Source organism: Nocardia sp. Marseille-Q1738, assembly GCF_965283145.1.
This window is the reverse complement of record NZ_CBDIMS010000007.1, coordinates 288358-343014: the sequence shown is the minus strand read 5'-3', so window position 1 is coordinate 343014 and position 54657 is coordinate 288358. Positions and strand designations below refer to the sequence as shown.

The 54657-nt window shown below is 67.8% G+C and carries 61 protein-coding genes, 4 tRNA genes and 1 pseudogene (1 of these 66 only partly in view); 44 read left to right on the top strand and 22 right to left on the bottom strand.

Annotated features, from left to right (window positions below; all coding sequences use genetic code 11):
* Positions 1–61: 61 nt before the first annotated feature.
* From ACWPXK_RS24885 to ACWPXK_RS24855, 7 genes are all read left to right on the top strand, one after another.
* Positions 62–712, top strand: a complete 651-nt coding sequence (locus ACWPXK_RS24885; protein ID WP_454198595.1) for a histidine phosphatase family protein — start codon at positions 62–64, stop codon at positions 710–712.
* The gene (locus ACWPXK_RS24880) at positions 709–1350 is read left to right on the top strand and encodes a TlpA disulfide reductase family protein (protein WP_454198567.1); all 642 of its coding nucleotides are present in this window, start codon (positions 709–711) and stop codon (positions 1348–1350) included. Before ACWPXK_RS24885 ends, ACWPXK_RS24880 begins: the two co-directional genes overlap by 4 nt.
* The gene (locus tag ACWPXK_RS24875; RefSeq protein ID WP_454198566.1) at positions 1347–1601 is read left to right on the top strand and encodes a hypothetical protein; all 255 of its coding nucleotides are present in this window, start codon (positions 1347–1349) and stop codon (positions 1599–1601) included. Before ACWPXK_RS24880 ends, ACWPXK_RS24875 begins: the two co-directional genes overlap by 4 nt.
* A gap of 40 nt (positions 1602–1641) precedes the next feature.
* Entirely contained in the window at positions 1642–2484 is an 843-nt protein-coding gene (locus tag ACWPXK_RS24870) for a cytochrome c biogenesis CcdA family protein (protein ID WP_454198565.1), read from the top strand.
* Positions 2481–4157 carry a cytochrome c biogenesis protein ResB gene (resB, locus tag ACWPXK_RS24865; protein WP_454198564.1) on the top strand — a complete coding sequence of 559 codons (1677 nt, stop codon included), beginning with the start codon at positions 2481–2483 and terminating at the stop codon, positions 4155–4157. The genes ACWPXK_RS24870 and resB overlap by 4 nt, the downstream gene beginning before the upstream one ends.
* 2 nt (positions 4158–4159) lie before the next feature.
* Positions 4160–5125, top strand: coding sequence for a c-type cytochrome biogenesis protein CcsB (gene ccsB, locus ACWPXK_RS24860; protein WP_454198563.1), 966 nt, complete (start codon positions 4160–4162; stop codon positions 5123–5125).
* 99 nt (positions 5126–5224) lie between these two features.
* Positions 5225–5878, top strand: coding sequence for a Uma2 family endonuclease (locus ACWPXK_RS24855; protein WP_454198562.1), 654 nt, complete (start codon positions 5225–5227; stop codon positions 5876–5878).
* A gap of 177 nt (positions 5879–6055) precedes the next feature.
* Here the strand turns inward: ACWPXK_RS24855 and lppU are convergent, their stop codons facing one another.
* Complete coding sequence (gene lppU / locus ACWPXK_RS24850; protein ID WP_454198561.1) at positions 6056–6655, bottom strand: LppU family putative lipoprotein; 600 nt, start codon at positions 6653–6655, stop codon at positions 6056–6058.
* A gap of 355 nt (positions 6656–7010) precedes the next feature.
* On the opposite strand from lppU, the gene ACWPXK_RS24845 reads away from it, so the two are divergent.
* The gene (locus ACWPXK_RS24845) at positions 7011–7619 is read left to right on the top strand and encodes a hypothetical protein (RefSeq protein ID WP_454198560.1); all 609 of its coding nucleotides are present in this window, start codon (positions 7011–7013) and stop codon (positions 7617–7619) included.
* Positions 7620–7824: 205 nt separating this feature from the next.
* Here ACWPXK_RS24845 and ACWPXK_RS24840 read toward each other — a convergent pair whose 3' ends face one another.
* Together ACWPXK_RS24840 and ACWPXK_RS24835 are read right to left on the bottom strand one after the other, a co-directional pair.
* Positions 7825–8031: a hypothetical protein gene (locus ACWPXK_RS24840; RefSeq protein ID WP_364330278.1), complete on the bottom strand. Its 207-nt coding sequence runs from the start codon at positions 8029–8031 to the stop codon at positions 7825–7827.
* A 117-nt stretch (positions 8032–8148) separates the two neighbouring features.
* A complete protein-coding gene (locus ACWPXK_RS24835) occupies positions 8149–8358 on the bottom strand; it encodes a BldC family transcriptional regulator (protein ID WP_040783886.1) in 210 nt (69 codons plus the stop codon).
* Positions 8359–8542: 184 nt separating this feature from the next.
* Here ACWPXK_RS24835 and ACWPXK_RS24830 point away from each other — a divergent pair, with 184 nt between their 5' ends.
* From ACWPXK_RS24830 to ACWPXK_RS24810, 5 genes are all read left to right on the top strand, one after another.
* Positions 8543–8905 carry a DUF4229 domain-containing protein gene (locus ACWPXK_RS24830; protein WP_454198559.1) on the top strand — a complete coding sequence of 121 codons (363 nt, stop codon included), beginning with the start codon at positions 8543–8545 and terminating at the stop codon, positions 8903–8905.
* A complete protein-coding gene (locus tag ACWPXK_RS24825; protein ID WP_454198558.1) occupies positions 8902–9987 on the top strand; it encodes a PLP-dependent cysteine synthase family protein in 1086 nt (361 codons plus the stop codon). The genes ACWPXK_RS24830 and ACWPXK_RS24825 overlap by 4 nt, the downstream gene beginning before the upstream one ends.
* 184 nt (positions 9988–10171) lie before the next feature.
* Complete coding sequence (locus ACWPXK_RS24820) at positions 10172–10393, top strand: helix-turn-helix domain-containing protein (protein WP_063051622.1); 222 nt, start codon at positions 10172–10174, stop codon at positions 10391–10393.
* On the top strand, positions 10393–10974 hold the full coding sequence (locus ACWPXK_RS24815) for a Clp protease N-terminal domain-containing protein (protein WP_454198557.1): 582 nt from the start codon (positions 10393–10395) through the stop codon (positions 10972–10974). Before ACWPXK_RS24820 ends, ACWPXK_RS24815 begins: the two co-directional genes overlap by 1 nt.
* A 74-nt stretch (positions 10975–11048) precedes the next feature.
* Entirely contained in the window at positions 11049–11432 is a 384-nt protein-coding gene (locus ACWPXK_RS24810; protein WP_454198556.1) for a phage holin family protein, read from the top strand.
* 202 nt (positions 11433–11634) lie between these two features.
* Here the strand turns inward: ACWPXK_RS24810 and ACWPXK_RS24805 are convergent, their stop codons facing one another.
* The 4 genes and pseudogenes from ACWPXK_RS24805 to ACWPXK_RS24790 all read right to left on the bottom strand — a co-directional run bounded on the left by ACWPXK_RS24805 (position 11635) and on the right by ACWPXK_RS24790 (position 14428).
* Positions 11635–12504 (bottom strand): 1,4-dihydroxy-2-naphthoate polyprenyltransferase, encoded by an 870-nt coding sequence (locus tag ACWPXK_RS24805; RefSeq protein ID WP_454198555.1) that lies wholly within the window; start codon positions 12502–12504, stop codon positions 11635–11637.
* Between the two features lie 95 nt (positions 12505–12599).
* The gene (locus ACWPXK_RS24800) at positions 12600–13064 is read right to left on the bottom strand and encodes an SRPBCC family protein (protein WP_454198554.1); all 465 of its coding nucleotides are present in this window, start codon (positions 13062–13064) and stop codon (positions 12600–12602) included.
* A 57-nt stretch (positions 13065–13121) separates the two neighbouring features.
* Positions 13122–13232 (bottom strand): annotated as a pseudogene (locus ACWPXK_RS24795) (daunorubicin/doxorubicin resistance ABC transporter ATP-binding protein DrrA); the annotation flags it as partial.
* A gap of 161 nt (positions 13233–13393) precedes the next feature.
* Positions 13394–14428, bottom strand: a complete 1035-nt coding sequence (locus ACWPXK_RS24790; protein WP_454198594.1) for an aldo/keto reductase — start codon at positions 14426–14428, stop codon at positions 13394–13396.
* A 171-nt stretch (positions 14429–14599) separates the two neighbouring features.
* Here ACWPXK_RS24790 and ACWPXK_RS24785 point away from each other — a divergent pair, with 171 nt between their 5' ends.
* A complete protein-coding gene (locus ACWPXK_RS24785) occupies positions 14600–15259 on the top strand; it encodes a TetR/AcrR family transcriptional regulator (RefSeq protein ID WP_454198553.1) in 660 nt (219 codons plus the stop codon).
* Here ACWPXK_RS24785 and ACWPXK_RS24780 read toward each other — a convergent pair.
* Positions 15204–15806 (bottom strand): TIGR03086 family metal-binding protein, encoded by a 603-nt coding sequence (locus tag ACWPXK_RS24780; protein ID WP_454198552.1) that lies wholly within the window; start codon positions 15804–15806, stop codon positions 15204–15206. The genes ACWPXK_RS24785 and ACWPXK_RS24780 overlap by 56 nt on opposite strands.
* A 113-nt stretch (positions 15807–15919) precedes the next feature.
* Positions 15920–16378, bottom strand: coding sequence for a MarR family transcriptional regulator (locus ACWPXK_RS24775; RefSeq protein WP_454198551.1), 459 nt, complete (start codon positions 16376–16378; stop codon positions 15920–15922).
* A 64-nt stretch (positions 16379–16442) separates the two neighbouring features.
* On the opposite strand from ACWPXK_RS24775, the gene ACWPXK_RS24770 reads away from it, so the two are divergent.
* From ACWPXK_RS24770 to ACWPXK_RS24760, 3 genes are all read left to right on the top strand, one after another.
* Positions 16443–16955: an SgcJ/EcaC family oxidoreductase gene (locus tag ACWPXK_RS24770; RefSeq protein ID WP_454198550.1), complete on the top strand. Its 513-nt coding sequence runs from the start codon at positions 16443–16445 to the stop codon at positions 16953–16955.
* A 110-nt stretch (positions 16956–17065) separates the two neighbouring features.
* Positions 17066–17308 (top strand): hypothetical protein, encoded by a 243-nt coding sequence (locus ACWPXK_RS24765; protein ID WP_454198549.1) that lies wholly within the window; start codon positions 17066–17068, stop codon positions 17306–17308.
* Positions 17309–17441: 133 nt separating this feature from the next.
* Positions 17442–17669: a hypothetical protein gene (locus ACWPXK_RS24760; protein ID WP_454198548.1), complete on the top strand. Its 228-nt coding sequence runs from the start codon at positions 17442–17444 to the stop codon at positions 17667–17669.
* Between the two features lie 15 nt (positions 17670–17684).
* Here the strand turns inward: ACWPXK_RS24760 and menD are convergent, their stop codons facing one another.
* The 3 genes from menD to ACWPXK_RS24745 all read right to left on the bottom strand — a co-directional run bounded on the left by menD (position 17685) and on the right by ACWPXK_RS24745 (position 21204).
* On the bottom strand, positions 17685–19328 hold the full coding sequence (gene menD / locus ACWPXK_RS24755; protein ID WP_454198547.1) for a 2-succinyl-5-enolpyruvyl-6-hydroxy-3-cyclohexene-1-carboxylic-acid synthase: 1644 nt from the start codon (positions 19326–19328) through the stop codon (positions 17685–17687).
* Between the two features lie 698 nt (positions 19329–20026).
* Positions 20027–20473: a DUF6918 family protein gene (locus ACWPXK_RS24750; protein ID WP_454198546.1), complete on the bottom strand. Its 447-nt coding sequence runs from the start codon at positions 20471–20473 to the stop codon at positions 20027–20029.
* 74 nt (positions 20474–20547) lie between these two features.
* On the bottom strand, positions 20548–21204 hold the full coding sequence (locus ACWPXK_RS24745; RefSeq protein WP_454198545.1) for a PaaI family thioesterase: 657 nt from the start codon (positions 21202–21204) through the stop codon (positions 20548–20550).
* A 188-nt stretch (positions 21205–21392) separates the two neighbouring features.
* Here ACWPXK_RS24745 and ACWPXK_RS24740 point away from each other — a divergent pair, with 188 nt between their 5' ends.
* The 3 genes from ACWPXK_RS24740 (at position 21393) to menE (ending at position 24168) form a co-directional block, all read left to right on the top strand.
* Positions 21393–22286: a 1,4-dihydroxy-2-naphthoyl-CoA synthase gene (locus ACWPXK_RS24740; RefSeq protein ID WP_454198544.1), complete on the top strand. Its 894-nt coding sequence runs from the start codon at positions 21393–21395 to the stop codon at positions 22284–22286.
* A gap of 1 nt (position 22287) precedes the next feature.
* The gene (locus ACWPXK_RS24735; RefSeq protein WP_454198543.1) at positions 22288–22680 is read left to right on the top strand and encodes a VOC family protein; all 393 of its coding nucleotides are present in this window, start codon (positions 22288–22290) and stop codon (positions 22678–22680) included.
* A gap of 336 nt (positions 22681–23016) precedes the next feature.
* Complete coding sequence (gene menE, locus ACWPXK_RS24730; protein WP_454198542.1) at positions 23017–24168, top strand: o-succinylbenzoate--CoA ligase; 1152 nt, start codon at positions 23017–23019, stop codon at positions 24166–24168.
* Positions 24169–24214: 46 nt separating this feature from the next.
* Here menE and ACWPXK_RS24725 read toward each other — a convergent pair whose 3' ends face one another.
* From ACWPXK_RS24725 to ACWPXK_RS24710, 4 genes are all read right to left on the bottom strand, one after another.
* Positions 24215–28417, bottom strand: coding sequence for a molybdopterin-dependent oxidoreductase (locus ACWPXK_RS24725; RefSeq protein WP_454198541.1), 4203 nt, complete (start codon positions 28415–28417; stop codon positions 24215–24217).
* Between the two features lie 114 nt (positions 28418–28531).
* Positions 28532–29236: a demethylmenaquinone methyltransferase gene (locus tag ACWPXK_RS24720; RefSeq protein ID WP_454198540.1), complete on the bottom strand. Its 705-nt coding sequence runs from the start codon at positions 29234–29236 to the stop codon at positions 28532–28534.
* 72 nt (positions 29237–29308) lie between these two features.
* Entirely contained in the window at positions 29309–30451 is a 1143-nt protein-coding gene (locus ACWPXK_RS24715) for a glycosyltransferase family 4 protein (protein ID WP_454198539.1), read from the bottom strand.
* 99 nt (positions 30452–30550) lie between these two features.
* Positions 30551–31006, bottom strand: coding sequence for a DUF3592 domain-containing protein (locus ACWPXK_RS24710; RefSeq protein ID WP_454198538.1), 456 nt, complete (start codon positions 31004–31006; stop codon positions 30551–30553).
* A gap of 39 nt (positions 31007–31045) precedes the next feature.
* Here ACWPXK_RS24710 and ACWPXK_RS24705 point away from each other — a divergent pair, with 39 nt between their 5' ends.
* Positions 31046–31552 (top strand): DUF2505 domain-containing protein, encoded by a 507-nt coding sequence (locus ACWPXK_RS24705; protein WP_454198537.1) that lies wholly within the window; start codon positions 31046–31048, stop codon positions 31550–31552.
* A gap of 58 nt (positions 31553–31610) precedes the next feature.
* On the opposite strand, the gene ACWPXK_RS24700 is transcribed toward ACWPXK_RS24705, so the two are convergent.
* Genes ACWPXK_RS24700 through ACWPXK_RS24690 form a run of 3 tightly spaced genes read right to left on the bottom strand, consistent with a single transcriptional unit; the run spans position 31611 to position 33822 of the window.
* Complete coding sequence (locus ACWPXK_RS24700; protein WP_454198536.1) at positions 31611–32048, bottom strand: VOC family protein; 438 nt, start codon at positions 32046–32048, stop codon at positions 31611–31613.
* A 57-nt stretch (positions 32049–32105) separates the two neighbouring features.
* On the bottom strand, positions 32106–32534 hold the full coding sequence (locus ACWPXK_RS24695) for a helix-turn-helix transcriptional regulator (RefSeq protein ID WP_454198535.1): 429 nt from the start codon (positions 32532–32534) through the stop codon (positions 32106–32108).
* 16 nt (positions 32535–32550) lie between these two features.
* Positions 32551–33822, bottom strand: a complete 1272-nt coding sequence (locus ACWPXK_RS24690; RefSeq protein ID WP_454198534.1) for a geranylgeranyl reductase family protein — start codon at positions 33820–33822, stop codon at positions 32551–32553.
* A 197-nt stretch (positions 33823–34019) separates the two neighbouring features.
* Between ACWPXK_RS24690 and ACWPXK_RS24685 the strand changes: the two genes are divergently transcribed.
* Both ACWPXK_RS24685 and htpX read left to right on the top strand, forming a co-directional pair.
* The gene (locus tag ACWPXK_RS24685; RefSeq protein ID WP_454198533.1) at positions 34020–35072 is read left to right on the top strand and encodes a polyprenyl synthetase family protein; all 1053 of its coding nucleotides are present in this window, start codon (positions 34020–34022) and stop codon (positions 35070–35072) included.
* 435 nt (positions 35073–35507) lie between these two features.
* Positions 35508–36383: a zinc metalloprotease HtpX gene (htpX, locus tag ACWPXK_RS24680; protein ID WP_454198532.1), complete on the top strand. Its 876-nt coding sequence runs from the start codon at positions 35508–35510 to the stop codon at positions 36381–36383.
* 16 nt (positions 36384–36399) lie between these two features.
* On the opposite strand, the gene ACWPXK_RS24675 is transcribed toward htpX, so the two are convergent.
* Complete coding sequence (locus ACWPXK_RS24675) at positions 36400–36864, bottom strand: MarR family winged helix-turn-helix transcriptional regulator (RefSeq protein WP_454198531.1); 465 nt, start codon at positions 36862–36864, stop codon at positions 36400–36402.
* A gap of 125 nt (positions 36865–36989) precedes the next feature.
* Here ACWPXK_RS24675 and ACWPXK_RS24670 point away from each other — a divergent pair, with 125 nt between their 5' ends.
* On the top strand, positions 36990–38018 hold the full coding sequence (locus tag ACWPXK_RS24670; RefSeq protein WP_454198530.1) for a nitroreductase/quinone reductase family protein: 1029 nt from the start codon (positions 36990–36992) through the stop codon (positions 38016–38018).
* On the opposite strand, the gene ACWPXK_RS24665 is transcribed toward ACWPXK_RS24670, so the two are convergent.
* Positions 38005–38496, bottom strand: a complete 492-nt coding sequence (locus ACWPXK_RS24665) for a YajQ family cyclic di-GMP-binding protein (RefSeq protein ID WP_195129371.1) — start codon at positions 38494–38496, stop codon at positions 38005–38007. The two genes, ACWPXK_RS24670 and ACWPXK_RS24665, sit on opposite strands and share 14 nt — an antisense overlap.
* A 175-nt stretch (positions 38497–38671) precedes the next feature.
* On the opposite strand from ACWPXK_RS24665, the gene ACWPXK_RS24660 reads away from it, so the two are divergent.
* From ACWPXK_RS24660 to ACWPXK_RS24610, 11 genes are all read left to right on the top strand, one after another.
* Positions 38672–38754 (top strand) — tRNA-Tyr (locus tag ACWPXK_RS24660).
* A 529-nt stretch (positions 38755–39283) separates the two neighbouring features.
* Positions 39284–39356, top strand: a tRNA-Thr gene (locus tag ACWPXK_RS24655).
* 82 nt (positions 39357–39438) lie between these two features.
* Positions 39439–39514, top strand: a tRNA-Met gene (locus tag ACWPXK_RS24650).
* Between the two features lie 42 nt (positions 39515–39556).
* The gene (rpmG, locus tag ACWPXK_RS24645) at positions 39557–39727 is read left to right on the top strand and encodes a 50S ribosomal protein L33 (protein ID WP_011211653.1); all 171 of its coding nucleotides are present in this window, start codon (positions 39557–39559) and stop codon (positions 39725–39727) included.
* A gap of 182 nt (positions 39728–39909) precedes the next feature.
* On the top strand, positions 39910–40977 hold the full coding sequence (locus ACWPXK_RS24640; RefSeq protein WP_454198593.1) for a fused (3R)-hydroxyacyl-ACP dehydratase subunits HadA/HadB: 1068 nt from the start codon (positions 39910–39912) through the stop codon (positions 40975–40977).
* A gap of 221 nt (positions 40978–41198) precedes the next feature.
* A tRNA-Trp gene (locus ACWPXK_RS24635) sits at positions 41199–41271 on the top strand.
* A gap of 31 nt (positions 41272–41302) precedes the next feature.
* A complete protein-coding gene (gene secE, locus ACWPXK_RS24630) occupies positions 41303–41689 on the top strand; it encodes a preprotein translocase subunit SecE (protein WP_454198529.1) in 387 nt (128 codons plus the stop codon).
* A gap of 117 nt (positions 41690–41806) precedes the next feature.
* Entirely contained in the window at positions 41807–42595 is a 789-nt protein-coding gene (gene nusG, locus ACWPXK_RS24625; protein ID WP_454198592.1) for a transcription termination/antitermination protein NusG, read from the top strand.
* 96 nt (positions 42596–42691) lie between these two features.
* A complete protein-coding gene (gene rplK, locus ACWPXK_RS24620) occupies positions 42692–43126 on the top strand; it encodes a 50S ribosomal protein L11 (RefSeq protein ID WP_039802009.1) in 435 nt (144 codons plus the stop codon).
* Positions 43127–43201: 75 nt separating this feature from the next.
* A complete protein-coding gene (gene rplA / locus ACWPXK_RS24615) occupies positions 43202–43915 on the top strand; it encodes a 50S ribosomal protein L1 (protein WP_454198528.1) in 714 nt (237 codons plus the stop codon).
* A 98-nt stretch (positions 43916–44013) separates the two neighbouring features.
* Complete coding sequence (locus tag ACWPXK_RS24610) at positions 44014–44553, top strand: NADPH-dependent FMN reductase (protein WP_454198527.1); 540 nt, start codon at positions 44014–44016, stop codon at positions 44551–44553.
* Between the two features lie 107 nt (positions 44554–44660).
* On the opposite strand, the gene ACWPXK_RS24605 is transcribed toward ACWPXK_RS24610, so the two are convergent.
* Entirely contained in the window at positions 44661–46283 is a 1623-nt protein-coding gene (locus ACWPXK_RS24605) for an MFS transporter (RefSeq protein ID WP_454198526.1), read from the bottom strand.
* Between the two features lie 441 nt (positions 46284–46724).
* Between ACWPXK_RS24605 and rplJ the strand changes: the two genes are divergently transcribed.
* From rplJ to ACWPXK_RS24560, 9 genes are all read left to right on the top strand, one after another.
* Positions 46725–47264: a 50S ribosomal protein L10 gene (rplJ, locus tag ACWPXK_RS24600; protein WP_454198525.1), complete on the top strand. Its 540-nt coding sequence runs from the start codon at positions 46725–46727 to the stop codon at positions 47262–47264.
* Positions 47265–47331: 67 nt separating this feature from the next.
* The gene (rplL, locus tag ACWPXK_RS24595; protein WP_040783817.1) at positions 47332–47712 is read left to right on the top strand and encodes a 50S ribosomal protein L7/L12; all 381 of its coding nucleotides are present in this window, start codon (positions 47332–47334) and stop codon (positions 47710–47712) included.
* A gap of 207 nt (positions 47713–47919) precedes the next feature.
* Entirely contained in the window at positions 47920–49053 is a 1134-nt protein-coding gene (locus tag ACWPXK_RS24590) for an ABC transporter ATP-binding protein (protein ID WP_454198524.1), read from the top strand.
* Positions 49054–49064: 11 nt separating this feature from the next.
* Entirely contained in the window at positions 49065–49859 is a 795-nt protein-coding gene (locus tag ACWPXK_RS24585; RefSeq protein WP_454198523.1) for an MlaE family ABC transporter permease, read from the top strand.
* A 39-nt stretch (positions 49860–49898) separates the two neighbouring features.
* Positions 49899–50726 (top strand): MlaE family ABC transporter permease, encoded by an 828-nt coding sequence (locus ACWPXK_RS24580; protein WP_454198591.1) that lies wholly within the window; start codon positions 49899–49901, stop codon positions 50724–50726.
* The gene (locus ACWPXK_RS24575) at positions 50723–52075 is read left to right on the top strand and encodes an MCE family protein (protein WP_454198522.1); all 1353 of its coding nucleotides are present in this window, start codon (positions 50723–50725) and stop codon (positions 52073–52075) included. Before ACWPXK_RS24580 ends, ACWPXK_RS24575 begins: the two co-directional genes overlap by 4 nt.
* A complete protein-coding gene (locus ACWPXK_RS24570; protein WP_454198521.1) occupies positions 52072–53148 on the top strand; it encodes an MCE family protein in 1077 nt (358 codons plus the stop codon). The genes ACWPXK_RS24575 and ACWPXK_RS24570 overlap by 4 nt, the downstream gene beginning before the upstream one ends.
* 14 nt (positions 53149–53162) lie before the next feature.
* Positions 53163–54158 carry an MCE family protein gene (locus tag ACWPXK_RS24565; protein WP_454198590.1) on the top strand — a complete coding sequence of 332 codons (996 nt, stop codon included), beginning with the start codon at positions 53163–53165 and terminating at the stop codon, positions 54156–54158.
* Positions 54159–54195: 37 nt separating this feature from the next.
* Positions 54196–54657, top strand: partial view of an MCE family protein gene (locus ACWPXK_RS24560; RefSeq protein WP_454198589.1) — the 5' end (the start) only. It continues 771 nt past the right edge of the window; the window shows 462 of its 1233 coding nt (coding positions 1–462); its start codon is at positions 54196–54198; its stop codon lies beyond the right edge, outside the window.

The following is a 54657-nucleotide window of genomic DNA, read 5'->3' as shown; positions in this document are numbered from 1 at the left end:
GAACGAGGTCTCGGCTGAGTCGGGCGAGCCCGCCGAAGGCTCGGCTCCGGCCGCCGAGCGCGTGCACGACGGTGGCACCGCGCCGATCGAGACGATCGTGCACGTGCTGCGGCACGGTGAGGTGCACAATCCGAACGGCATCCTCTACGGGCGCCTGCCCGGATTCAGTCTCTCGGTGGCGGGCCGCGCGCAGGCCGGCGCGGTCGCTCGGACGCTGGCCGATCACGACATCGCGCTGGTGATCGCCTCGCCGCTGCAGCGCGCACAGGAGACCGCCGAGGCGATCGCCGCGCAGCACGACCTGATCGTGCGGACGGACGAGAACCTCATCGAGGCGGGCAACACCTTCGAGGGTCTGCGCGTCTCGGTAGGCGACGGCGCGCTGCGCAAACCGCGGCACTGGTGGAAGCTGCGCGATCCGTTCACCCCGTCCTGGGGCGAGCCCTACTTGCAGATCGCGCACCGCATGCTGGCCGCGGTGAACAAGGCGCGGGTGGAAGCGGCCGGACGCGAGGCGGTGCTGGTCTCCCACCAGCTGCCCGTGTGGACGCTGCGCCGGTTCCTGCAGGGACAGCGGCTCTGGCACGACCCGCGGCACCGGCAGTGCTCGCTCGCGTCGCTGACCTCGCTGGTCTATCACGGCGACACCCTCGTCGACATCGTCTACTCCGAGCCGGCGGGCGGCTCGGACCCCTCGGTACACGGCGCATGACTCGCTGCACCGCGTCCGTTACCCCGCCCACCACGCGCACCGGGCGGGTGCTGCCGGTTCTGCTCGCGGCCGTGGCGCTGGTCGCCGCCCTCGCGGGGTGTTCGACCGGTTCGGACGCGGTGGCCTCGGGGGGCACCTTCGAATTCGTCTCGCCCGGCGGCAAGACCGATATCCTCTACGACCCGCCCGCCGACCGCGGCACCATCGGCAAGCTGGCCGGTCCGGACCTGATGACGGCGGGCAAGACCATGTCGGTCGAGGACTACCCGGGCAAGGTCGTGGTGCTCAACCTGTGGGGCCAGTGGTGCGGTCCGTGCCGTGCCGAGGCGCCCGCCCTGGAGAAGGTCTACGAGGCGACCAAGGACAAGGGCGTCGCGTTCCTCGGCATCAACGTCCGCGATCCACAGCAGGACAAGGCCCAAGATTTCGTGGTCGACAACAAGGTCGGCTATCCGTCCATCTACGACCCGTCGATGCGCACTCTGCTGGCGCTCGGCGGGAATTTCCCTACCAGTGTCATCCCCACCACCCTCGTCCTCGACCGGCAACACCGGGTCGCCGCGGTTTTCCTGCGGTCCCTGCTCGCCGAGGATCTGCAGCCGGTGGTCGAACGTCTCGCCGCGGAGGAATCACAGTGAATCGCGACCGTCGTACCCGTCACCTGCGTGCCTGCCGGCCACGACAGGGCGCCCGACGCATCGGCGGCGGATGGGCCGTCGACGACCGGTGGGCGGGTATCGCCACCGTGCCGCGCAGCGTCGCCGCCGACTCGCTGCTGGACTTCGCCGTGTTCGAGGTAGCCGAAGAGCCCGCCGCCACCGAGCGGAAGGTGTCGTTGCGCCGCGGCGCGGGACGAGCGCCAGAAGACACGCGGGAGGAATCGGTGTGAGACCTGAGCGCCTCGCGCCGCGAACCGGGGAGGCCATCTGATGGTGCTCGCCGGAGTCGGTGAATCGTTCCAGCAGACGGCGGCCTCCGGTCCGCTGCTGCTGGCGCTCGGCGCGTGCCTGCTCGCGGGTCTGGTGTCGTTCGCCTCGCCCTGCGTGGTGCCGCTGGTCCCCGGGTACCTGTCGTATCTGGCCGGACTGGTCGGGGCGGAGGCGCCGCCCGCCACCGTCACGGAGGCCACCGGGTCCCGCGCGGCGCGGTCCGGGTCGACCGTCGTCGCGCAACCGCTTCGCTCGGAGCGGATGCGGGTCGCCGGTGCGGCCGGGCTGTTCGTCGCCGGGTTCACCGTGGTCTTCGTGCTCGCCACCGCCACGGTGTTCGGGGTCATTCAGACGCTCAACGTGAACCGGGAACTGCTGCAACGAATCGGTGGCGTGGTGACGATCCTGATGGGCCTGGTGTTCATCGGCTTGGTGCCCGCGTTGCAGCGCGACACCAGGATGGAGCCGCGCAGGCTCACCAGCATCATGGGCGCGCCGCTGCTCGGCGGAGTGTTCGCGCTCGGGTGGACGCCGTGTCTCGGCCCGACGCTGTCCGGCGTCATGGCGGTGGCCGCGGGCACCGACGGGACCACGGCCGTGCGCGGCGTCGCGCTGATCGTCGCCTATTGCCTCGGCCTGGGCCTGCCGTTCGTCGTGCTCGCTTTCGGATCGGCGAGCGCACTGCGCGGGGTCGGCTGGCTGCGCCGCAACTCCCGCACCATCCAGATCATCGGGGGGATGCTGCTCGTCGCGGTCGGCGCCGCGCTGGTCACCGGAGCGTGGGACCAGTTCGTCGCCTGGGTGCGCGACGCGTTCGTCTCCGAGGTGACTTTGCCGATATGACCGTGACCCACCCGCCGAACACCGAGAACTCGGCGCGGCCGCCGCGGCAATCCCTGGCCGGACGAGCCTGGGCTGTCGTCCGCAATACCTGGCGTGGACTCACCAGCATGCGCACCGCACTGGTGCTGCTGTTCCTGCTCGCGCTGGCGGCGATTCCCGGCGCACTGCTGCCGCAGCGCAACCTCAACGAGCAGAAGGTCGCCCAGTACATCGCCGACCGGCCCACGCTCGGCCCGTGGATGGACCGCTTCGAGCTGTTCGACGTGTTCTCCAGCTTCTGGTTCACCGCCATCTACGTACTGCTGTTCATCTCGCTGGTCGGTTGCATCCTGCCGCGCACGCTCGATCACTACCGCGCCTTGCGCACGCCGCCGGTGCGGGCGCCACGCAACCTGACCAGGCTGCCGCACCACTACTCGGGCCGCGTCGCGCAGTCGCCCAGTGCGGTGATCGACCACGCGCGATCTCAGCTGCGCGGCTGGCGCACCGAGGTCCGGCCCGGCAACCGTGACGGCGAACTGGCGCTCTCGGCGGAGAAGGGCTACACCCGCGAGCTCGGCAACCTGGTGTTCCATCTCGCGCTGGTCGGGCTGTTGGTCGCCATCGCGGTGGGCAAGCTGTTCGGCTACGAGGGCAGCGTCATCGTCCTGGCGAACAATGGGCCCGGCTTCTGCACCACCTCGCCGGCGGTGTTCGACTCGTTCAAGGCGGGCAACGTCAACGACGGCACCGGCATGACCCCGATCTGCGTGCGGGTCGAGAACTTCCGGGCCGACTACCTGACCAACGGGCAGGCCGAGATGTTCACCGCCGATCTGGCCTACCAGGCGGGCGGGGACCTTCGGACGGACACCTGGCGGGACACCCAGGTGCGGGTGAACCACCCGCTGCGCGTCGCCGGTGACCGGCTCTACCTGCAGGGCCACGGCTACGCGCCGACCTTCACGGTCACTTTCCCCAATGGGCAGACGCGCACCGAGTCCATCCAATGGCGCCCGGACGACGCGTCGACGTTCCTGTCCAGCGGAGTGCTGCGGATCGATCCGCCCGGCGGCATGTACGCCACCGATGAGGAACGCCGCAAGAACCAGATCGCGATCGAGGGCCTGTTCGCGCCCACCGCCATGTTCCACGGATCGCTGTTGACCTCGGCGTTTCCCGCGATGAACGATCCGGCCGTCGCGGTCGACATCTATCGCGGCGACACCGGGCTGGACACCGGCAAGCCGCAATCGCTGTTCGCGCTGGACCCCGAGCAGGTCAAGCAGGGCAGGTTGACCAAGGAGGCCAGGGTCAATCTGCGCCCCGGCGAGTCGACCACGCTGCCGAACGGCACCAAGGTCGCCTTCGACGGCGCGCAGGAGTTCGTGAATTTGCAGGTCTCGCACGATCCCGCCCAGCAGTGGGTGCTGGTGAGCGCGCTGCTGATGATGGCGGGCCTGCTGGTCTCGCTGCTGGTCAAGCGCAGGCGGATCTGGGTGCGGGTGTACCCGGCCGACGACGGAGCCGGTACCGTTGACAAACGACGCACTGTAGTAGAGATGGGTGGGCTCGCCAGGACCGATCAGGCAGGCTGGGGCGACGAGTTCGACCGGCTGCGCGAGCGCCTGCTCGACGAGCAGCCGGACGCCGAGACCACCGCGGCGCGGGGCGCCGAGACCACGGGAGAGTGACCATGCCGATCGACGAGACCATCGCCAGGTACAGCGATTTCGCGTTCAAAACGGCGATCGTGGTGTATGCGCTGGTGCTGGTGCTGCTGATCTGGCAGTACGCGACGGCGCGCAGCCGCAGGGTCGCCGAACGCGAATTGGTGACGGTGGGCGGCGGATCGACGCCGCAGGGGCCGGGCCGAGTCGTCGAGCCCGCACGTACACCGCTGTCGGAGCGGCTCGGCAACATGGCGTTCTCGGTGCTGATGGTCGCGATCGCGTTGCATGTGGCCTCGATCGTGTTGCGCGGCTTCTCGACTCATCGCTTCCCGCTGGGCAACATGTACGAGTTCGTCAGCATGGCGACGGCCGCTGCCGTGCTGGTGGGGCTGCTGTTCCTGCGCGAGCAGCGCTACCGCGCGATGTGGGCGTTCCTCTTGGTGCCGGTGCTGATTCTGCTGTTCCTCGCGGGCACCGTGCTGTATGCCGACGCCGCGCCCGTGGTGCCCGCGTTGAAGTCGTTCTGGCTGCCCGTGCACGTCACCATCGTCAGTGTCGGTAGCGGCGTCTTCCTGTTCGCGGGCGTGGCCAGCATGCTGTTCCTGTACCGCCTGCGCCAGCCCGACGGCCAGGAGTCGAACAACGTCCTCGGCGCCATCGCCCGCCGCCTGCCCGACGCCCGCACCCTGGACCGGCTCGCCTACAAGACCACCATCATCGGCTTCCCGCTGTTCGGCGCGGGTGTCATCCTGGGCGCCATCTGGGCCGAAGCCGCCTGGGGCCGCTTCTGGGGCTGGGACCCCAAGGAAACCTGCTCCTTCATCGCCTGGGTGCTCTACGCCGCCTACCTGCACGCCCGCGCCACCTCCGGCTGGCGCGACACCAAGGCCGCCTGGATCAACATCGCCGCCTTCGTCGCCATGCTGTTCAACTTGTTCATCATCAACATGGTGATCAGCGGGCTTCACTCTTACGCCGGGCTGAACTAGTACCTTTGACCGACACCGGATCGTCCCTGCTCCACCTCCCTAGCACTGGCACAGAAAAATCAAGCATCCGCCGGGCGGTGTCGCCATTACCATTGCGGCATGTCCCTTCCGCACATCGAACGGCCGGACCTCCCTGCGTACATGACCTGGGAGGAACTGGAGCGACTGCCCGAGGAGATCGCGGGGCAGATCGAGTTATGGGATGGTCGCGTGGTCTGGGTACGTCGCGGGCCCGCCGAGCATCAGACTTTCTCCAACCGACTCTGGGCCACGCTCGAACGCTGTGCACGAAAGGTCATGTCGGAGGATCCTGAACAGTGCTGGCGTGTCACCACCGAGACGAACGTATTCCTGGGCCGCACCGGCAAGTCCAACTTCCTGACACCCGACTTCCTCGTCCACCGCTGCCTGGGATCGCCTTATCAGGACGTACGGAGCAGTGACGTCCTCTTGGTCGGCGAGGTCCTGTCCCCGTCCAACACGCAGACCGACATCGAAGCCAAGAAGGGGCGTTACGCCAGCGCTGGTATCCCGTGGTACTGGGAGGTGACGCTGGCCCGCGAGGTCAGCGCGATTGCCACGGTGCGTGCTTATGGCCTCGACATCGGCCACGTTCAGCTCCCGGACGGAGTTCACCCACTCCGTGCCGCCAACTACATCGTCGTCGCCGAGTGGACCCATCAGAACCCGGAAGGAATCGAGATCGACTTCCCGTTCCCGATCAGCATCCCCTGGACCGAACTCGAATACTGACGGAGAGTTCGGCCGCCAGCGGTCTCGTTCAGCGGAACATCTGACCAGGACGTCTGGGTCGTCTCGCCTTCCGATCCGCTCGGGCGGGTAGGCAGACACCTCATCGGTCTGTTCCACGCGTCTCAGGCCGGATGGCCTCGCCGTTTCTGTCGTCGGGTGTGCTGCCGCTGGCAGCGGTCAAAGGCGGTTGACGCACACGACGTAATGACGCTGCCGGTAGACGATTCCGCTGTCGGTCGAGCCGCAGGCGTTGACGTCGACGGTGTTCTGTTTGATGTCCATCACCCGCACGCCGGTTGGCGTGGGGGCCGCGCAGTCCAGGCGCTTCGGGTTACCGGGGACCACGTCCATACAGCCGCCGACGACCCAGTCGATATCCAGGCACAGCGCGGCTTGCGCTGCGCCCTGCAGGGTTTCGTTGTAGGTGTGGTCGGCGTCGGTGGGACACTGGCTGTTTGCCGGGGCCTTCTCGAAGACCTTGTAGGTCGAGTTCGGGGTGCCGCAGGCGGCCTTGTCGATGCCGGAGCCGCCGAGGTGCACACAGTCGCCGATGTTCACCTGCAAACTCGTGGCGCCCTTGTTCGACGCGCCGCGCATCGCCGAGGTGGTGGGCAGTTCCTCGGTGGTGGTGGGCAGCTCCTCGGTGGTGGTCGGTGGCGGCGCCGAGGTGGTTGTCGCGTTGCCGGTCTGGGCGGCGTTGGCCGGCTCCTCCGCGGGATCCGACATCGACACCGCCGCGGCGACCACGATGCCCGCAGCCAGCGCGGTTCCAGCCATGAAGGCAGTCAAGGTAAGAGCGGCACGGATACGTTGGCGCGACACGTCACGTCCTCCACAGCTGTAACCTTCGAACCCACGCCTGAGCCGACCCGAAGTTATGAATTAAGCGGATTGAAGACCACGCCATGCATACACTACGCGGCGCGCCCGCGTCGAGTTTTCGTCCCCAGGGGCAGTGATTCGCCCCCGGAGTTAACCTGTGCGTCGTCTTCGTCAGCCGAACTGATCACAATCACATAACGAACCTTCGCGAGACGTATGCCGATCGCCAAGTCTGGCAACAAGCTACGGGCGCTGTACAGTCACACGCCATCCGGCCTCGGGAGCCGGAGGTCTCGAGAAGGAATCCAGAATGAAGTTCGGCACTATTGCCGCCATCACGCTCACCGCGGTTGCCGCCGTGGGCATCACGGCGGGGGCCGCGAACGCGCAACCCGTGGAAGCGGATAAGGAGACAGCGACAGTCGGCGTAGAGCAGGGCGTCGACTATCGCACCACGGTCTCCCGCGAAACCGGCACTATCACTACCGCTGTCGAGCATGGCACCTTCGCGGTGGTCGACGACGGTACCAAGATCAAACTGACCTCGGACACCGGCGCCGTGGTCGCCGAGGTGCCGCTGACCTTCCAGGTTTCCGGAAGCAAGCTGGCGGTCGCGCACGAGATCAGTGACAACGGAAGGCGCCTCGCGCTCACGCCGGTGGCGGACGCGAAGGAGATCGGTGAGATGCAGCCGATCAGCTCGATGAATCGCCTCATCGCCGAACTGAACAAGAACGTCGCAGGCGTGGTCGCGGGCGCGCTGCTCGGCGGTCTGCTCGGAGCCCTGATCGGCCTGGGCTTCTTCAGCATCATCACCGGCCCGATCGGCCTGGTCGTCGGCGCGATCGCGGGCGGAGCCATCCAGGGTGGACAGCCCTTCACGGACGCCTTGCTGGCGGTCGTCAACGGCGAACCCTGATCGACGCTCGGATCGGGCGAGGCAGGCGCACCGCAGCGCGCCTGCCTCACCCCGACCGAGTGGTCGATGGCCGTGCTGCCTGGCGGGACGAGGGAGTTATCCCGCCGGGACGACGGCACAGCGGAATGCTCGGCGCAAGGCGCGGAGCAACGGGGGCACACACGCCGGATATCGCTGGGCGCGTGTGAACGCGGATCGAGCCGCGTCAGCGCTCGGCAGAACCGGACTCGCCGTCGCGGTGCTGGCGGGAGAGCCGCCAGAGGAACTCCGGGTCGTCGTCGGGTCCGATGATGCGCTTGCGCTGTGGTGAACGCGTTTGCGGGATAGTGGGTCCGATCCGCTCGGGGCCGAACGCCTTCCAGCACAACACCGCGATTGCCACCACTGCGATGAGTGCCAACAGGTACGTCACGTCGCTCACCTCCTGATTACGAGGGTAGTCGCGGACGTGACTTCAGCACACCGCAGACGCGAAATCCGCCTGCGGGCGAGCGCGGGCCCGGCGACGACGGGCCCGCGCGCCCTGCGATCAGCGTGCGGTCGCCTCGGTGGTCAGCGACTTGAGCAGCTGGAGTACTTCCGATTCGCGGAACCGGCGATGTCCGCCCGGTGTGCGCAGCGACCCGAGGCGCCCGGCGTGAGCCCAGCGCGTCACGGTCTTGGGGTCGACGTGGAACAGGGCAGCAACCTGGCCCGGAGTCAGCAGGGTGTCCTGGCCGCCGACGGTGATCGCAGTCATAGCAAACCTCTCCGTTCTCGACAGTTCCCTCATCAGATGGCGCCATCGTCGCACTGAAACCCCTAGGTACTCGAACCACCTACAGTTGGTAAAGGGGAGGTAATAGACAAAACGGATGTGCGCCTCACCTCCGGCATTGGGCGTGCACCGGGGGCGGGCAACAGCTTCGCATAGGCTGGCGGATGTGCGTGACGCAACTCCACCAGAAAAGGCTTCCGGACAGCAAACCGCTGGCGTTGGTCGTCGGCTGGCCCGGAATCTGGCGCTTTATACCGTCGCGAGGTTGGGTCTCGTGGTAGTGCTCACCGCGGTGATCGTGCTGGCCGCCCAGCTGGTGTCGGTGGACATCCCGCTGGTGGTCGCCGCGCTGTTCGCCCTGATCATCGCGATGCCGCTGTCGCTGACCCTGTTCAAGCGGCTGCGCGTCAAGGTCAACGAGGACATCGCCCTGGTCGACGAGCGCAGGCGCCGGGACAAAGCCCAGCTGCGGGCGCGGCTACGCGGCGAGGAGCCGCCGAGCCCTCCGGACGCGGGAACGTCTTCGTGAGGTCCTGCGACCACGCCGTTCCGCGCGATTGGGTCGACAACGCGGTGCGGCTGATCGACGCCGACGCCCAGCGCAGCGCGGACACCCACCTGCTGCGCTACCCGCTGCCCGCGGAATGGGACGTGCAGCTGTATCTCAAGGACGAGTCGACCCACATCACCGGCAGTCTGAAACACCGTCTGGCTCGCTCGCTGTTCCTGTACGCGATCTGCAACGGCTGGATCACCGAGGGCACCACGGTGGTGGAGGCGTCTTCCGGTTCGACCGCGATCAGCGAGGCCTACTTCGCGAAACTGCTCGGCCTCGACTTCGTCGCGGTGATGCCGGCGAGCACCTCACCGCAGAAGGTCGCGCTGATCGAAGCGCAAGGTGGCCGCTGTCATTTCGTGCAGCGCCCGCCGGACATGTACACCGAGGCGGCGCGGTTGGCCGCCGAATGCGGCGGTCACTACATGGACCAGTTCACCCACGCCGAGCGCGCCACCGACTGGCGCGGCAACAACAACATCGCCGAATCGATCTTCGACCAGATGGCGTTGGAGACCCATCCGGTGCCGGAGTGGATCGTGGTCGGCGCGGGCACCGGCGGCACCAGCGCCACGATCGGCCGCTACATCCGTTATCGCAGGCACGCAACGAAATTGGCCGTGGTCGATCCGGAGAACTCCGCGTTCTTCGGCGGCTACGAGACCGGTGATTCCGGCTACCAGACCGGAATGCCCTCGCGCATCGAGGGTATCGGCCGTCCCAGGGTGGAGCCGTCGTTCGTCGGGCAGGTCGTGGACCGGATGCTCGAGGTGCCCGACGCGGCGTCCATCGCCGCCGCGCGCTATGCGAGCGCTCGGCTGGGCCGCCGCGTCGGCGGATCGACCGGGACCAATCTGTGGGGCGTGTTCGCTCTCATCGGCGAGATGATCGCCGAGGGATGCAGCGGCAGCGTGGTCACGCTGCTCTGCGACGGTGGCGATCGTTACGCGGGAACGTATTTCGACGACGACTGGGTCGCGTCCCAAGGGTTGAGCCTCGCCGAGCCGACCGCGGTCTTGGACAAGTTCCTGGCGACCGGGATCTGGGACGCCTGAGCGGTTCGGCCGTTACCCGGTGCCGGTGCTCTGACGCCGTGCGGCCGCCGACTGCGACCGCGTGCTTGTCGAAGGCCGCTCGTGGTCGTAGCGGCTGTTCGCCTATGGCGGAATCGGGCTCCGCCATGCCTTCGGTTGTCAATTTTTGTTGACACCACTCGCCGGTGTCAATCAAAATTGACGCATGACGGAAGCAACCACACTGGCGGCCGCCGCGGGCAGCCCCGATCCCAAGGTCGGGCTGCGCGCGGTGCTCGCACTGCGCAGGCTGCTCGAACGTCTCGAGGCAATCCAGGTGGCCAATGCCCGTGCCCAGGGCTGGTCGTGGCAGGCGATCGCCGAAGCGCTCGAGGTCAGCAAGCAGGCGGTCCACCAGAAGTACAACCGGAAAGGCAGGAACCGCTGATGTTCGAACGGTTCAGCAGGTCGGCGAAAACGGCGATCATCATCGCCCAAGAAGACGCGCGTGCGCTGCGTGCGTCGAATATCGAGGTGGAGCACGTGCTGCTCGGTCTGCTTTCGCAGGGCGAACCCGAGCTGACCGCGCTGCTCGCGGAGGCCGGACTCACCCACGAGGGTGTGCGCCGCGCGCTGTCGGAGAAGGGCAAGGGCGAACCGCTCGGCGCGGAGGACGCCGCGGCGCTGCGCTCCATCGGCATCGATCTCGAGGCCGTGCGCGAGTCGCTGGAGGCCCATTTCGGCGAGGACGCGCTCGACCGCGCCGAGCCGGAACCGCGGCGCGGACCGTTCGGCTGGGGCCGCGGCGGGAACTACGGGCACATCCCGTTCACCAGGGACGCGAAGAAGGTGCTCGAGCTCGCGCTGCGCGAGGCGCTCGGCCGCAAGGACAAATCCATCGAATCCGGGCACGTGCTGCTCGGAATCCTGCGGGCGCCCAACCAGACCACCGTGCGTCTGTTCGGTGGCGACGACGCGATCCACGACTTGCGCCCCAAGGTGCACGCCCTGCTCGACCGTGCGGCGTGAGCCAGCGGACCTGCGCCGCCGTGGATCCCGTTGTAAGTCGGCGCATGTCCGCCCATCCCGCCTAGCATTGGCCCATGCAGCTTGTGCTTCGGTTGGTCATCAACGCGGTCGCCATCTGGCTGGCCGCCTTCTGGGTCGACAAGATCGACATCCTCGCCCCGGAAGGGGGCACCGCCGCGAAGGTCGGCGTCGTGCTCGCCGTCGCCGCGGTGTTCACCGTGGTGAACGCGCTGGTCAAGCCGATCGTCAAGCTGCTGTCGCTGCCGCTGGTGATCGTGACGCTCGGATTGTTCCTGCTCCTGATCAACGCGCTCATGCTGTGGCTGACCGCCGAGATCACCGACGCGTTCACCGACTACGGCCTGCGCGTGGAAGGTTTCTGGGCGGCGGTGTTCGGCGGCATCATCGTCTCGGTCGTGAACTGGGTGCTCGGCATCCTGGTCCCGGACGAGGACTGATTGTTTCGGCAGCGCCTGCGGCGCTGCGTGTTCGCGGCCCCCTTGTGGCTCGCGTCCGAGCGACCGCCGCTTGCGACTTCGTCTCTTGCGCGGCGGCCACTCGGACACGAGCCGGGCCGCGAACGGGCAATGCTCGATCTCGCTGCGCTCGAAACCGGGAGTGGGGCCACTGTGGTTGCTGTGGGTCGCAACCCAGATTCTGCTAACCGAGCCCGATTGCGAGTGCGGTTACCGCCGACCAGACGAGCAGGGCGAGGCCGGAATCGCGCAGCGCTGGAATCAGTTCCAGGCCGCCCTTGCCGCCGCGCACCGGCGCGTTGGCGCGTACGGCCAGCGGAATGGCGACCAGCCCGGCCAGCGCCCACGGCGTGCGGGCGAGCAGGATCAGCGTCGCGACGAACGGCACCGTGAGCAGCGCGAGATGCAGGGTGCGGGTGCGGGGGTCGCCGAGTTTCACCGCGAGCGTGACCTTTCCGGACTCGGTGTCGGTCGGGATATCGCGCAGGTTGTTCGCGACGAGCACGGCGCTGGAGAACGCGCCCACCGAGATCGCGAGCAGCGCGCCCACCCAGTCGATTCGGTTCGCCTGCACGAATTGGGTGCCGAGCACGCCGATCAGGCCGAAGAACACGAACACCGCCAGCTCGCCGAATCCGCTGTACCCGTAGGGCTTGCTGCCCCCGGTGTAGTACCAGGCTCCCGCCAGGCAGGCGGCGCCGATCAACAGCAGCCACCACGCGCTGGTGGCGACGAGCACCAGACCGAAGACCGCGCCGATGGCGAGGCTGGCGATCGCGGCGTACTTCACCGCGGCGGGGGAGGCCAGTTTCTGCCCGACCAGGCGCACCGGCCCGACCCGGACGTCGTCGGTGCCGCGAATGCCGTCGGAGTAGTCATTGGCGTAGTTGACGCCGACGATCAGCGCCAGCGAAACCAGCAGCGCGAGAATCGCTTTCCACCACACCGCCCCGTCGATGGACGCGGCGGCGCCGGTCCCGGCGAGCACGGGGGCGATCGCGTTCGGCAGGGTACGCGGTCGCGCGCCCTCGATCCATTGCGCTGCAGTAGCCATGCCCGCAGCATAATGGGCGCAGTCGGACGTAGTCCGTCTTCAGCCCGCGCCGGCCGGAGCGAAGGCGAACGTACCGCCTGATGCGCGCGCAGCGATCAGGCCGTTGCGGCCGTCGCTGCCTGCTGCAACCCGGCGAGTCCCTTCTCGAAGTCACGGCCGACGAATTTGTCCATCGGGATGAGTTTGCCGATGAAGCCCATCAGGCCGGTCTGCTGGCCGGTCATCCGCCAGGTCACCTCGGTGCCGGTCTCCACCGGATCCAGAATGAAGGTCACCTGGTTGGTGGCCTTCATCGGCTTCAGGAATTCCAGGCGCAACCCGATCTGGCGCTCGGTGCTGCTGATGATCTCCATGCTGCCCGCCCCCGCCTTGCGGTTGCCGCTCCAGGCGTAGCGTGCGCCGACACCGGAGTCCGCGCCGGAATAACTGCGCTGCAACTGCGGGTCGAGGTCCTCCCAGGGCGACCACTTGACCCATTCGTGAAAATCGTTGATCAGCGCGTGCACTCGCGCGGGTTCGGCCGTGATCACGGCCGACCGGACCACCTCGAACTCAGCCATGAGGTCAGCCTATGCGACCGACCACTCGGAATCGCGGCAAAAGAATCGTGTCGGCTCGCTCGGCCGCGCTCGCCTCAGCAGCGGCGGCGTCGCGATCAGGCTGGCGGCCAGATCGAGCCTGCGCCGGATGCCGCCGGACAAGTTCCGCAACGGCTTGTTCGCCGCCTCCACGGCGAGCGCTGAATATGGTGCGAAAGAAGTCATGCCGACGACTGTGCCGGTCCCTGCTTGCACGGCCCTTGCACGGTTCTGTCGTGCACTCTTGCGTTATCGGGAGCAGCGGGACCCGTTGCGCGGCCGCGCCGATCGGAGGTCGACAGCGCGTTCGCTCACACCGCGGGCGGGTTCAGGCGGGTGAAGTCCGGCAGGCGGTAGTACGGGTAGTAGGGGTAGGGCGGGGTGGTGGCGCTGGCTTTGTCGAGACGCGCGATCTGGTCGGCGTCGAGTTCCCAGCCGATCGCGCCGAGGTTCTGGCGCAGTTGCTCCTCGTTGCGGGCGCCGACGATGACGGTGGCGACGGTGGGGCGGCGCAGCAGCCAGTTCAGGGCGATCTGCGGGACCGTCTTGCCGGTTTCGGCGGCCAGCTCGTCGAGGACGTCGACCACGTCGTAGAGCTTCTCGTCGTCGACCGGCGGACCGGCCTCGGCGGTCCGATGCAGTCGGCTGCCCTCCGGAAGCGGTCGGCCACGACGGATCTTGCCGGTCAGCCTGCCCCAGCCGAGCGGGCTCCAGACGACCGCGCCGACACCCTGGTCGCGCCCGAGTGGCATGAGCTCCCATTCGTAGTCGCGCCCGACCAGCGAGTAATAGACCTGGTGCGCGACGTACCTGGTCATGCCGTTGCGATCGGCCGCGGCTAGGGATTTCATCAGCTGCCAGCCCGCGAAGTTCGAGGCGCCGACGTAGCGGATCTTGCCCGCGCGCACCAGGTCGTCCAATGCGGCGACGACTTCCTCCACCGGGGTGCCCGCGTCGAAGGCGTGCAGCTGGAACAGATCGATGTAGTCGGTGCCCAGCCTGCGTAGCGACGCTTCGACCGCACCGATCAACCTGGCCCGTCCGGAACCGGCGTCCAGCGGGCCGGGGCCGGTCGGCAGCGTCGCCTTGGTGGACAGCAGCACCTGATCACGCCTGCCCTTGACCGCCGCGCCAAGTACCTCTTCGGAGGCGCCGTCGGAGTAGACGTCGGCGGTGTCGAACATCGTGACCCCGGCGTCCAGGCTGATGTCGACCAGCCGTCGGGCCTGCTCGGCGTCGGTGTCGCCCCACGCGCTGAACAACTCGCCCCGTCCGCCGAAGGTGCCCGCGCCGAAGCTCAGGGCCGGGACGAGCAGACCTGATGCGCCCAGCCGCCGGTACTCCATCTGCGCGGCTACCGTCTGAATGTTCACAGGACTCTCCTGATGCGTGTCTACCGTCCGGAGGTGCGCAGGTGCGCGTGCATGACCCAAGGACGGCCCCCAAAGGGGTCTATAGTTCCATTAACAACTTGGACGCTACACCCGTTGAGCGATAAATGAAACTGGAGTCCCGTTATGGAGCAGGAAGAGGCCGCGCCCGGATCGGTTCGCCCTGGTGGACGGACCGCGCGGGTCCGCGAGGCGGTGCTGCGCGTCGCGGGTGACCTGCTCGCCGAACGTGGCTTCGCCCACCTGGATCTCGCCGAGGTCGCGGCGCGCGCCGAGGTCGGCAAGACCACCGTCTACCGCCGCTGGCGAACCCCCGCCGGGCTGGTCACCGATCTGCTGGCCGACATGGCCGAACAGTCGCTGCCGCACGCCGACACCGGTTCACTGCTCGGCGATCTCGCCGCCAACGCCCATCTGGTCGCCTCGACGTTGACCGACCCTCGTCAAGGACGGCTGTTCCAAGCCGTCATCGCCGCCGCTACCTGTGACGAGACCGCCGCCACCGCGCTGCGTCGCTTCTACGACATCCGGCTCACCGAATGGGCACCCTGTGTCGTGGCCGCGATCGAGCGCGGTGAGGCGCCACCTGGTACCGACCCCCGTGCCGTCCTGTCCGCGGTATCCGGTCCGCTCTACTACAGACTGCTCGCCAGCGGCGATCCCATCGACGACAACACAATCCGTACGAGCGCGGCGGCCGCCGCCAGCGCGGCGCGAGCTGGAATGTTCGTCACGCCGGCCGGGCGCGACGCGGGCCAGGGGTCCAAGCCGGGTCGCGCCCGGTGAGGCCCAGAAGCCGGTGTAAGACAGGTGCTTCGGCCGGGATCGGCACTACCGGGCCGAAGAGTCCCGGTGTGCCTTCGGGCGGCGTATCCGCCAGAAATTCGACGAGCACCACGAGGTCGGCAGGGTCGTAGCGCGGTTCCTGGCCGGTCGCCTTGGCGAGATCCCAGCAGTGGATGACCAATTCGTCCAGCGCGACCGTGGCCATGACGGCGGCGGGCATCGTGACGCCGCCCGCTTCGGTGACACCGTCCCATGCCGCCGGTTCGCGCCATGCGGAGACGAGCGCCTTCAGCCGTGTGGGAATCCTGCTGCGCCAATCGGACACGAGAGGCCGGTCCGGGCTCGTGTTCGGCGCGACGGAACTGCCAACGGCTTCCTTGGTGGCGGCCTGCCGGAATGCCTCGGTCAGGTCGACGACGTGCACGAGGAGGTCTCGCACCGCGGTGTCGGCACATGGCGTCGGCAGCGTGAGCTGATCCTCGGTTATGCCGGCGACCACCGCCTCGAGTGCGGTAGCCGCCGGTTCGAAATCGAATTCCGGTTTCATCGAATCTCCTGAGCGAGGGGACGTCTCCACCTAGTGAGACGTGCAAGCCTCCCGGAATTCATCGGTACCCGGGGGCGCCCGTGAGCCGGCGCGGTGGAATCCGCACGCCTGGGTCAGGCTTTCGACACGACGCGATCGGTCTGCTCACGATGGACGGCGAGCGCGGTGCGCAGGAAGTCGAGGATCAGCGCGAGCTCGTCGGTGTCGTAGCGGTCGAGGGCCTGCGCGCCCGCGCGGCCGACCGGTTCGAAGATCCGCTGCGCCACCTCACCCGCGGCGTCGGTGGCGGTCACCAGCACCCGGCGCCGATTGGCCGGGTCCTGGCTGCGAGCGACGAACCCGGCACTTTCCAAGCGATCGATGACCGTGGTCGTAGCCGCGGGACTGAGTTTCAGCGCGGCACTCAGCTCGCCCGCGGGCAGCGGGCCGCGGGCGAGCGCGACATCCAAGCACCGCAGGTCGGTGCGGTTCAAGCCCAGATGTGTGGCGACCGCCTCGTCAAAGAGGTCGAAGCTCTGCTGGAGCAGCCGCAACTGCGTACCGATTTCGCCGATGAGTTCATCTTTCGACATTCGAAACTTTCTGTTATCGTAGATTTCGTTCACCGAAACGATAGCACGGGCAGGGAATCCAGCGATGACCGAGACCACCGACCGAACCGCCACCGACGCCGCCCGGATCCGGGCGCTGTTCCAGGACCTCATGCGGGCCTGGACCGACAACGACGCCGCGGCCTACGCCGCGCTGTTCACCGAAGACTCCGACTATGTGTCCTACGACGGCACCCGCGCGATCGGCCGCACCGAGCATCAGCGCAATCACGACAAGCTCTTTCGCGGCGTGCTGGCGGGCTCGGCACTCGTCGGCGATGTGGAGTCGATCCGCTTCGTCACTCCGGACGTGGCGATCCTGCACGGCACCGCGTCGGTGCTGATGCCGTGGCGCTCCCGGCTGCCCGAGCGCAGGCTCTCGCGCCAGACGCTCGTGCTGGTGCGCACGCCCGAAGACTGGCGGGTGAGCGCGATCCACAACGGCCGGGTCCGCCCGGTCACCGTCCCCGAGCCGGATTCCTTTCCAGCCGCGATGTCTCAGCTCATGACCCGCATCGCGCGCACGCTCGGACTCGGTCGGCGCCGGGCGGCGGCGTAGGCGCCCGTGTGCAACGGGGCTGTTCAGACCAGCGCTGGAGGCGGCCCGAGCTGCGCCGCCGTTATCCAGCCGTAGCGGCGAAAAGCGCTGGAAAAGCGGAGAATTGGAGGATGAAGGGTGATCGGGTGGAGATCGTCGTCGATGTCGGCGACGGGTCTCGCAGCTACGAGATCGCGGCTACCCGGGCCGGGCGGCGCGTCGAAGTGAGGATCACGCGCGGCGTGGTGGAAGTCAGTGAGGTGACGCGATCTGGGACGGCGGTGCGCACCGCGCGGTTCATGGCCGGGCGCACGCTCGCATTGGTGGAGCATCCCGCGAACACGGCGGCCCCGCGTGCGGACGAGGCGGGATAACCCACCCTGCTAGGTGGTTGCCCCGCGGCCCGGCCAGGGGCATCCTCGATGCTGCCAGCTGTACATCCGCCTTGATTGCGGCGTGCCAGGACGGGTATGCCGATCGCGAGGCCTACGCGGAGAGGAGCGCACGATGACAGATCCCCTTGCGGACGCGGTCCCCGAGGCCGATCTCGCGGAGCAGTCCATCCCGGCGTATCCGGAGGAGCCGGTCTTACCCGACGACGTACCGGAGCCGGAAGAGAGCGCCGAGCGAGCGGTCATCGAGCGCGACGTGTGGGACGCCAATCCGGCCGACGTGGTCGAACAGTCCATCGTGGTCCCACTGGACGACGACGTCGAGGACGAACTCGACTACTGACCGACCTTGCCCCGGTCAGGGCTGGATCTTCGCCCGCACCGTCGCGTGTAGTTCACGCAGGCTCGACCGTTCGGTGGCGACCTCCAGCACTCGCATACCGTGCGCGTGCCCGGTCAGCTCGACGGCCAGCCGCTGTGGATCGACCTGCCGGTGCGGGATGCGGTAAGCGGCGCACAGCGCGGCCAGATCCATGCCGTGCGGCGTGCCGAAGACCCGCTCGAACACGCCCGCGTACTGCGGATCGCCCTGCTCGAGCAACTCGAAGATGCCGCCGCCGTCGTCGTTGGCGACCACGATGGTCAGATCGGTGGGCCGCGGTTCGCCGGGCCCGATGAGCAGGCCGGACGCGTCGTGCAGGAACGTGAGGTCGCCGATCAGGGCGATGGTGCGGCCCGGATGGTGCAGTGCGGCGCCGACCGCCGTGGACACCGTGCCGTCGATACCGGCAACGCCGCGATTCGACAGCACCTTGATCCCAGGGCGGGGATGTGACACCAGCGCGGCGTCGCGCACCGGGTTCGACGCGCCGAGCAGGAGTTGGTCGCCGTCGCGCAGTGCGTCCATCACGACCGCGGCGACGTGCAGCCCGGTCGGCTTCGGGTGCCGCGCGAGTTCGGCGCGCACCACTTGGTCGGCCTTCGCGTTCAATTCGTGGCAGTGATTCAGCCATTCGGCGCTCGGGGCGCCTGTGGTGACCGCGCGCGTTCCGGTGCCGACCACGTTGCCGGACACGTCGGGCCAGCGCGGACCTGTGGTGAGCGCGTACACGCGGACGTCCGGGTCGGCGAGCACCTTCGACACCTGGCGGTGCAGGGTGGGACGGCCGGTGATGATCGCTTGCCGGGGCCGCAGCAGCGGGAGTGCGAGCGGGTGCAGCGCGGGGCCGTGCATGGGTGCGGTGGGCTCGGCGACCGTCGGCAGCGCCGCCAGTTCCGGGCGGAGTCCGGCGCCGTGTCCGGAGATCACCACGGTGTCGGGCGAAAGATCGAGATCGAGCGGCACGTCCAGCGTCGCGTACTGGGTCTCGGTCCAGGCGCACTCGCCGGCGCGGCCCCCGGGAGCCGACTCGTTCGGCACCAGGTCGGGAACGAGCGGTTCGCGCAGCGGGACGTCGAAGTGCACCGGGCCCGCGTTGCCGGAGCGGGTGCCGCGCGCCGCCGCGAGCACCCGGCATACCGCCGAGCGCCACTGGCTGTTCTGATGACCGTAGGGCGGATGGTCGGCGTCGCCCGCCTCCTCCTCGGCCAAGCCGAGCGAGATGGTGGCGCGGACCTGGCTGCCGAACAGGCCGAACTGCTCGATGGTCTGGTTGGCGCCGGAGCCGAGCAGCTCGTAGGGCCGGTTGGCACTGAGCACCACCAGCGGGACCCTGGCGTAGTTGGCCTCCAGCACGGCGGGCCCGAGGTTGGCCACCGCGGTGCCCGAGGTCATCACGACCGGAACCGGGAGCCTGCTCGCGACGGCGAGTCCGACGGCGAGGAAGCCCGCCGTCCGTTCGTCGATCCGCATGTGCAGCCGCAAACGCCCGGCCGCGTCGGCGGCCTGCAGGGCGAAGGCCAGCGGAGCGTTCCGGGAGCCGGGGCACAGGACGACATCCCGCACGCCCCCGCGCACGAGTTCGTCCACGACGACGTGCGCTTGTGCTGTAGACGGGTTCACGCCTCCAGACTGGCAGACAGTTCCGCCTGTTCGACGTCCGGGAGGGGCATGTCTCATTGTCTGTTCGGCCACGTCCGCTACCCGGCGGCATTCGCGATGCCCTGGCGCGGACCGGGCGAGGTTGTTCGGCCATGTCCGCGGCCCCGGATTCGCGATGGCCCTGGCCCGGCTCAGGCGGGGCGCTGCCGCGCGAGGTCCGCGGCGCGGTCGTGTTCGCGATGTCTCTGGGCCCGGGCCCGGTGAGGCTGTTCGGCCACGTCTGCGGCGCCGGATTCGTGATGCCCTGGGCCCGGCTCAGGCGGTGCTGTTGGGGATGCGTGCGCAGCGCCGGTGTTCGCGATGCTCAGGGGCCGCGCCGGCCGGTGTTGTCGGGTCACGTCTGCGGCACGGCTGTTGTCGTCGCACTCTGGACGCGAATTGCGCGGTGCTGTTGGGCCACGTGCGCGCGCCGAGTTGGTGATCTCCGTGGGACCGGGGCGGAGTCGCCCAGGTCGCCGCGCGAGATCCGCGATGCGTCACGCACGGACAAGCGGCGGCATACATTTCGGACCCACTGACCGCGCTCAGCAGAACCACACCGCTAGCGGTTCGACGCGAATCAGTCGATCTCGGTCGCTTGGTGCGGGATCGATGGGTCGCGCGTGCGTCGCACATCGAGGGCCGGGAAGCCGAGACGCCCCGATGTGCGACCTCGCAAATCAGTTGGCGTGCTTCTCGATCAGGTCGCCGACCCGCGGGAGCGCCTCGATGACGTTCTTCTTCGCCGACGAGCGCATCGAGGAGTAGACCTTCTTCAGGGCAGGCCGGGTGGAGGCCTCGGCGCGCGCGTCGGTGACGGCGAGCAGCGCCTCGGCGACGTCGTCGGACTTGGCGACGAGCAGATCGGCGAACTTGCCGGAGCCCGACGCGGCGTACTCCTGCCAGAACGGCTCCAGCTGCGCGACGAGTTTGGGCGCCAACGACTCCAGCGCATCGGGCACGATAGACGGGCTGATCTTCTTGACCGCCGCGTAGCCACCCTTCACAGCCAGGCCGGACGCACCACCCTTGTCCGACACCTCGGCGTCGAGAACCTCGACGGCATCGGCAAGGAAAGCCGGGCGCTTGGCGTCGTTGAGCAGGGATTCAGACAGTGCTGCAACCACTTTCAGGTTCCTCCGGATCGATATCGATGAACGAGCGAGGGCAACTATACGCACCCGCGCCAGCGTTCACCCGGCTACGGCTGCCAGGGCAGCAACTGCACCATCAATCCCTCGCAGTCGGCGAGCAGATTGCCCTGCTCATCGAGCAATTCGGCGGTGATAAAAGTTTTGCGCCCTTCGATCCGGCCCACCCGCCCGCGAACCGTCAGCGGCGTCTCCAGCGGGGTGATCTTGCGATAATTCACGTGCAGGAACGCGGTGCGGCTGATCGGCCGTCCGGCGTAGTGCACGATCATGCCGAGCAGGTCGTCGAACAGCAGCGGGAGCACGCCGCCGTGCGCGGCCCCGTTCCCGCCGAGATGGAAGCGGCGGAACACGCCGGTCATCTCGATGCCGTCCGGTCCTGCCTCGACCACCCGCCACGGCAGCAGCAAAAGGCTCCCGCGCCCGGGCAATTCCACGGCGCGGCCCGCGGGACCCTGCAACTCCGGCGCGCGGTACGGCTCGAGCAGATCGATCAGCTCACGGGCTTTGGCCTGCGCCGCCCCGAAGACGTCGTCCGGCGCGTCCACGGCGACCGCGAGATCCTGTAGCGTCCGCATCGCCTCGACGAACGCGCCGAAGTTCGGCCCGACCCGCGCCGCGGTGACCTTCGGGAATCCGCCGTGCTTCTCGTACCGGGACTCGTCCACCGCGCTCCGGTCGATAACAGGTTTCACTCGATCGCTCATACCTGCACGGTAACGCCTGGTTTTACACCGTCAAGTCGAGAGCGGGCAGACATGGCGAAGCCGCTGGCGATGCATACAACACAACCACTCGGCACAACCGCGGCGTTCGAGCGAAGCGAGACCGAGCATGGCCGCGAACACGCAGTGCCGCAGGCACTGCAAATTGGACAACAGCAATAATCACGGGGGTGACGTTCAATCCGAAGCTGTGGCGCCCCGTTCCGGGATTCGAGAACCTGACCGACATCACCTACCACCGGCATATCGAGCAGGGCACCGTGCGGGTCGCGTTCGACCGGCCGGAGGTGCGCAATGCGTTCCGCCCGCATACGGTCGACGAGCTCTACCGGGCACTCGACCACGCCAGGATGACTCCGGACGTCGGCGCGGTGCTGATCACCGGGAACGGCCCGAGCCCCAAGGACGGCGGCTGGGCCTTTTGCTCCGGCGGCGACCAGCGCATCCGCGGACGCAGTGGCTACCAGTACGCCAGTGGCGACACCGCGGACACGGTCGACCAGGCCCGCGCGGGCCGGCTGCACATTCTCGAAGTGCAGCGGCTGATCCGTTTCATGCCGAAGGTGGTGATCGCGCTGGTGAACGGCTGGGCCGCGGGTGGCGGCCACAGCCTGCACGTGGTCTGCGACCTCACCCTGGCCAGCCGCGAGCACGCCCGCTTCAAGCAGACCGACGCCGACGTGGGCAGCTTCGACGGCGGCTACGGCAGCGCGTACCTGGCCAAGATGGTCGGCCAGAAGTTCGCCCGCGAGATCTTCTTCCTCGGCCGGCCCTACACCGCCGAGGAGATGCACCAGATGGGCGCGGTGAACAAGGTCGTGGACCATGCCGAGCTGGAAGACGTGGCGCTGGAGTGGACCGCCGACATCAACGGCAAGTCCCCGCAGGCGCAGCGCATGCTGAAGTACGCGTTCAATTTGCTCGACGACGGGCTGGTCGGCCAGCAACTGTTCGCGGGCGAGGCGACCAGGATGGCGTACATGACCGATGAAGCCGTCGAAGGCCGCGACGCGTTCCTGGAGAAGCGCACGCCGGACTGGGCCCCCTACCCCTGGTACTTCTGACATGGACATCCTCAGTAGCCGGATCATCCTGCGTCCCGCCGACTACGCGGCCACGCTCGCCTTCTACCGGGACGGGCTGGGGCTGGCCATCGCGCGGGAGTATCCCGGCGGCACGGTTTTCTTCGCCGGACAGTCGCTGATCGAGGTGGCGGCGCACGGCGGATCGGGTAGCTCATCGTCGTTCGAGGGCGCCATCTGGCTCCAGGTCCGCGATCTGTCCGATGCCGCCGCGGAGCTGTCGCTCAAAGGCATCGCGATCGACCGTGCCCCGGTCGAGGAGCCATGGGGCCTGGTCGAGATGTGGGTGCGCGATCCCGACGGCGTGCCGATCGTCTTCGTCGAGGTGCCGCCCTCGCATCCGATCAGACGGGATTCTCGCTGGTCACCGGAGTGACATCGGTTCCATTCGGTAGTTGGGCGGGCCGTGCCGAGTTGCCAACGCGACAACCGGCGAGGACGATAACGCTCAGACGGCCACCCGACCGCCGATGTCCGGGCTGCCGTGTCCGCGTCCCGTCCGACGAGTGAATCGCAGTCCCGATGCCAGTCGTACTCGAGCCCCGATCCATCCGGGTGGCCGCACCGCTCCCGCGCCACCCCAGCAAACCGACCCGTTCCGCGTGCGGCGACGCGGGCATGACACGATCCCTACTGTGAGGGAGCGCAGCGAGCGAGCCATGGGCACAGCGGCTCTGGGCACGACCGAGCCGGGCGAACGGCGAGATCGGTCATGAGTAAGACACTGCGAACCTTGCCGATGCCCACCGGATCGGGTCTCGGCGACGTCATGCCGCACCTGCGGCAGGCGCTGGAAGGCAACGGGGCCGCGTGGCTGCCGATTCCCACCAGCGACCGGCGCGAGGCGAGACGCCTGAGCGACGCGTTGTCGCCGGGCGAACCGATCGACGACGAGGTCGCCTTGGTCGTCACCACCTCTGGCACCACGGGAGTGCCGAAAGGCGCGATGCTCAGCGCGGCGGCCCTGCGCGCCAGCGGCACCGCGACGCACGCCCGGCTCGGCGGGCCGGGCAACTGGTTGCTGGCTCTGCCCACCCATCACATCGCGGGCATTCAAGTGCTGCTGCGCAGCATCCTGGCGGGCACCGAGCCCACGGTGCTGGACGTGTCGGGCGGATTCCTGCCCGAAGCGCTCGCGGGCGCCATCTCGGGCATGCGCGGCGAGCGCCGGTACACGGCCCTGGTCCCGACCCAGCTGATCAAGGCGCTCGACTCGCCGCTGGCCGCCGCGGCACTGGCCGAGCTCGACGGCGTGCTCGTCGGCGGCGCGGCCACCCCGCTTCCGGTGTACGAGCGTGCCCGAGCCGCAGGTATCGCCGTGGTCCGCACCTACGGCATGAGCGAAACCTGCGGCGGTTGCGTATACGACGGCGTGCCACTGGACGGCACGAAGGTGCGTATCGAGGACGGCCGGGTGGTGATCGGCGGTGCCGTGATCGCCTCCGGGTATCGCAACCAGCCCGACCATCCCGCCTTCGCCGAACCGGGCTGGTTCCGCACCGAGGACGCGGGCACGTTCGAGAACGGCCTGCTGACCATCACCGGGCGGCTGGATGAGGCGATCACGACCGGCGGCCTGCTGGTGATCCCGCAGGTGGTCGAGGCGGTGCTGAGCACCCATCCCGCGATCAGCGAGGTGGTGGTGCTCGGGCTGCCGGACGAACGGCTCGGAGAGCGCGTCGCCGTCGCCGTCGTCCCCAACCCCGGCGCCGCACTCAGCCTCGACGAACTGCGCGAACACGTGATCGCCGAACTGGACACCATCGCCGCCCCGCGCGAGCTGGCCGTGCTCGACGAGATCCCGCTTCGCGGCCCCGGCAAACCCGACCGCGCGAAACTCCGCGAGTACCTGCTGGCCGACTAGCCAGCGGTGCTCGCCGACCGCGACAACCAGCGGTCAGGGCGTCAGCTCAGTAAACGTCGCGGACGTAACGCTTTTCGGCGACCAACTGCTTCTTGAACGCCAGCGCGCCGTCCTCGTCGAGTTTGCCGTGGATGCGGGCGATCCGCAGCAGCGCGTCGTCGACGTCCTTCGCCATGCGGCTGGCGTCGCCGCAGACGTAGAAGTGGGCGCCATCGCGCAGCCAGGACCACAGCTCGGCGCCGTGCTCGATCATCCGGTGCTGCACGTAGATCCGCTCGCGCTGGTCGCGGGAGAAGGCCAGGTCGAGCCGGGTCAGGAAGCCGGAGCGGAACATGTCCTCCAGCTCGGCGCGGTAGTAGAAGTTGTGCGCCGCGTGCTGATCGCCGAAGAACAGCCAGTTGCGCCCGGTGCAGCCGAGGGCCCTGCGCTCATGGAGGAAGCCGCGGAACGGCGCGATGCCGGTGCCCGGTCCCACCATGATCATCGGCGTCGCCGGGTCGGCGGGCGGACGGAAGTGCGGAGCCCGTTGCAGGAAGATCGGCACCGCCGCGTCGGCGAGTTCGGCTCCCGCCCGGTCGGCCAGGAAGGTCGAGCACACGCCGCCACGCCGTGCGGCCGAACCGGTGGCCACGGGGTCGCCGTAGCGGACGATGCCGACGGTCAGCTCCACCTCATCCGGGCTGACCAGCGGGCTCGACGAGATCGAATACTGCCGCGGCTGCAGCTTCTTCAGCGTGCCGAGCCACTCCACCAGATCCGCCCGCACCGGAAAATCGCGCAGCACGTCGACGGCCTGCCGGTCCCACAGGTAATTGGCCAGCTCGTTGCGATTGTCCCTGCGCAGCAGCTTGGCGAGCCTGCTGCTGTGATTGCGCTCGGCGAGAAAGCCGAGCAGGTCGTGGCTGACCTTGGTGATGTCGTAGTGCGTGCGCAGCGCCTCGGCCAGCGGAAGTTCGCGGTCGTCGACTTCGACCACCCGGCGGCCGTCCAGGCCGGTGGCGGTCAGCCACTCGGTGACCAGCGAGGAGCCGTTCACCGGCCAGACGCCCAGGGAATCGCCCACCTCGTATCCGGCTTCGAGACCGCGCAGATCGAACCCGAACCGGCGCACCTCTTTGGGCGAATCGCCCGCCGACAGCAACTCGTTGCGCACCAGCGGGGCGCGCAGCGGCGTGCTGCGGGTGAACGGCGCGGGAGCGGTGCGGGTGCGGCCGAGCGCGGGCGCGGCGGTCGGGCGCTCCATCGTGGCTACCGCACCAGTTGCCGTGCGTACTGGGCCGATTCCGCCGCGTGCCGGCAGATCGGCGGGGGAGCCGGGCTCGTCGGACGGGTCTGCCGGACCGTCACCGAACGCGGCGAGCACGTCATCGAGCCAGTGGTCGGCGGCGTCCTGGTAGTCGGGTTCGCTGTCGACGCGCGGCAGCAGCCGCGTCGCGCCCAGGTCGGCCAGCTTCCGGTCCAGTTTGCGGCCGTAGCCGCAGAAGTCGTCGTAGGACGAGTCGCCGAGAGCGAACACCGCGTATCGCACACCGGTCAGCCGCACGGCGCTCTCGGTCAGCCGATCCCAGAAATCGGCTCCATTGTCCGGCGGTCCTCCGTCGCCGAACGTGCTGCTGATCACCAGCACGTCGCCGCTGATCGCGCCGATGTCACAGGAATCCAGGTCCAGCAGCCGGGGGGCGAAACCGCCCTCGGCCAGGCGCGCGGCGGCCTTGGCGGCGAATTCCTCCGCGGTGCCGGTCTGCGAAGCCCATAGCACGGTGATCGCGCGCGCGGCGGCACCCGCGCTCGGCGCGGTCACCGGGACCGCCGTGCCGCGCGAGTACATACCGGCGAGCAGGCCATCGACCCACAGCCTGCTCTGCGCGGACATCGGCGCCGACTCCGGAAGCACCGGCTGCCCGGTCACCGGAAGTGCTTGCAGCGCGGCCAGATAGCCGCTGAGGTAGATCCGCTCGGTCTCACTGAGCGTGGGTGCGGTGCCGCTGTCCAGGCCGAGCACGGCCGCCAGCGGGTGCGCCGACGCCACCGTGGGCAGTGCGGGGTGAGCCGCCGGTTGCGGCACGGCGGCGACCCGGCGCAGCGCCACCGCGCACGCCTTGAACTCCGGTTGCAGCGACGCCGGGTCGACCGCGTCGTTGGTGACCGCGTTGATGGTGAGGTATTCGCCCTGCTCGTCGTTCCAATGGAACGGCACGAAGCAATCGCCCTGGCGAACCCGGTCGCTGACCTGCACCGGGAGCACGGCCCGGCCCCGGCGCGAGGCGATCTCGAGCTGGTCGCCTTCGCGCAGGCCGAGGCGCTCGGCGTCGGCCGGGTGCACCTCGACGAACGGCGTCCCGTTCAGCTTGGTCAGTTTGTCGATCTTGCCGGTCTTGGTCATCGTGTGCCACTGGTGCTGCAGGCGGCCGGTGTTGAGCAGGAACGGGTAGTCGTCGTCCGGCATCTCCCGCGGCGGCATGTGCGGCCGCGGCCAGAACACCGCCCGGCGGCTCGGTGTGGCGAACGCGAGCCTGGGCTGATGGCCGTTCTCGTCGACGAACAGCGTCTGGCTGACCCCGTCGTTGCGGTACCGGATCGGATTGCGCCTGCGCTCGGGCTGCGCGCACGGCCACTGCATCGGGCCGTCGCGCAGCGCCTCGTAGCTCACCCCGCGCAGGTCGTAGCCGGTCGCGGGATTCGCGAACCGCTTGATCTCGTCGAAAACCTCGGCGCTCGAGGTGAACTCGAAGCCGGGGAACCCCATGGCGGTGGCGATGTCGGCGATCAGCTGCCAGTCCGGCCGCGCGTCGCCGGTGGGCGGGACCGACTGCTGGAGCAGGGTGAGGTTGCGTTCGGAATTCACCATCACCGCGTCGGTTTCCGCCCACAGCGTGGCGGGCAGCAGCAGATCGGCGTACGCGTTGGTCGCGGTTTCGGTGTAGGCGTCCTGCGCGATCACCAGTTCGGCCGCCTCCAGGCCCGCGATCACCGTCTTCCGGTTCGACACGGTGGCAACGGGATTGGTGCAGATGATCCACGCCGCCTTGATCGTGCCCTCGGCCAGTCCGCGGAACATCTCGATCGTGCCGGGCCCGGCCTCGGTACGCAGCGTGCCCGGTTCGAGGCCCCACTCGGTTTCCACGAACGTGCGGTCCTCGGCGGAGAGCAGGCTGCGCTGACCGGGCAGACCGGGCCCCATGTAGCCCATCTCGCGTCCGCCCATCGCGTTCGGCTGGCCGGTGAGCGAGAACGGCCCGCTGCCGGGACGGCAGATGGCACCGGTGGCCAAGTGCAGGTTGCACAGGGCGTTGGTATTCCACGTGCCGTGCGTGGACTGGTTGAGTCCCATCGTCCACAGCGACATCCACTCACCCGCCGCGCCGATCCACTGCGCGGCGGTGCGGATGTCGGCTTCGGCGAGTCCGGTGATCTCGGCGACCCGCGCCGGCGGGTAGTCGGCCAGGAACTCCGGCATCGCGTCCCAGCCCTCGGTGTGCTCGGCGATGAACTCCGCGTCGATGTCGCCGTTCTCGACGAGCAGGTGCAGCAGCCCGTTCAGCAGCGCGAGATCCGTGCCGGGGGCGATCTGGAGGAACAGATCGGCACGCGCGGCGGTCTCGGTGCGGCGCGGGTCGACCACGATGAGCTTCGCACCCGCCTTGAGCCGGTCGGCCATCCGCAGGTACAGGATCGGGTGGCAGTCGGCCATATTCGCGCCGATCACGAAGAACAGATCGGCGTGCTCGAAGTCGTCGTAGGAGCCGGGCGGACCGTCCGCGCCGAGCGACTGTTTGTACCCGGTGCCCGCGCTGGCCATGCACAGTCGCGAGTTCGCCTCGATGTGCATGGTGCGCAGATAACCCTTGGCGAGCTTGGTCGCGAGGTACTGCGCCTCCAGCGACATCTGCCCGGAGACATACAGTGCGATCGCGTCCGGACCGTGTTCGTCCAGGATTGCCCGCAGCCGGGTGGCGGCCTCGTGCACGGCCTCGTCGACGGGGAACGGCACCGGAACCTGGCCACGCTCCGAGCGCCGGTAGGCGGTCTCCATCCGGCCGGACGTGCGCATCAGCTCCGCGTGCGTGGCCCCTTTGGTGCACAGCCGCCCCGCGTTCGCCGGGTGCAGCTTGTCGCCGCTGACCTTGGCGATCACCGGCTTGCCCCCGGCGCCGGAGCTGGTCTGCACCGTCATTCCGCAGCCCACGCCGCAGTACGAGCACGCCGTTCGGGCGATGCCGTCGCTGCGGCCGGTCACTGCGTCAGACATGCCTTCGATCATGCGGACCGCCGATTGCGCCGGATTTACCCCGCGTTATCGGCAGGTGACATTCCTCCTCACCGCGCCGAAATCCGGCGGTGAGGTGTGATCGGGGTCTCCGGTTCAGCCGAGTTTGTACGCGCGATGCAGGGCGACGACGCCGCCGGTGAGGTTACGCCACTTCACCGAGGACCACCCGTTGGCCGCGATCCGCATGGCCAGCCTGCGCTGGTTCGGCCAGTCCGGGATGGATTCGGCCAGGTAGACGTACGCGTCGGGATTGCTGCTCACCACGCGCGCCACCTTGGGCAGCGCCTTCATCAGGTACTCCAGGTACAGCGTGCGGAACACCGGGACGACGGGTGTGGAGAACTCACACACCACCAGCCTGCCGCCCGGTTTGGTGACCCGCAGCATCTCCCGCAGCGCGAGGTCGGTGTCCGCGACGTTGCGCAGCCCGAACGAGATGGTCACCGCGTCGAAGGAGTTGTCGGCGAACGGCAGCGCCATCGCGTCGGCCGTCACCATCGGCACGTCGCGGAACCGGCCCGCGGCGAGCATGCCCTTGGAGAAGTCGGCCGCCAGGCACCACGCGCCGGATTTCCGCAGCTCCAGGGTGGACACGCCGGTCCCGGCCGCGAGATCCAGCGCCCGCTCACCCGGTCGCAGCGCGAGCGCTCTGCGGGTCGCCCAGCGCCAGTAGCGATCCTGCCCCGCGGAGATCACCGTGTTGGTCAGGTCGTATCGCCGGGCGACGCCGTCGAACATCGCCGCGACTTCCCGCGGCTGCTTGTCCAACGAGGCCCGGTTCGATTGCGTTTTCGCCACGTCAAGACACTAACTCCCGGCCAGGGACGAACCGAGCATGGCACGACGATGCGTCGGTCACGCCGATCGCGGTCAAGCCGAATGCGGCAGGCGGATCCGCGTCCCGGTCACCTCGGCATAGTGACCCATCAGTTGACCGCAAATGGCGGGCCAGGTGCGCGACAGCACCGATTTCCTGGCCGCGCCCGCGAACCTGGTCCGCAGCGCCGGATCGTGCAGCGCCCCCACGGCGCTGGGCAGCAGTTCGCTGAACCGGTCCACCGGAAGGAGGTAGCCGTTGCGGCAGTGCGCGATCAGATCGCGCGGACCACCGGCGTCGGGACCGATCACCGGGACGCCCGACGCCAGCGCCTCCTGCACGCCCTGGCAGAACGTCTCGTGCTCGCCCGCGTGCACCATCACGTCCAGGCTGGCGTACGCCTGGGCCAGCTCGTCGCCGCCGAGTTCGCCGGTGAACACCGCGGTCGGCATCATCCGGGCCAGCCGCTGCCGCTCCGGCCCGTCACCGACGATGACCAGCTGGATGTCCGGGTCGGTGGCGAGCACCGCGAGCCGCTCGACGTGCTTCTCCGGCGCGAGCCGCCCCACGAAACCGACCAGCAGCCGCTCTCGCCCACCGAGCCACGTGTCGCGCAGCGCGGCGGATCGGGCGCTCGGGGTGAAGCGCGCGATGTCGACACCGCGGCCCCACCGGTGCACCCGCGGGATACCGTGCCTGGCCAGGTCCTCCGCCGCGGCCCGGGACGGGGCGAGGGTGCGGGTGGCGCCCTCATGGATGCGCCGGGTCCATCCCCAGGCCGCCCGGCTCGCCAGCCCGAGGCCGTAGCTCTTCGCGAAACCAGCGACGTCGGTCTGGTAGACCGCCACGGTCGGCAAGTCCAGGCGCAGCGCCGCGCCGAGGCCGCCGGCCCCGAGCAGGAACGGCGAGGCCAGATGGACCACGTCGGCGTCGAAGTCGTCGATGGCCGAGACGATGCCCGGTTGCGGCAGCCCGACGGGGAGCGAACTGATCTTCGGGACCATGACCGCGGGCACCCGGTGAACCGGGAACCGCGCGTAGCTGCGCGGTGCGGCGGGTAGCCCGCGCGGGGTGTCCGGCGCGATGATCAGCGCGTCGTGTCCGTGCCGGTCCAGGTGATCCAGCACCCGCAGCACGGAGTTGACGACGCCGTTCATATTCGGCAAAAACGACTCCGCGACGATTGCTACTCGCACGCTCTCAGCCTGACCGCTACACCGCGCCGCGTCGTCACGCCGAAGTGAAGCGCACGGAAAGTTCCGGCGAACTGTCAGGACCGCACCCCGTCGGCGGGCTCAGCTCACCGGCTCGGGCCTGCGCTTGCTCACGCGGGTGAGCAGCCACAACGCCGGAAGCGCGAGCAGCCAGACCACCACGATGACCGACAAGGCGGGCGGTATCGCGACGCGCACGTCGCGTCCCTCCACGCGCACCAGGTCGGGGTCGCTGCGGCTGTACTCCACGCGGATACGCTCGCCCGCGGTGAGGTTGGTCGGATACAGCACGCCGACCTTCGGATTGTGCGTCTCACCATCCGGTGTGACGTACATGACGGCCGAGCGCAGCCGCCCCGCCGAGAGCACCTCGGCCGTGGTGCTGCCCTTGTCGGAGCTGATCAGGTAGTCGTTGCGCCACGCGGCCAGCACCAGCAGCGCGACCAGCACGCTGACGGCGGTCGCGGCGATGAGCACGCCGATCCTCGCCCGCCGCAGGCGGATCGGCCGCCCGGTGGACTGGCTGGTTTCCGACACCGCCACAGGCTACCGACCGGCTCGGCTACGGTGGCGGCCATGTCCCGAAAATTCAGCTTCACCGTGCCCTACACCGTCCCGGTCGAAGATCTCCACCGGGCAATCACCACCGACGACGTCTGGCAGGCGCGCTTCGCCGACGCCCCGACCGCGACGCTGCAGGTGTCGCACCCCGACGGCGCGGGCACCATCCGTATCCAGATGACCGAAAAGGCCGCGGAGGACAAGATTCCCGCGCTGGTGCGCAAGGTGCTCAAGAGCGAGCTCACCTTCTCCCGCACCGACAACTGGCAGCCTCTGGTCGGCGAGGTCGCCAAGGGCACCTTCGAGGCCAGCACCGGCGGCATCAATACCGCCATGTCCGGGACCTACGAATTGCGCTCCACCGCCGAAGGTTCCGAGCTCGAGGTGGCAGGCACCGTGCAGGTGAAGGTGCCTTTGGTCGGCGGCGCCATCGAGCCGCTCGCCGAACAACTGCACCACCGGGTGCTCAACAGCGAGCGCAAATTCATCGAGGAGTGGCTGACCACCGAACCGACCGCCTGACGAATCCGTCCGTTGCCCCAGCGTGAGCCGGGGCAACGCCCCGATCGCCCGGCCGGTACTACGCGAAGTCCTGCGGCGAGTATTCCTTCGGCTCCACCAGGACCAGCCAGTTCCCCGAGTTGTCCCGGATGATCGCCTCGGTCCCGTAGGGCCGCTCGGCGGGCGGCTGAACGAACTCCACTCCCTTGGCGGTGAGTTCTTCGAAAGTCTTCTGACAGTTCTCGGTCCGCAGGCCGAGCGAGCCGTGCGTGCCGTTCGCCAGCGCGCGCCGGACCGCGTCGGCGTAGTTCTCGTCCAGCGGCGGCCCCGGGAGCATGAGCGTGATCTCCAGCTCCCGGTGTGCGGGATGCGCGACCGTGACCCACCGGAAGCCGTTGTCGCCCATCGTGACGTCAGCGGTCTCGACGAATCCGAGCTTGTCGATGTACCACTGCTTGGCCGCGTCCTGATCCGTCACGTACACCGTGACCAGGGAAACATTTGTGATCGTCGTCATGCGGCCAGGCTATGGCGCGCACCTGACCGGCTGCTTCTCCGAAATTGCTCCGTTCGCTCAGTCGGCGGGCTTGCGGTCGGAGAGGCCGTGCATGAAGACGAAACAGCCGGGAATGCGCGGTGCTCCGTCGGCGAACTTCGCCTGATACTGCGATGGCGTGACCCCGACCAGCTGGCGAAATTTGCTGCTGAACGAGCCGAGGCTGCTGTAGCCGACCATCATGCACACCTCGGTGACCGTGAGATTGGTCGCCCGCAGCAGATCCTGCGCGCGCTCGATGCGCCGCTGCGCCAGATACGCGGCGGGAGTCAGGCCGTAGACCGCGGCGAAGGCGCGCAAGAAGTGATACTTGGACACCCCGGCGGTCGCCGCCAGCTCGTCCAGATTCAGCGGGTCGGCGTAATTCCGGTCCGCGAGGTCCCTGGCTCGGCGCAGATGCGGGAGCAGATACAGCGCGGGCAATCCGCGAGCCGGTTGTTCGCCCATCGCGCCACCAGGATTCCTATCCGAACGGCTGTCGTTCGTCGAAGCGCATCGACGTCCGGCCCGCCGCTCGCCAAGCCCGCGCGGTCAGGTCGACGTCCTCGTCGGTGACCAGGTTGCCCATCACGCGAACGGCCGTGCGCTGCAAGTATTTCGAGCGCATCACCGGAGGGCCGCCCAGCGGAACCATGCGCGGATGGGTGGCAAGCCCCGCGATCCGGCGCGCGACCGAGAAGGTACGCCCATAGCGTGTGCGCAAGACCTGCGGCCAGATCGTGGTGAGGTCGGGCTCGTCCAGCAGGTCGGCGAGCAGGTGGCCGCCTTCCAGGCCGTAGTCGATGCCTTCGCCGTTGAGCGGGTTCACACAGCCCGCGGCGTCGCCGACCAGCACCCAGTTGCGGCCGGCGACGTTCGAGACCGCGCCGCCCATCGGGAGCAGGGCCGAGGCCACCGCGCGCAGCGAGCCCTCGAGTTGCCATTCCTCCGTGCGCAACGCCGTGTAGTGCGCCAGAAGCGGTTTCAACGCGATATGCGAGGGCCGCCGCTCCGTGGCCAGCGACCCCACGCCGATGTTCACCTCGCCGTTCCCGAGCGGGAACACCCAGCCGTACCCGGGAACCAGCGCACCGGCGGCGTCGCGCAACTCCAGATGCGAGGTGATCCACTGATCGTCGCTGCGGCCGGATTTGATGTAAGCCCGCGCCGCGGTGCCGTAGGCGTACTGCCGGTGCCAGGTGCGGCCGAGCAGCCGCCCGATCGGCGAGCGCACCCCGTCGGCGACCACCAGCGTCCGGCAGGCGATCGTTCGCACGCCCTCGGCCGTGCGCACCGTCACGCCGGTGACCCGATCGCCCTCGCGGGTGACGTCGACCACCTTCGTGCCGTCCACCATGCGCGCCCCGGACTTCACCGCCGTCTCGCGCAGCTTGTCATCGAGTTCGGTTCGCGGAACGGCGCTTCCGTAGGTCGGGAAGGAACCGCCGGGCCAGCTCAGCAGCGCCTCGCGGCCGAAGCCGGTCATCCGTAAACCGTGGTTGACGATGTGCGCCCGTACCCACTCGCCGAGGCCGAGCTGCTCCAACTCGGCGATCGCGCGCGGGGTCAGGCCGTCACCGCAGGTCTTGTCCCTGGGGAACACCGCGGAGTCGACGAGCACCACATCCCGTCCCGCCCTGGCCGCCCACGCGGCGGACGCCGAGCCCGCGGGACCAGCACCGACGACCAGCACCTCGGCCCGGCTGGGCAACGCGTCCTCGTCGCCGCCCACGGGAGTCGCTTCCGGTGAACCCATGCGCTCCATACTCGCAGGGCCGTCTCGTTCCTGTCGACGGCGGTCGCACTCGGCCCGCCGACGGCCCTGACGGCGAACCGCGACAAGACAGATACGCCGCGGAGTGACGGTGTTCATGGGCCATCGGCCGGGGACACGCTAGGTTCTCTACCGTGGGGTCGGACGCATCGCTGGGAGAAGAAATGAGCAGATCGGCCATGAGTGAGCGCAGCGAGCGAATCGCGGACGCGCACGACGGTGTCGGCAGCGCCGCGAGCACGGTGGTGGCCGGCGTCGATCTCGGTGACGACGAACTCGCCGCAACGGTGCGCGACGGCTTGGCGAAGGTCGAAAGACTCCTGGTCGACGAGCTGTCCGACGGTGCGGAATTTCTCCAGGAAGCCGCGTTACACCTGGCCAAGGCGGGTGGCAAGCGGTTCAGGCCGTTGTTCACCATCCTCACCGGACAGCTCGGGCCGCGCCCGACCGATCCCGATCTGATCACCGCGGGCACCGTGGTGGAGCTGGTGCATCTGGCCACGCTGTACCACGACGACGTCATGGACGAGGCCACGATGCGTCGCGGCGCCCCGAGCGTGAACTCGCGGTGGGGCAACAACATCGCCATCCTCGCGGGGGACTACCTGTTCGCGCACGCCTCCCGGCTCACCTCCACCCTCGGCCCGGACGCCGTGCGCATCATCGCCGAGACCTTCGCCGAACTCGTCACCGGTCAGATGCGCGAGACCATGGGCGCACGCGAGTCCCAGGACCCGGTCGAGCACTACCTGCGCGTGGTGTGGGAGAAGACCGGTTCGCTCATCGCCGCCGCCGGACGCTTCGGCGGCACCTTCTCCGGCGCCGACTCCGAGCACGTCGAGCGACTCGCCCGTCTCGGCGACGCGGTCGGCACCGCCTTCCAGATCTCCGACGACATCATCGACATCTCCTCGGCCTCCGAGCAGTCCGGCAAAACACCCGGCACCGACCTGCGCGAAGGCGTGCACACCCTCCCGGTGCTGTACGCGCTGCGCGAAGAGGGCGTGGACGGCGATCGCCTGCGCAAGCTGCTCGCCCGCCCACTGGAAACCGACGACGAGGTAGCCGAGGCGCTCGATCTGCTGGCCCGCTCCCGCGGCATGGTGCTGGCCAAGGAAAAGCTGCAGGGCTACGCCGATCTCGCGCACACCGAGCTGTCCGCGCTGCCCGACGGCCCCGCCAACGACGCACTCCAGCGACTGGTCCGCTACACCATCGAACGCGTGGGCTGAAGTTTTGGCCGCGCGGGCGCGGCGTGTTCGCGGCCCCGTTGTGTGCTCGCGTCCGAGCGACCGCCGCTTGCGACTTCGTCGCTTGCGCGTCGGCCGCTCGGACGCGAGCCGGGCCGCGAACGGCAATGCTCGGTCTCGCTGCGCTCGAAAGCCGGGGTGGGACCGGTGTGGTTGCGTGGCAAAGGCGATATCCACCGGCGGTGGCATGCGACAAACCGCAGCAAACCTTCCCGTCGGTCAGGAACCTTCATCCGGGCTCCATCGTTGACCTTGTGCAGCGCAGAGTCGAGGCTGACGCGACAGCTGATTTCATGAGTACATGGGTAACTCGTCGGGTACGCCCAGAACTCGAGCGGCACTCAACGCAGGACCTGAACGCAAACCCCGCGTCACCCGACTGGTACGGCCTAAAGACTCGGAGAGGCGGGACAGCACATGCACGGGTTTGCGAATGGACTGAAAACCTTCGGACTGATGGTGGGCCTCTCGGCCTTGATCGTGTTCGCGGGTGCCATGTTCCGCAGCCCGACGATCCTGGTCATCGCGATCCTGCTGGCGGTCGGCATGAACGCGTACGCCTACTTCAACAGCGACAAGATCGCGTTGAAGGCGATGCACGCCCAGCCGGTCAGTGAGCTGGAGGCGCCGGTCGTCTACCGGATCGTGCGTGAGCTGGCCACCACCGCCCGCCAGCCGATGCCGCGGCTGTACATCAGCCCGACGAACGCGCCCAACGCGTTCGCCACCGGGCGCAGCCCTCGGCATGCCGCGGTCTGCTGCACCAGCGGCATCCTGCAGATTCTCGACGAGCGGGAATTGCGCGCCGTGCTCGGCCACGAGCTATCTCATGTCTACAACCGTGACATCCTGATCTCGTCGATCGCCGGCGCGCTGGCGGCCGTCATCTCCGGTCTGGCCAACCTGGCCTTCTTCGCGTCCGTGTTCGGCGGGAACCGCAATGGTGCCGGCCCCAACATCCTGGGCGTGCTGCTGGTGTCGCTGCTCGGTCCGATCGCCGCGACCTTGATCAAGCTGGCCGTGTCCCGTTCGCGCGAATACCAAGCCGATCAGTCCGGCGCCGAGCTCACCGGCGACCCCCTGGCGCTCGCCTCCGCCCTGCGCAAAATCGAGCGTGGTGTCCACGCCGCTCCGCTGCCGCCCGAGCCGAAGCTCGCGGCACAATCGCACCTGATGATCGCCAACCCGTTCCGCCCGGGTGAGCGGGCCGCACGCTGGTTCTCCACGCACCCGCCCATCGCCGAACGCGTCGAGCGGCTCGAGGAGATGGCGGGCGGCCCGCGCCGGTACTGACGTCCCGGCGCTCGGCTCAGTCGTCCATGGCCAACTGGTCTTCGTAGGCGCGGAACGTATCGACGAACAACCGCCGCTGCTCCGGTGTGAGTGGTTCCAGCACCGTTCGCCAAGCTCGCGCGCTGCGGCCCAGCCACTTGTGCACCGACTTCTCGTGGGCAGCCGCTATGGCGACGATGGTGCGTCTGCGGTCGTCCGGGTCCGCGCCACGCTCGAGCACACCCTGTCTGCTGAGTTCGCCGACCATCAGGCTCACCGTCGTCGGAGCCACCTCCAGGCGCGCGGCCAGATCGGTCACCGTGGTCGGCCCGTCGAATATCAGGTTGGCCAGTAGCGACAGGTGCCGAGGGGCGAGCGAGAAGGATTCCAGTTCCTTCGGAACGCCCAGCTTCTTGGCCCGCCCGACCACCCGGGGCATGAGCAGCAGCAGAGTGCGGATGCCCTCATCGACGCCGAGTCCCGCCCGCTCCTCGGTTGACACGCCACGCACCTCCCAATAGCCTTTGTTTACAAAGTAATTTTGCTTGCAAAGCAAAATTCGATTTCGACATCAGGCTATAACCAGCGGTCGCGGCGAGTGCGCCGCGCCGGGAAGGAGCGTCGGACATGACCGATCCGGAGCGGACTCAGCCGGGAGACTTCAACCGCGCCATCATCGCGGAGTTCCGCGCCAATGCGGGCAAGGTCGGCGGGATGTTCGAAGGGGCAGCGCTCCTACTGCTGACCACCGTCGGGGCCAGAACCGGCCGACGGCACACCGTGCCGGTCGTCTACCGCCGGGACGGCGCGCGCGTCCTCGTGTTCGGCTCCAACGCGGGCGCCGACACCCATCCGGCCTGGTTTCACAACGTCCGGGCGAATCCGGAGGTGACCGTGGAGATCGGCACGGGGGACCGGATCGAGACCTTTCCCGCGCATGCCCGAATCCTCCAGGGCGCCGAACGCGATCGCCACTATGCCGCGCAGGCGAGCGACGACCCTGCCTTCGCCGCGTACCAAGCGGCGACCGACCGAATCATCCCGGTGGTCGCGCTGCAATCGGTACCGCAGCCGAACCTGCGCAGGCGGCGCTTCCTGGCGGGTGCGGGCGCCACCGCGGCCGTTGCGGCGGGAGCCGCGGGTGTGCTCATGGTCGGCTCGCCGGACGCGGCCGCGCCCGCTCAGCAGCGTGCCGCGGCCATCGGCGACCACTTGCGCCAGGTGCATGCCCAGTTGCGCCGCGACCTCGCCGCCGTCCGCACGGGTCTCGACGACTATCTTCGCTCTCCCGATGTCACTGCGAAGCCCGCATTCCCGCAGGATCTGCGTGCCCACTGCGTCGCTTTCTGCGGTGCGCTCGGCGAACACCACACCAACGAAGACGGCGTCTTCCCGGCCCTGGTCCGGCTGTGGCCCGAACTCGCGCCGGCGGTGGAGCGACTGCATCGCGAACACGGCACGGTGGCCGCGGCGCTGACCGGCCTACGGGCCCTCCTCGACGCGCCGGAACCGGCGGCCCCGGCTCGGCTGCGCACCGAATTCGACCGCCTGGCAGCGGAATTGGAAACGCACTTCGACTACGAGGAAGACACCCTGGTCGAAGCGCTGAACGCGACCGACCCGGCCGCACTGCGGCCCGCGGTCAGCGGTAATTGACGAACTGGAGCGCGATGCCGAAATCCTCGCCCTTCAGCAGGGCGATGACCGCCTGAAGATCGTCGCGCTTCTTGCTGGTCACCCGCAGCTCGTCACCCTGAATCTGCGCCTTCACGCCTTTGGGGCCCTCGTCGCGGATCTTCTTCGAGATCTTCTTCGCGTGCTCGGAGTCGATGCCCTGCACCAGCGAACCGGTGATCTTGTACACCTTGCCGGAGGACACCGGCTCGCCCGCGTCGAACGCCTTCAGCGAGATATCGCGGCGAATCAGCTTCTCCTTGAACACCTCCAGCGCGGCCTTGACCCGCTCCTCCGCCTCGGCGGTGAGCACGATCTTGTCCTCGCCGGACCATTCGATGGACGCGCCGGTACCGCGGAAGTCGTAGCGGGTGTTGAGCTCCTTCTCCGCCTGATGCAGGGCGTTGTCGACCTCCTGCCGGTCGACCTTGCTCACCACATCGAAAGACGAATCAGCCACGCTGCGCTCCTGTTCTGACGGTCGACAGGTCATCTGAACCGGATGCTTCCGGCCATCGTCAGTTCTACCCGCCAGGCCCGAGGGTAGTCGCGCCGCAGGGCCGATAGCCAGCCGGTTTGCATTAAGGGTGCGGGTTCGATGTATTCTGCTCAGCGCGCGAAACAAATGCGCGAACGGCAGGTTGCCCGAGCGGCCAATGGGAGCAGACTGTAAATCTGTCGGTGAAAGCCTACGTAGGTTCGAATCCTACACCTGCCACCGTCGTTCGCTTGGTGAGCCCTGTACGCGGAAAGCGCGTACAGGGCTCACTTTGTGTGTCTTGGGTGCAACCCCACACCTCGCCCGGCGGGGCTTCGCCCCCCGGACCCCCCTTCCAGTGGTTGCGTTGGTCGGTCTGTGTCCCGGTTGTGGGGCATGCCAGTAATTTGGTTGGGTGCGTGTGTTCGGTTCGCTAGCCCGGCCGGGACGGTCGTCGCGCAAAACACTCAGTGTTGCTATTGCCACTTCACGCAACCCGAGGGCTCGACGCTCGTTTTCGGGCGAGATCCAGCACTGCCTGTTCGCGGACCGACTCACATCAGAGTGGCTGCCGTGTTCCCGGCGAAGTCTCCAGCGGCGGTCGCTCCGGCGCGAGCCGCAAAAAAAGACGCGAAATCACCGCGTCAGCGCGGCCAAAAACACCGCTCTGACCACGCGGTTTGGTGGTGGGAGCGGTGAGTGTGTAACCTCGTTCAAGACTTCACCGCGCTGGGGTCGAGCGTTTGGGGCTCGGTGCGGGAGTAGTCATGCCCCCTTAGCTCAGTCGGCAGAGCGTTTCCATGGTAAGGAAAAGGTCAACGGTTCGATTCCGTTAGGGGGCTCGCCGGATTGCCGGTGGTGACCGACTCGGCATCGCTCCCGTAGTTGCGGGTTGGGCTCGGCACCATGGCAATGCGACGCCGTGGCGGTGTAGCTCAGTCGGTAGAGCAAACGACTCATAATCGTTGTGTCGCCGGTTCAAGTCCGGCCATCGCTACCACAACCGATACAAGCCCATCAGGTACCGGAAAGAAGGCATATCGTGGCCGCGAAGTCCACCGATGTCCGGCCAAAGATCACCTTGGCCTGCGAGCAGTGCAAGCACCGCAACTACATCACGAAGAAGAACCGGCGCAACGATCCGGATCGGCTCGAGCTGAAGAAGTTCTGCCCGAACTGCGGCACGCACCGGGCGCACCGCGAATCCCGCTAGTTCTCCACGCGTGAACTACCGCGTGGAATGGCGCCGGGAGTCGCATCCCGGTATCTCGGGCCGTGACACCGCGAGGGCCGGACAATAGTCCGGCCCTGACGCATTTTCACGGTAAGTGCGGTGGTGAGCGCTCCACCGACTCCGTGGCATCGGGGTCAGATAGGTACAGTCCTCCCGTGACAATCAACACCGGTACAGACGAAGCGGTCCAGGCGGGCGAGGCGCTCGACCCCGCGGCCCACGCCGCGGCGATGGTCGGTCACCACTACCGCGTCGACGACTACTACGAGGTCGGCCGCGAAAAGGTGCGGGAATACGCCCGCGCCGTGCAGGACTACCACCCGGTGCATTGGGACGAGGACGTGGCCCAGGAATACGGCTACGACAATCTGCTCGCGCCGGTCACGTTCATCTCCCTGGTCGGCATCCTGGCCCAGCGCAAGCTGTTCGAACAGGTCGTCACCGGCTACGACCTCAGCCAGATCATGCAGACCGACCAGATCCTGGAGTTCCACCGCCCGATCAAGGTCGGCGACCAACTCACCTGCGACGTCTACCTGCACTCGTTCCGGCAGGCCTTCGGCGGCGACATCATCGTGACCAAGAACATCGTCACCGCGCAGAACGACGAACTGGTGCTCACCACCTACACCACGCTCGTCGGCCGCAGCGGCGGCGACATCGACCCGAACCTCACCGCCGCAGTCCGCAACGTGCTCATGCACGGCATCGGCGAGGAGGCACCCGCACACGCCCCGCGCAGCGCGCCCCCCGCGGTCGAGGTGCCCGCGCCGGTCCCCCCCGCCGCCGAAGGGCTCCGCACCAAGCACGCCATCCGCTTCGAGGACGTATCGGTCGGCGACGAACTGCCTCCGCGCACCGTCCGGCTCACCCGCGGCGATCTGGTGAACTACGCGGGCGTCTCCGGCGACGCCAACCCGATCCACTGGAGCGACGAGGTGGTGAAGCTGGTCGGCCTGGACGACGTCGTCGCGCACGGCATGCTCACCATGGGCCTCGGCGGCGGTTTCGTCACCTCCTGGCTCGGCGATCCCGGCGCGGTCAAGGAGTACAACGTTCGCTTCACCAGCCCGGTCTACGTGGGCACCGACGAGGCCGCCGAGGTCGAGTACACCGGTAAGGTGAAGTCGGTCGATCCGGAGGCCAAGACCGCGGTCGTGGCCATCGTGGCGAAGTCGGCGGGAAAGAAGATCTTCGGCCGCGCGACCGCGACGGTGCAACTGGCCTGACCTGGTCGGCCGACCCTGATTGGCTAATGGCGCGCACGGTAACGTACACTCAGGTTTCTGGGGTCACCAGCCGCTGCGCGCTGCTCTGTAGGGCTGGTTCCAGGCGGTTCGCGAGGATCGCCGACGGGGCCGGCAACTGCCGGAGTGGCGCGCGTGTTGTGTGACACCTGGACGCAACTGAATATCGAAGAGTGGTTGGACAGCTCACTCCGTCCGACCGAAGGGGCGTAGCTCAACTGGCAGAGCAGCGGTCTCCAAAACCGCAGGTTGCAGGTTCAAGTCCTGTCGCCCCTGCCCTGGATGCCAGCGACGAGAGAGGATCGACGTGGACGAGCGGGACACTCGCCGCGGCGCACATGCCGACGAAGGCGATGGCACCGCCGCAGCGACTCGGCCGAGCGGCAAGCGGTCCGCCCGGCGGACTCGCACGTCCTCGCCGGCCGACACGGGCGCGATCGCCACGCTCGACCGCCCGTCGCGGAAGGCAACCAAGACAACCGATCGGGCCGAACGCAAGCCGGGTAATCCGTTCAAGCGTTTGATCAAGTTCCTGCGTGAGGTCATCGCGGAACTGCGCAAGGTGATCTGGCCCAACCGGAAGCAGATGGTCACCTATACGAGCGTTGTTCTGGTGTTCGTGATTTTCATGGTCGCGTTCATCAGCGGGTTGGATCTGGCGTTCATCAAGGGTGTCAACTGGCTGTTCGGCTAGCTGAACGACGCCGACGCCGGTAGCCGATCCCGGGGCGGACACGGGCGGAAGCATTTCGCCGCGCCCGGCCCGGCCACGCAGAGGATGTACGTGACGACACAGGAAGCGAGTGCCCCAGTGAGCACCCCGGAGAACGACACACACGACAAGTTCCCGGCCGACGACGCGGTGGCCGAGCCCACCGACTCCGTCGAGGAGTTCGCGACCGACGAGTCCCCGGTCGAAGAATCGGAGCCCGCTGAGTCCGCCCCCACCGCTGCTGTCGATGCCGAGCCCGCCGATCCCGTCGCCGAGATGAAGGCCGCGCTGCGGCGCGCCCCCGGTGAGTGGTATGTCATCCACTCCTACGCGGGCTACGAGAACAAGGTGAAGGCCAACCTCGAGACCCGCGTGCAGAACCTGGACCTGGAGGACTACATCTTCCAGGTCGAGGTGCCCACCGAAGAGGTCACCGAGATCAAGAACGGGCAGCGCAAGCACGTCAACCGCAAGGTGCTGCCCGGCTACATCCTGGTCCGGATGGAGCTCAACGACGAGTCGTGGGGCGCCGTGCGCAATACCCCCGGCGTCACCGGATTCGTCGGCGCCACCTCGCGCCCATCGCCGCTGTCCATCGACGACGTGGTGAAGTTCCTGGTCCCGGCCGCCCAGCAGCAGAAGAAGCCGGCCGCGGCCGCCGCGGCGGCGGCCACCGAGGCCGCGGGCGGCGAGGTCGCGCCGAAGCCGGTCATCGAGGTCGATTTCGAGGTCGGCGAGTCGGTGACGGTGATGGACGGCCCGTTCGCGACGCTGCCCGCCAGCATCTCCGAGGTCAACGCCGAACAGCAGAAGCTCAAGGTGCTCGTGTCGATCTTCGGCCGCGAGACGCCGGTCGAGCTGGCGTTCACCCAGGTCGCGAAGATCTAGACCAGTTCTGTCAGCGGCAGGGTGAATCCGCCCGGTCGAGGATCGCAACACCACGACTTGCAAAGAGCAAGGACTACAAACACCTAGGAAAGAAAGATGCCCCCCAAGAAGAAGAAGCTCGCCGGGATCATCAAGCTTCAGATCCAGGCCGGCCAGGCGAACCCGGCCCCTCCGGTCGGCCCCGCGCTCGGTCAGCACGGCGTCAACATCATGGAGTTCTGCAAGGCGTACAACGCCGCGACCGAGTCGCAGCGTGGCAACGTCATCCCGGTCGAGATCTCGGTGTACGAAGACCGGTCCTTCGACTTCAAGCTGAAGACCCCGCCGGCCGCCAAGCTGCTGCTCAAGGCCGCGGGTGTGCAGAAGGGCTCGGCCGAGCCGCACCGCAACAAGGTCGCCAAGGTGACCATGGACCAGGTGCGCGAGATCGCCAAGACCAAGCAGGAAGATCTGAACGCCAACGATCTCGATCAGGCGGCCAAGATCATCGCGGGTACCGCGCGTTCGATGGGCATCACCGTCGAGGGCTGAGTGCACTCGCCGCACGGTGGGAGGGCCGGCCAGGCCCGATAACCACGTCTGAACCACACACAAGGACAGAGAATCATGGCAAAACGAAGCAAGGCATACCTCGCCGCGGCCGAGAAGGTCGATCGCACCAAGTTCTACTCCCCGCTGGCCGCCGCGCGCCTGGCGAAGGAGACCGCCAGCACCAAGACCGACGCGACCGTCGAGGTCGCCGTGCGTCTCGGTGTGGATCCCCGCAAGGCCGACCAGATGGTCCGCGGCACCGTCAACCTGCCGCACGGCACCGGTAAGACCGCCCGCGTCATCGTGTTCGCGGCCGGCGAGAAGGCCGCCGAGGCCGAGGCCGCCGGCGCCGACGCCGTAGGCGCCGAGGACCTGATCGAGCGGATCCAGGGCGGCTGGCTGGACTTCGACGCCGCGATCGCCACCCCCGACCAGATGGCCAAGGTCGGTCGTATCGCGCGTGTCCTCGGCCCGCGCGGGCTGATGCCGAACCCGAAGACGGGCACGGTCACCACCGATGTGACCAAGGCCGTCAACGACATCAAGGGCGGCAAGATCAACTTCCGCGTCGACAAGCAGGCCAACCTGCACTTCGTGATCGGCAAGGCGTCCTTCGACGACACCAAGCTGGTGGAGAACTACGGCGCCGCGCTGGACGAGATCCTGCGCGCCAAGCCGTCGACCGCCAAGGGTCGCTACGTCAAGAAGGTGACGGTCTCGACGAACACCGGACCGGGCATCCCGGTGGACCCGAACCGCACCCGCAACCTCCTCGACGAGGACGCGTAAGCAGCACCTGAACACCACCGCAATGGCGGGAACGCGTTTCGCGTTCCCGCCATTGCGCTTTCCGGACTAATTCGCCCGGCAGCGTGGTTGGGTTCGATGTGACAGTCGTCCTGTTGATCTCCGGCAGCACTCGCGCCGCGTCCACCAATTCCTCCGCATTGCGCACGGTCTCGGCGATGGCCCCGGACGGCATCACAACCCGGTGGTACGACGACCTCGCGGTATTGCCCGCCTTCGACCCGGACGACGACGGCTCGGCGCATCCGTCGGTTCTCGCACTGCGTGAACAGCTCTCGGACGCCGATGCGGTCCTGTTCTCCACGCCGGAATACGCGGGCACGCTGCCCGGCAGCCTGAAGAACCTGCTCGACTGGACAGTCGGCACCGGTGACCTTTACGAGAAGCCGGTCGCGTGGATCACTGTCGCGCCGGTCGGCCGGGGCGACGGCGCGACCGCGACTCTGCGGAGCGTGCTCGGCTACGTAGGCGCAGACGTCGATCTCGACGCCTGCCGGCGCCTGCCGGTACTTCGCGAAGACATCGGCCCGGACGGACTGATCGCCGACGCCGAATTCCGGTCCGGCGCGTCCGCGGTATTGCGCCGGCTCGCCCGGTATGCGCAGCGCGCAACGCCCTGAGAACGCCACGCGCCGGTACGCGGACGGGCAATCCGTGTACCGGCGCCCCGCCGCCCGTATCCTGCCCAGGCGCGGCATCCTGGGTCGGCGGCGGTGTCCAGTGGGCGCTACCGCGCCGGATCCTCCTGCGGCTGCGTGGATTTGCGCCATCCGAGCAACACGGAATCGCGATCCTGCACGCCCCAGGGCAGGAAGATCGCCACGAGAACCGCGCATCCGACGACCGCGCTCGCGGCCACCAGCGACGCGGCATGCGAACCCTGGAGCATCGCGGTCTTCATGGCGATGATCAAGTTCTCCCGCTGCGTCTCGAAGAACGGCGCCAGTGGCCGTTTGCGCATTTCGATGACGCTCAGCCCGCTGGCCTTCACCAGGCCCTTCTCGGTGTCGTTCATCAGCCCGGCCGGTACGGCATCGATGCGCGGCCCGATCCGGGTGCTGTAGTACGAGGCCACGATCGAGCCGAGCACGGCGACGCCGACCGTGCCGCCGATCTCGCGGGTGGTGTCGTTGACCGCCGACCCGGCGCCCGCCTCGTTCAGCGGAAGCGAGCCCATGATGGATTCGGTGGCCGGGCCCTGCACGATGGCCAGGCCGAGCGCCATCGAGACCATGGATGGCAGCACATCGGTCACATACGCGCTGTCCACGGTCACCTGGCCACCGAGATACAGGCCCAGGCCGGTCAGCAGCAGACCGAACACGATGACGGGCGTGGTGCCGAGCCGCTGCGCGAGCAGCGTCGCGATCGGCGCGCCGATCGCCACCGAGAACGCGAAAGGCAAAGACGCGATGCCGAATTCGAGCGGCGTGTATTCCCGGACGCCCTGGAAGTACTGGGTGATCAGGAAGAGGAATCCGAACATCGAGAAATAGCCGACCGCGATGGCCAAGGACGGCATCGAGAACCGGCGGTCGCGGAACAGCCGCATATCGAGAATCGGTGCCGCGGTGCGTAATTCCCAGGCGATGAATGCGGCGAGCAGCGCAACGCCGAGCGCGCCGACGCCGAGTGTGGTCACCGACAGCCAGCCATGGCGCGGCGCTTCGATAATCGACCACACCAGCAGTGTGATGCCGGCGATGGACAGCGTGATGCCGAGCGCGTCGAGCCGTCCCACCCGATCCGATCGCGACTCGGGCACCCAGATCAGTGTGGCGGCCAACGCGATGAGCGCCGCAGGCACGTTGATCCAGAACACCGCGTGCCAGGTGAAGTGCTCGAGCAGCCACCCGCCCGAGATCGGGCCGATGGCGATCGCGAAGCCCGCCATGGCGGTCCACGCGGCGACGGCGAGCGCGCGCTCCCTGCGGTCGGTGAAGATGTTGATGATCAGGCCGAGCGTCGCGGGGAAAACGGCGGCGGCGAAGACGCCCATGGCGGCGCGTGCCGCGATGACCGCTCCCATCGAGTTCGACAGTGCTCCGCCGACCGACATGACGGCGACGCCGATCAGACCGATCATCATGACGCGGCGGCGACCGTAGCGATCGCCGAGGTTGCCGAAGGCCAGCAGAAGCCCGGCGAAGCTGAGCGTGTACGCATCCACGACCCATTGCAGGCCGCTGATACCGGTGGCGAGTTCGACGCCCAGGGAGGGCAGCGCCACGTTGACGATGGTGTTGTCCAGGACGACCAGCAGTTCCGCCAGGCAGATCACGGCCAGGGCGACGAAGCGCGCGGTACGTCGTTCCAGCAGCATCGGTGGATCGACTATGGAGGTTGCCATAGCTCGGAGCCTAAGCAGTAACTGTCACTCTAAGTAACAGTTTCTTTGGGCGATGTCGGCCACATTCGATGTGGAAAGTGAGTCAGGACACGTCAATCGAAGGTCGGCAGTAGCGATTCAGCCCCCGCGAAGGGCCGTTTTGGCAGATGGGAACCGTCCAGGTACATTGGACATCAGTTATCGGCAAGTTCGATCGCTACCCAATCCGTTCTACCGAAGACCGTTGGTCGCCGATCCCGCATGGGTTCGGTCGAAGGTCCGGCGACATTGCCGGCGGCCCACGCAGGGAGAGCCGAGGCTGGGAATTGATCCGGGCGCATTGCGCCCCGGACCGGTTTTCTGTTGCGCCCCGGAACGCTCTGCGTTCGGGGCGTTTGTTTTGTCTCCGACCCTGATCGGTAGTTCGCGTGTACGAACCGACCATCAGAGAGGAGGCGAAGTATGGCAAAACCCGAGAAGGTCACCGCGGTCGCGGAGATCGCGGAGCAGTTCAGGAGCTCGACGGCCACCGTCGTCACGGAATACCGTGGCCTGTCGGTCGGCAAGCTCACCGAGCTGCGGCGCGCGCTCGGCGCCGAGGCCACGTACTCCGTCGCCAAGAACACCCTGGTCAAGCGGGCCGCCGCCGAGGCGGGCGTGGAAGGCCTCGACGAATTGTTCGTCGGCCCGACCGCGATCACCTTCATCACCGGTGAGCCGGTCAACGCGGCCAAGGCGCTGAAAACCTTCGCGAAGGACAACAAGGCGCTTGTCATCAAGGGCGGTTACATGGACGGCGCTGCGCTGTCCGTGTCCGAGGTCGAGCGCATCGCCGACCTGGAGACCCGCGAGGTCCTGCTGGCCAAGCTCGCCGGCGCCCTGAAGGGCAACCTGGCGAAGGCCGCCGGTCTGTTCAATGCTCCCGCCTCGCAGGTGGCCCGCCTGGCCGCCGCGCTGCAGGAGAAGAAGCAGGCCGAAGAAGGCGGAACTGCCGCCGAGTAATCCGTGCGGAACGACTCGCCCGCACGACTCGCCCGCATAGACATCAACTACCGAAAGGAATACAACAATGGCCAACGTTGACGAACTGCTCGAGGTCTTCGGCAACATGACCCTGCTCGAGCTGTCGGACTTCGTGAAGAAGTTCGAGGAGAAGTTCGAGGTCACCGCGGCTGCTCCGGTCGCGGTCGCCGCCGTCGGCGGTGCCGCCGCTCCGGCCGAGGCCGTCGAGGAGCAGGACGAGTTCGACGTCATCCTCGAGGGTGCCGGCGACAAGAAGATCCAGGTCATCAAGGTGGTCCGCGAGATCGTCTCCGGCCTGGGCCTGAAGGAAGCCAAGGACCTGGTCGAGAGCGCCCCGAAGCCGATCCTGGAGAAGGTCGCCAAGGAAGCCGCCGAGGCTGCCAAGGCGAAGCTGGAAGAGGCCGGCGCCAAGGTCGCGGTCAAGTAATTCCAGACCGAAAATACGCGAACGGGCGGTCCCCAATGGGGACCGCCCGTTTGTTATTTTTCCGAAAATCATTGCTCTTTTTTTGGGCCTCGGCACTGTTCCGAATACAAGCGGCTTTGTGGAGTTACTCTTCAGTCAAGTCAGGGGTGTGCCCCGTCTCTCTCATGGGTTACAGTGACCGCACCCACTGTGACGTGACACACCGCGATGACCGAGCGCGCGGTTCCGCCGGTGGGCAGCTCGCTGAGAATTGTGGAGGTTGGCGTGGGCGTCGAGGTCAGGACCGAGGGTGTAACCAAGTCCTTCGGTTCGCAGCGAATTTGGCAGGACGTGTCTCTGACGTTGCCGTCGGGCGAGGTGAGCGCGCTGCTGGGCCCGTCGGGTACCGGTAAGTCGGTGTTCCTGAAGTCGCTGATCGGTCTGTTGCGTCCGGAGCGCGGCTCCATCTACATCGACGGCACGGATATCACCACCTGCTCCAACAAGGAGCTGTACGAGATTCGCAAGCTGTTCGGCGTGCTGTTTCAGGATGGTGCGCTGTTCGGGTCGATGAATCTGTTCGACAACGTGGCGTTCCCGTTGCGCGAGCACACCAAGAAGAGCGAATCCGAGATCAAGAAGATCGTTATGGAGAAGCTGGAGCTGACCGGTCTGCTCGGGGCCGAGGGCAAGCTCCCGGGTGAGATTTCCGGTGGTATGCGCAAGCGTGCCGGGCTGGCCCGCGCGCTGGTGCTGGATCCGCAGATCATCCTGGTCGATGAGCCGGACTCGGGTCTGGATCCGGTGCGCACGTCGTATCTGTCGCAGTTGCTGATCGACATCAACGCGCAGATCGACGCCACGATCCTGATCGTCACACACAACATCAACCTGGCCCGGACGGTGCCGGACAACATCGGCATGCTGTTCCGCCGCCAGTTGGTGATGTTCGGCCCGCGTGAGGTGTTGCTGACGTCGGAGGAGCCGGTGGTCAAGCAGTTCCTCAACGGCCGCATGATCGGCCCGATCGGCATGTCCGAGGAGAAGGACGAGGCCCAGATGGCGCGCGAGCAGGCGCTGGTCGACGCCGGTCACCACCACGGCGGCGCCGAAGAGGTCGAGGGCATCATCCCGCAGATGAAGGCCACGCCGGGCATGCCGGTGCGTCAGGCGGTGCTGCGGCGTAAAGAGCGCGTCCGGGAGATCATGCACACGCTGCCGCACGCGGCTCAGGTCGCGATTCGCGAATCACTTGCCGAGAACGACGACACGCAGGTGATGGCGTATAACAGCGGCGACCTGGCGAATTACCAGGGCGGCGCGTACGACGCCACCGTGCGACCCAACACAACTAACGGGTAACATCTGCGATCGTGAATTCCACCCTGGCGCGATTGCGAACTCCACTGGAGTCGGGGTTTGCCCAGGCCGGCAACATCTTTGCGCTGTTCATCGACGTCCTCCGCAAGACGTTCCGCCGGCCCTTCGAGTGGCGGGAGTTCATCGAGCAGTCGTGGTTCATCGCGAGTGTTTCGATCCTGCCCAGCGCACTGGTCGCGATTCCGTTCGGCGCGGTCGTGGCATTGCAAACCGGCTCGCTGATCAAACAACTCGGCGCCGAATCGTTCACCGGCGCGACCAGTGTGCTGGCTACCGTCCAGCAGGCCGCTCCGGTCGTCACGGCGCTGATCATCGCGGGCGCGGCCGGGTCGGCGGTGGCCGCCGATCTCGGCTCACGCACCATCCGCGAGGAAATCGATGCCATGGAGGTGCTCGGTGTCGATCCGGTGCGAAAGCTCGTCGTACCGCGCGTGATCGGCATGATGCTGGTGGCGTTGCTGCTCAACGGCCTGGTGTCGGTGGTCGGCATCGCGGGCGGCTACTTCTTCAACGTGCTGCTGCAAGGCGGAACGCCCGGCGCCTACCTGGCGTCGTTCTCCGCGCTCGCGCAGCTGCCGGACCTGTGGATCGGCGAGATCAAGGCAGCGGTGTTCGGCCTCATCGCCGGTGTGATCGCCGCGTACAAGGGGTTGCATCCCAAAGGGGGTCCGAAAGGAGTCGGTGACGCGGTGAACCAATCCGTGGTGATCACGTTCATGGTGCTGTTCTTCGTGAATCTCATCCTGACCCTGGTGTACCTGCAAGTCGTCCCGGCCAAGGGCTCCTGATCGATGGCCACGTCATACCGCACCCCGGTCGCAAGGTCGATGCGCCGGGCCGGAGAAGTCATCCGCATGCCGCTCAACGTCATCGATCGCGCGGGCGACCAGATGTCGTTCTACTCCCGGACCATCGCCTGGATCCCGCGCACCGCCGTGCACTACCGCAAGGAGGTCATGCGGCTGCTCGCCGAAGTCACCTTCGGCACCGGCGCGCTAGCGGTGATCGGCGGAACCATCGGCGTCATCGTGTTCATGTCCGGCTCGGTCGGCGTCGTCGTCGGCCTGCAGGGCTTCAAGGCGCTCGACGCACTCGGCAGCTCGGCGCTCACCGGCTTCCTCACCGCCTACATCAATACCCGCGAGATCGCACCGCTGGTCGCCGCGCTGGCGCTGTCGGCGACGGTCGGCTGCGGTTTCACCGCACAGCTGGGCGCCATGCGGATCTCCGAGGAGATCGACGCGCTCGAGGTGATGGCGGTCCCCGGCATTCCATTCCTGGTCACCAGCCGCGTGATCGCCGGATTCCTCGCGGTGATCCCGCTGTACATCGTGGGCCTGCTCGGCACGTTCCTCGCCTCCCGAATGGTCAGCATCTGGTTCAGCGGGCAGTCCAGCGGGTCCTATGACCACTACTTCAGTTTGTTCCTGCCACCGGAGGACGTCCTCTATTCGTTCCTCAAAGTGCTGGTCTTCGCCTTCGTGATCATCATGGTGCACTGCTACTACGGCTTCCACGCCACCGGCGGACCCGCGGGCGTCGGCGTCGCGGTCGGTCGCGCGGTCCGCGCCGCGATCGTGCTGGTGAACATCCTCGACTTCTTCCTCAGCCTCGCCATCTGGGGCACCACGACCACGGTGCGGGTGGCCGGATGACCCGCGGGGTGCAGACCTGGCGTTCGACGGAGAAACTGCGCGTCAGGGTGCTCGGCATCGCGTTCTTCGCGGTGGTGGCGCTATTCCTGTGGACGACGGTCGCGATCTACAACAAGCAGTTCGTGCGGACCGTGCAGGTCGATCTGATCACCGACACCGTGGGCAACGCGCTGACCCGCAACGCGGACGTGAAGGCCCGCGGCGTCACCGTCGGCGAGGTGCGCTCGAGCCGTTCCGAGGGCGGCGAGGTGACGCTGAGCCTGGCCATCGATCCGGACAAGGCGCAACAGATTCCGGTCAACGCGACCGCGCGGCTGCTGCCCAAGACGCTGTTCGGCGAGCGCTATGTGGACCTGGTGATCCCGGAGGACCCGAGTCCGAAGCATCTGACCGACGGCGTGACGCTGCACCAGGACGTCAGCGGCAACGCCATCGAGCTGAGCAAGCTGCTCGATGACCTGCTGCCGCTGCTGCAGGCGATTCCGCCGCAAGACCTCGCCGCCACCCTGGGCGCACTGTCCCAGGCCCTGTCCGGTCAAGGCCTCGCGCTCGGTCAGAGCCTGGACCGGCTGGACGAGATCTTCCGCCAGGTCAACGGCGTGCTTCCCGATCTGCAGGCCGACCTGCGCAGTTTCGCCGAGGTGGCCGCCACGTACTCCGACGCGGCCCCGCAGCTGATCCAGGCGCTGGACAACCTGCGCACCACGAACGCGACGATCGTGCAGCGGCGCACCGACATCGATGTGCTCTACGCGACCCTGACGCCGACCTCGGCGACCACCGCCGATTTCCTGATCGCCAACCGCGACAACATCATCGACGTGGCCGCCGACTCCCGTCCGGCACTCGAGCAGCTGGCCTACTACTCGCCGAACTACGCCTGCTCGCTGGCGAACTTCGCGCAGTTGAAGCCGCGCATCGACAAGATCTTCGGCAAGGGCACCGATCGGCCCGGCTCGCGGGTCACCATCGAGCTGACCAATACTCGCGGCAAGTACCTGCCGAACCAGGACGAACCGCGCTGGCTGGACACCAGGGGACCGTGGTGTATCCCCGAGATGCCGTTGGGCGTCGACCCCGGCCAGTACACCGGCGGTCCGAACAACGACGGCTCCTACGCTGTGCCCAGCCGCAACCCCGGTGACCAGGAGATCGGCAAGCTGGAGCCGCCGCAGTTCGGCGTCTACCCGGCGAGCGAGATGCCCACGATCGCCGGTTCCCCGATGGAGCAGCAGTCGCTCGGCGCGATCTACGGCGCGGCCAATGGTGTCGCGCCGGATCAGGTGCCGGGCTGGGTGACCCGGGCCGGTGCGCCTGCGTTCCGCGGAAGTGAGGTGAGCGTGCGATGAGGCAGCCGTTGCGTGGCCTGGGCGGACCGCTGGCCAAGCTGATCATCTTCGTGGTGGTGACCTTGTTCGTGACCACCATGCTCGGATTGTCCATCGCCAACTACAGCCGCGGCGGTACCGGGTTCAAGGCCAGATTCACCGACGTCACCGCGCTCAATCGCGGTGACGAGGTGCGCATCGCGGGCGTGCGGGTCGGCAAGGTCACCGATGTGTCGATCGTGGACAAGCGTGTGGCCGAGGTGAAGTTCGATCTCACCGACCGGGACTGGTTGCCCGCCTCGACCACCGCGACGATCAAGTACCGCAACTTGGTCGGCCAGCGCTACATCGCCTTGGAGCAAGGCACCGGGGCGCAGGGCCGCAAGCTGACCGAGGGCGCCACCATCCCGTTGGAGCGAACCAGGCCCGCGTTGAACCTCACTACCCTGTTCAACGGCTTCCGTCCGCTGTTCCGCACGCTGACCGCCGAGGATGTGAACAAGCTGTCCTTCGAGATCATCCAGGTCTTCCAGGGCGAGCAGGGCACGATCCACGATCTGGTCGCGACCACGGCGAATCTGACCAACAAGATCGCGGACAAGGATGCCGTGATCGGTGAGCTGACCCGTAACCTGACCGCCGTGCTGGACACGGTCAACCAGCGCGACGACCAGTTCGACCAGTTGATCGTGAACACCGAGGCGCTGATCAGCGGACTCGCCGCGGAACGCGACACCATCGGGCGCTCGGTGACCTCGCTCGCCGACCTGACCTCGGCCACGTCCGACCTGCTGGTGCCGGTCCGTCCGACGCTGCAAGGCTCGATCGCGGGCCTGAGCCAGCTGACCGGCACCCTCGACGAACGCCAGGACGAGGTGAACGAGGCGCTGTACAACCTGCCGATCAAGATGGAAAAGCTCGGCCGCGCCGGTAGCTACGGCTCCTGGTTCCAGTTCTATCTGTGTGGCATCGATATCGTCGTCGGGCCGGGCGCGGTCGACGCGCCGCAGCTCAACCTGCCCGCCGGGATGCCGACGATCAACCAGCCGCTGTACACCAACGCGGCGCCCCGCTGCCAGGGGAGGGCTCGCTGATGGAAGATCGCAACCTGCTCGGCAAACGCAGCCCGGCGTTCATGGGCGTGCTCGGCATCGCGATCGTGCTGCTGGTGACGGTGTCGGCGTTCTTCCTCGACCGGCTGCCCATTATCGGGGCGGGCACCAAGTACACCGCGGAGTTCACCGAGGCCGCGGGCCTGAAGAGGGGCAACGAAGTCCGGATCGCGGGCGTCAAGGTCGGTTCGGTGTCCGATGTCCGGCTCGACGGCGACCGCGTCGTCGTGGACTTCCGCACCCGGGACGCGTGGATCGGCAACGAGACCACCGCGTCCATCCAGATCAAGACCCTGCTCGGGCAGAAGTACCTGGCGCTGGACCCGAGGGGGTCGAAGCCCGCCGACCCGGATACGCGGATTCCGCTGTCGCGCACGGTTTCTCCGTACGATGTGGTGGACGCGTTCACCGACGCGGCCCGCACTATCGACCAGATCGACACCGCGCAGTTGGCCACCAGCATGCGCGTGCTGTCAGAGGCGTTCGAGACGACGCCGCCGGAGATCCGCGGCTCCATCGACGGTGTGGCCCGGCTGTCGGAGACACTGGCCAAACGTGACCAGGAGCTGAAGAAGCTGTTCGCCGCGACCAGGCAGACCACCCAGATCCTCGCCGACCGCAACGCCGAGTTCGAGCGGCTGCTGGCCTCGGGCGGTCAGTTGCTCGCCGAGCTGAACATCCGCCAGCGGTCCATCGCACAGCTGCTGGACGGCGCCAAGACGGTGTCGGCGGAGCTGACCGCGCTGGTGCACGACAACGAGGAGCAGATCGGGCCCGCGCTGACCAACCTGCGCGCCTCGATCGATCTGCTCAACGCCAACCAGCAGAACATCTCCAAGACATTGGAACTCGCGGCGCCCTTCTACGGCCTCTACGCCAACGTGCTCGGCACCGGCCGCTGGTTCGACGCGGTGATCGTCAACCTGATTCCGCCCGCGCTGCCCGAGATCCCCGGCTACCGTCCGCCGGTTCGCACCCTGGGAGGTAACTGACGTGGCGGAGAACTGGCGCAGCGATCCCGTCGGAGCGGTGCGCAATTCCGGCCGCGGCGGCAAGGTGGCCATCGCGTTGGTCGTCGTTCTTGCCGTGCTGGTGGCCGTAGTGCTGTGGTGGCTGTTCAACCGGCTGACCACCACCAAGATCACCGCGTACTTCGATCGCTCGGTCGGCATCTACGAAGGCTCGGACGTGCGCATTCTCGGTGTGCCGGTCGGCTCGGTGGATTCGGTGGAGCCGCAGGGCGACCAGGTCAAGATCGTCATGAGCGTGGATCGCAAGTACGACGTGCCCGCGGGCGCGCGGGCCGCGCAGATCACGCCGTCGATCGTGTCGGACCGCTACATCCAGCTGACCCCGGTCTACAAAGACGGACCGAAGATGCCGCGCAACGGGACCATTCCGCGCGACCGCACGGTTACCCCCGTCGAAGTGGACGAACTGTACAAGAGCATCACCGAGCTGTCGGACGCGTTGGGTCCCAAGGGAGCCAAC

Bases quoted from the DNA above. Each gene is read 5' to 3' on its own strand.
- ACWPXK_RS24700 (WP_454198536.1), bottom strand. From the start codon at position 32,048: ATGACGACGATCACAAATGTTTCCCTGGTCACGGTGTACGTGACGGAT.
- ACWPXK_RS24805 (WP_454198555.1), bottom strand. From the start codon at position 12,504: ATGGCTACTGCAGCGCAATGGATCGAGGGCGCGCGACCGCGTACCCTG.
- ACWPXK_RS24575 (WP_454198522.1), top strand. From the start codon at position 50,723: ATGACCCGCGGGGTGCAGACCTGGCGTTCGACGGAGAAACTGCGCGTC.
- rplK (WP_039802009.1), top strand. From the start codon at position 42,692: ATGCCCCCCAAGAAGAAGAAGCTCGCCGGGATCATCAAGCTTCAGATC.
- ACWPXK_RS24810 (WP_454198556.1), top strand. From the start codon at position 11,049: ATGCAGCTTGTGCTTCGGTTGGTCATCAACGCGGTCGCCATCTGGCTG.
- resB (WP_454198564.1), top strand. From the start codon at position 2,481: ATGACCGTGACCCACCCGCCGAACACCGAGAACTCGGCGCGGCCGCCG.
- ACWPXK_RS24690 (WP_454198534.1), bottom strand. From the start codon at position 33,822: ATGGGTTCACCGGAAGCGACTCCCGTGGGCGGCGACGAGGACGCGTTG.
- ACWPXK_RS24820 (WP_063051622.1), top strand. From the start codon at position 10,172: ATGACGGAAGCAACCACACTGGCGGCCGCCGCGGGCAGCCCCGATCCC.
- ACWPXK_RS24770 (WP_454198550.1), top strand. From the start codon at position 16,443: ATGACCGAGACCACCGACCGAACCGCCACCGACGCCGCCCGGATCCGG.
- rplJ (WP_454198525.1), top strand. From the start codon at position 46,725: ATGGCAAAACCCGAGAAGGTCACCGCGGTCGCGGAGATCGCGGAGCAG.
- ACWPXK_RS24580 (WP_454198591.1), top strand. From the start codon at position 49,899: ATGCGCCGGGCCGGAGAAGTCATCCGCATGCCGCTCAACGTCATCGAT.
- ACWPXK_RS24775 (WP_454198551.1), bottom strand. From the start codon at position 16,378: ATGTCGAAAGATGAACTCATCGGCGAAATCGGTACGCAGTTGCGGCTG.
- ACWPXK_RS24870 (WP_454198565.1), top strand. From the start codon at position 1,642: ATGGTGCTCGCCGGAGTCGGTGAATCGTTCCAGCAGACGGCGGCCTCC.
- ACWPXK_RS24790 (WP_454198594.1), bottom strand. From the start codon at position 14,428: ATGGAGTACCGGCGGCTGGGCGCATCAGGTCTGCTCGTCCCGGCCCTG.
- ACWPXK_RS24780 (WP_454198552.1), bottom strand. From the start codon at position 15,806: ATGAAACCGGAATTCGATTTCGAACCGGCGGCTACCGCACTCGAGGCG.
- ACWPXK_RS24705 (WP_454198537.1), top strand. From the start codon at position 31,046: ATGTCCCGAAAATTCAGCTTCACCGTGCCCTACACCGTCCCGGTCGAA.
- lppU (WP_454198561.1), bottom strand. From the start codon at position 6,655: ATGGCTGGAACCGCGCTGGCTGCGGGCATCGTGGTCGCCGCGGCGGTG.
- ACWPXK_RS24685 (WP_454198533.1), top strand. From the start codon at position 34,020: ATGAGTGAGCGCAGCGAGCGAATCGCGGACGCGCACGACGGTGTCGGC.
- rplL (WP_040783817.1), top strand. From the start codon at position 47,332: ATGGCCAACGTTGACGAACTGCTCGAGGTCTTCGGCAACATGACCCTG.
- ACWPXK_RS24695 (WP_454198535.1), bottom strand. From the start codon at position 32,534: ATGGGCGAACAACCGGCTCGCGGATTGCCCGCGCTGTATCTGCTCCCG.
- ACWPXK_RS24570 (WP_454198521.1), top strand. From the start codon at position 52,072: ATGAGGCAGCCGTTGCGTGGCCTGGGCGGACCGCTGGCCAAGCTGATC.
- ccsB (WP_454198563.1), top strand. From the start codon at position 4,160: ATGCCGATCGACGAGACCATCGCCAGGTACAGCGATTTCGCGTTCAAA.
- ACWPXK_RS24670 (WP_454198530.1), top strand. From the start codon at position 36,990: ATGACCGATCCGGAGCGGACTCAGCCGGGAGACTTCAACCGCGCCATC.
- ACWPXK_RS24880 (WP_454198567.1), top strand. From the start codon at position 709: ATGACTCGCTGCACCGCGTCCGTTACCCCGCCCACCACGCGCACCGGG.
- ACWPXK_RS24735 (WP_454198543.1), top strand. From the start codon at position 22,288: ATGGACATCCTCAGTAGCCGGATCATCCTGCGTCCCGCCGACTACGCG.
- ACWPXK_RS24835 (WP_040783886.1), bottom strand. From the start codon at position 8,358: ATGACTGCGATCACCGTCGGCGGCCAGGACACCCTGCTGACTCCGGGC.
- ACWPXK_RS24855 (WP_454198562.1), top strand. From the start codon at position 5,225: ATGTCCCTTCCGCACATCGAACGGCCGGACCTCCCTGCGTACATGACC.
- ACWPXK_RS24765 (WP_454198549.1), top strand. From the start codon at position 17,066: ATGAAGGGTGATCGGGTGGAGATCGTCGTCGATGTCGGCGACGGGTCT.
- ACWPXK_RS24725 (WP_454198541.1), bottom strand. From the start codon at position 28,417: ATGTCTGACGCAGTGACCGGCCGCAGCGACGGCATCGCCCGAACGGCG.
- menE (WP_454198542.1), top strand. From the start codon at position 23,017: ATGAGTAAGACACTGCGAACCTTGCCGATGCCCACCGGATCGGGTCTC.
- ACWPXK_RS24605 (WP_454198526.1), bottom strand. From the start codon at position 46,283: ATGGCAACCTCCATAGTCGATCCACCGATGCTGCTGGAACGACGTACC.
- ACWPXK_RS24745 (WP_454198545.1), bottom strand. From the start codon at position 21,204: ATGAGCGATCGAGTGAAACCTGTTATCGACCGGAGCGCGGTGGACGAG.
- ACWPXK_RS24845 (WP_454198560.1), top strand. From the start codon at position 7,011: ATGAAGTTCGGCACTATTGCCGCCATCACGCTCACCGCGGTTGCCGCC.
- ACWPXK_RS24590 (WP_454198524.1), top strand. From the start codon at position 47,920: ATGACCGAGCGCGCGGTTCCGCCGGTGGGCAGCTCGCTGAGAATTGTG.
- rplA (WP_454198528.1), top strand. From the start codon at position 43,202: ATGGCAAAACGAAGCAAGGCATACCTCGCCGCGGCCGAGAAGGTCGAT.
- ACWPXK_RS24760 (WP_454198548.1), top strand. From the start codon at position 17,442: ATGACAGATCCCCTTGCGGACGCGGTCCCCGAGGCCGATCTCGCGGAG.
- htpX (WP_454198532.1), top strand. From the start codon at position 35,508: ATGCACGGGTTTGCGAATGGACTGAAAACCTTCGGACTGATGGTGGGC.
- ACWPXK_RS24815 (WP_454198557.1), top strand. From the start codon at position 10,393: ATGTTCGAACGGTTCAGCAGGTCGGCGAAAACGGCGATCATCATCGCC.
- ACWPXK_RS24785 (WP_454198553.1), top strand. From the start codon at position 14,600: ATGGAGCAGGAAGAGGCCGCGCCCGGATCGGTTCGCCCTGGTGGACGG.
- ACWPXK_RS24800 (WP_454198554.1), bottom strand. From the start codon at position 13,064: ATGGCTGAGTTCGAGGTGGTCCGGTCGGCCGTGATCACGGCCGAACCC.